Here is a 57,671-nt window from a genome sequence, read left to right on the forward strand (position 1 = left end):
CGCCCTGCGGTCCGGCGGGGCCCTGCTCGCCCTGCGGTCCGGCGGGGCCCTGCTCGCCCTGCGGTCCGGCGGGGCCCTGCTCGCCCTGCGGTCCGGCGGGGCCCTGCTCACCCTGCGGTCCGGCGGGGCCCTGCTCACCCTGCGGTCCGGCGGGGCCCTGTTCGCCCTGCGGCCCGGCGGGGCCCTGCTCGCCCTGCGGCCCGGCGGGCCCCTGCTCGCCCTGCGGTCCGGCGGGCCCCTGCTCGCCCTGCGGTCCGGCGGGGCCCTGCTCGCCCTGCGGCCCGGCGGGGCCCTGCTCGCCCTGCGGCCCGGCGGGGCCCTGTTCGCCCTGCGGTCCGGCGGGGCCCCGTTCGCCCTGCGGTCCGGCTGGGCCCTCTGGACCGGGCTTTCCCCGGGGAATGGCAAATTCCAGCTCCACACCGCAGGGCGTTGGCGAGGCGGTCACTCTGGCCCGGGTACCGGGCGGTGTGGTGATGGTGCTGCCTACTGTTACAGTGGGAATTGGACAGCACGGAGGACAGCATGGGTCCCCCTTGAAATGATGCATATACAAAAGCCTCCTCTCTCAAAGGCTAGGCCAGTATATGCGCCACAGGCCGCCTCAGGTGCGCCCCTGTTCGATAGGCAGACCGGTGAGATACCGACGGACCACATCCAGGGCATGGTTTGCGGCCAGATCCTGGATCCGGTCCCGCCTGCGGCGGCCGGAGTCCGTCCGGCGGCAGAAGGTGCCGTCCGGCGTGGCCAGACCGATGTACACCAGCCCCACCGGATTGTCCCGCTCGTCCCGGTCCGGGCCAGCCACGCCGGTGACAGACACGCCGATGTCTGCCCCTGTGATCCGCCGGGCGCCCTCCGCCATGGCCCGGGCCGTCTCCTCCGACACGGCGCCGTGCTGGTCCAGGATCGCCTGGGGAACGCCCAGCACATCGGCCTTGACGGAGGTCCAGTAGCTGACCACGCCGCCCCGGTACACGCTGGAGACGCCGGGCAGGGCGGTGATCCGCTCCGCCACCCGGCCGCCGGTGCAGCTCTCGGCGGTGGCCAGGGTGAGATCCCGCTCCTTCAGCAGATGGAAACAGACCTCCGCCAGATCTTTCACGTCCACCCCGTATACCACGTCCCCCAGGGCGGAGCGGACCTCCGCCACCACCGGGGCCAGCATGGCCTCTGCCTCTGCCTGGCTGGCAGCCTTGGCGGTGGCCCGCAGCCGCACCTCGCAGGGCTTGGCGTAGGTGGCGAGGGACGGGTTCACCATGTGGGCCATCCGGTCGTGGAGCAGCTGGTCCACGGAGCTCTCCCCCATGCCGAAGGTCATGATGTCGCGGGAGACGATAACCTCTCTGGAGAGGGCCCGGAGATACGGCTCCACACACCGGCGGAGCATGGTCTCACACTCATGGGGCGGACCGGGCAGCATCAGCACATGGACGCCGCCGGCCTCGAAGGCGCAGCCGGGGGCGGTGCCCACCGGGTTGTCGAATACGGTGCAGCCCTCCGGCAGCTCCGCCTGCTGGATGTTGTTCTCCGGCATGGGCACGTGGAGGGCGGACTGATAAAAGGCCCGGATGTCCGCCAGAATGTCCGTATGGAGCACCAGCTTCTGCCCGAAGGCCTCACAGATGGTCTGCTTGGTCAGGTCGTCATAGGTGGGGCCCAGGCCGCCGGTGGTGAGGATGATGTCCGCACGGCGGCGGGCGATGTCCAGCGCCTGGCGCAGCCGCTGGGGGTTGTCCCCCACCACAGTGTGCCAGAAGACGTTGATGCCCAGGGTGGACAGGCTCTGGGAGAGCATCTGGGCGTCGGTGTTGGCGATGTTGCCCAGCAGGATCTCGGTGCCCACGGCGATGATCTCGGCGGTGTGAGACATCAGATCACATCCTTTCAATATTACGAGAGCTTCATCAGATAGGAGTGAGAAGATAGGAGATAGGAGTTCGATTAGGAATGAGAAATTAGGAATTTAGGAATTGATGTGCCGCCTGCGGCGGCGAATTTCAATTCGTCCGGCTCCGCCGGACACCTCAACTCCTAACTCCTCATTCCTAACTCCTAACTTTTAACCGATCCGGGGCGCATCGGTGGGCTTCACCCGCACCCAGGTCTCGCCGGAGAGGGCCTTTTGGACCAGGGCGTCCACGTCCAGGGCGGACTCCGCCGCCCGCACGTCCTCCAGCCGGGGCCGGGTGGCGGGGTGGCGGGGGGTGAACACGGTGCAGCAGTCCTCATAGGGGAGGATGGAGGTCTCGAACACCCCGATGTCCCGGGACATGCGGATGATCTCCACCTTGTCCATGCCGATCAGGGGCCGCAGCACCGGCAGCGTGGTCACGTCCTCCGTGACGCCCAGGGCCAGCATGGTCTGGCTGGCCACCTGGCCCAGGGATTCGCCGGTGACCAGGGCGCCGGCATTGGCCTTCTTGGCGATGGCCTCGGCGATGCGCATCATGAACCGGCGCATGATGAGGGTGAAATACTCCTCCGGGCAGTTCCGCCGGATCTCCTCCTGGATCTCCGTGAAGGGGACGATGTGGACCAGCAGCCGCCCCGTCCAGGCGGTCAGCAGCCGGGCCAGCTCCAGCACCTTGTCCTGGGCCTGCTGGGAGGTGTAGGGCGGCGAGACGAAGTGGACCATCTCCAGCTCCACGCCCCGGCGGGCCATCATCCAGGAGGACACCGGAGAGTCGATGCCGCCGGACAGCAGGCTCACCGCCCGGCCGCCCATGCCGATGGGCAGCCCGCCGGCACCGGGGACGGAGGGGGCGTGGACGTAGGCGTACTTCTCCCGGATCTCCACGAACACTGTCAGGTCCGGGCTGTGGACATCCACCGCCACGTTGGGAAACAGCTCCGCCAGGTCGCCGCCCACCGCCTGGCTCAGCTGGATGGAGTTCATGGGGAACGTCTTGTCCGCCCGCTTGCTCTCCACCTTGAAGCTCTTCGCGGCGGCAAAGGCGCCGCCCAGATAGGCCCTGGCCGTCTCCACGATGGCGGGGACCGTTTTCTCACAGGGCACGGCACGGGCCACGGCGGCGATGCCGAACACCTGGCGGCAGGCGGTCCAGGCGGCCTCCATGTCGCAGTCGTCGCTCTGGGGCTCCACGTAGATGGTGCTCTGGCGGAGGGAGCACTGGAAGCTGCCGCAGTTCTTCACCCGGCGGCGGACATTGGCCAGCAGCTTGTCCTCAAAGGACTGGCGATTCTGTCCCTTCAGGACCACCTCGCCCAGTTTCAGCAAAAAGATCTCCTGCGGGGCAGGGGAAGCGTTCATCATAACGGACCTCCATATCAGAAGATTTTGGAATATCGGCCCCTATTATAGCGCATTTTCCCGGGAATAGAAAGCCTGTTTTGCGGGGAAGGACCGGCGGTGCAAAAAAATAAAAAAATTTTCCGGCCGGTGCAATAAAACCTCTGCCGCCGCCGTTAATGGTGCAGAAGGGGCGGGAGAGACCCGCCGACAGCAGACTTTTGAAAAGGAGAATGAACGATGAAGAAGAACGGTTTCTGGAAGGGCTTCGGCTCCGGCTTGATCCTGACGGTCCTGATCGTGGCGCTGGGCGTCACGGCCACGGCCACCTCCCGCCGCAGCATTCAGGTGGAGGACGGCGTCGGCATCACCCTCAACGGCGCAAAATTCACCCCCCGGGACGCCGACGGCAAGGAGGTCTCCGTGTTCCTGTACAACGGCACCACCTACGTTCCCGTCCGGGCCATCAGTGAGGCCATGGGTATGGATGTGTCCTTCAACTCCGCTACCCGTACTGTGGTGCTGACCACTGCGGACCGCACCGCCAGCCAGCAGGGCTCCACCGCCGCCTCCGGCGACTATATCAGTGCCGACCGGGCCAAGCAGATCGCCCTGAACGACGCCGGCGTGAAAGAGTCTGCCGCCGTGTTCCTGCGGGCCAACCTGGACTGGGACGACGGCCGCATGAAGTACGAGGTGGAGTTCTACAGCGGAAATACGGAGTACGACTACGACATCGACGCGGTCACCGGCGCCATCCTCAGCTCTGACCGGGATCTGGAGGACTTCCAGATCTGGAACAGCGGCACCAGCACCAACCGTCCCGCCAACGTCTCCTCCGGCAGCGCCTCCAGCGGCAACTACATCACCGCGGAGCGGGCCCAGCAGATCGCCCTGGCGGAGTGCCCCAGCGGCTCCACCGTTTACAAGTGCCAGTTCGACTGGGACGACGGCCGGGCGGAGTACGAGGTGGAGATCCGCAACGGCTGGACCGAGTATGACTTTGAGATCGACGCCGTCACCGGCACCATCCTCAGCCGGGACATCGACAACGACAGATACGACTGAGAAAAAAGAGGCGCCGCCGGCGCCTCTTTTTTCATGAGGAATTAGGAGTTAGGAATTAGGAATTTCTGCAGAATGCGGCGTAGGGGCGGTGATCTGCCGCCCGGAAGATGAATGCAGAGAGTGGAGAGTGAAGAGTGGAGAGTTGAGATAAAAGATCAGGGATAAAAGATAAGAGATACCCCTTCGCCGGGAAATAAAGGTTATCTTTTATCTTTTCACTTTTATCTTCTTAGTCTTCCCACTCCACCTTGTGGGCCTCCCACCACGCCGGGAAGTTCGGGTCTTTCGGGGAGAGAGTCGCGGGATAAAGAAAAGGGAGAGGGGCTGCCTTGGACTGGCAGTCAAATGGCATGATAGATGTTGTCGCACTGCCCAAATGCAAAAATTTCAATACGGCCCCATTGCTTTCTGTCCAAGTTTCCCCATTATATTTTTGGAATACCTCATTCAACGAAATAGAATTTTTTTCCTGGTGTCTGCTCAAAAGCTGGCCATAGAGATATTGAATGGCTTTTTTCTCTTGTCCTATTTTCTTCTTGTCAAACAATACGGGAATATGTTTGTTCAGTAAACCCAATTCCACATCCATGATCGAAGTACCGATTGTATCGGTTGTTTGCTCCGTAATCAAGCACCGCTCAAAGATGGCCTGGACATTGTCCTCGTTCAGATCGATCAGATGAAAGCCCTCGGTTTTCATAATTGGTTTTTTATTGAGAAAGCCCATTGTGCAATCCCCCTCCCGCGCCGGAACGGCGCCAAATCATTTCATCCCCATCATACCGGATTTTCCCCCGCCCCGCAAGGGGCGTTTTCCGCCTCCCGCCTGGGCGGGGGTTGTCCCGGCGCGGGGCCTCTGCTATAATAAAGACACATCCAGGGGAAACCAAATCATGGAGGGGAAGTTTATGAAGATCGTGGCCATCAACGGCAGTCCCAGAAAGAACGGCAATACCGCCCAGGTGCTGGAGGTGGCCCGGCGGGAGGTGGAGGCCGCCGGCGTGGAGTTCCAGGTGTTCCAGCCCGGCGCAAAGGTCCATCCCTGCCTGGCCTGCTACCACTGCCTGAACACCGGCAGCCTCCGGTGCGTCCAGACCGACGACATGGTCAACGACATCATCGCCGCCTGCATCGAGGCGGACGGCATCCTGCTGGCCGCGCCCGTGTACCACGGCGGCATCGCCGGGGGCATGAAGTGTGTGCTGGACCGGCTGATGCTGGCGGCGGGCTGCGGTGTGAACCAGCTCCACCACAAGGTGGGCGGCGCCCTGTGCACCCTGCGCCGCAGCGGCGGCATGGAGACGTACCAGCAGCTGCTGGGCACCATGGACGCCATGGAGATGGTGATCGTCACCTCTGACTACTGGGGCGCAGTCCACGGCGCGGACCCCGGCGAGGTCCAGGGAGACACCGAGGGCATGGAGGTGGCCGCCAAGCTGGGCCGCAACATGGCCTGGATGGTGAAGGTCCTGGCGGAGAGCAAGATCCCCGTGCCGGAGACCCACCCCCGCACCATGACCAACTTCATCCGGTAAACCGGGGAGACCGCCTGTACGGCCCCGGCAGCTGCTGGAAGGGGGATTTTGAAGATGTACCCGCTGCTGGCGGCCCTGTTGGCCTGGAACCGGCACTGAACGCCTTATTCCCACAAAAGCGAACCAGGCGGCCCCATGGCGGGGCCGCCTGGTTTGTTTATCCCTTGAGAATATCCGTGTTCCGGAATTGAATGGCCTCCGCCAGATGCTCCGGGCCGATGGCCTCCGCGTTGTCCAGGTCCGCGATGGTCCGGGCCACCCGCAGGATGCGGTCGTGGGACCGGGCGGTGAGGCCCATCCGCTCGAAGGCGGACTTCATCAGCGCGTCCCCGGCGCTGTCCAGGCGGCAGAAGTCCCCGATCATGGGGGCGGGCATATAGGCATTGCAGGTGACGCCGGTGCCGGCAAAGCGGGCGGTCTGGACGGCCCGGGCGGCGTCCACCCGGCGCTTCACGTCGGCGGAGCTCTCCGGCGTCTCCTTCCGCCGCATGGAGGCGTAGTCCACCGAGGGGACGCTGACGTGGAGGTCGATCCGGTCCAGCAGGGGGCCGGAGATCTTTTCCACGTACTTGGCCACCTCCCGGTCTGAGCAGGTGCACCGGCCCGAGGGGTGTCCCCGCCAGCCGCACCGGCAGGGGTTCATGGCGCACACCAGCTGGAACCGTGCCGGCAGGTGCAGCGTTCCGCCGGAGCGGGCCACGGTCACGGTGCCGTCCTCCAGGGGCTGGCGCAGGGTCTCCAGCACATCCCGGTGGAACTCCGGCAGCTCGTCCAGAAACAGCACACCGTTGTGGGCAAGGGAGATCTCCCCCGGCCGCAGCAGGGGCCCGCCGCCGGCCAGGGCAGCGGCGGAGGCGGTATGATGGGGAGCGCGGAAGGGCCGCCGGGTCAGCAGGGGGTGCTTCGGGTCCGCCAGCCCCGCCACGGACCAGATGCCGGAGACCTCCAGCGCCTCCTCCCGGCTCATGTCCGGCAGGATGGAGGGCAGCCGCTTGGCCAGCATGGACTTGCCGGCGCCGGGAGAGCCGATCAGCAGCAGGTTGTGGCCGCCCGCGGCGGCGATCTCCAGGGCCCGCCTGGCGTTTTCCTGGCCCATCACGTCCCGCAGGTCCGGGCCGGCGGCTTCGTCCGCCTCCGGCACCCAGGCCGTGGCGGGGGAGAGGCGGTCCTCTCCCCGCAGATGGCGGGCAAGAGCCCCCACATCCGGTACGCCGTAGACGGTGAGACCGTCCGCCAGTGTGGCCTCGGCGGCGTTTTCCGCCGGGACGTACAGCTCCTTGACGCCGGCGTCCCGGGCGGCCAGGGCCATGGGCAGCACGCCGGTGATGCCCCGCAGCGCCCCAGTGAGGGACAGCTCCCCGAGAAACGCCGCCTCCGCCGGAGGCGGCGGCAGCTCTCGGGCGGCTGCCAGGATCCCCACGAAGATAGGCAGGTCGTAGACCGTGCCGGCCTTTTTCTGCCCGGCCGGGGCCAGGTTCACGGTGATCCGGCTGACAGGGAACTTGGCCCCGCAGTTTTTCACCGCCGCCCGGACCCGCTCCCGGGCCTCCCGCACGGCGGCGTCCGGCAGGCCCACAATGTCAAAGGCGGGCAGGCCGCCGGAGAGAAAGCACTCGGCACTGACCGCATACCCCGCGATGCCGTTCAGCCCCAGGGAGCGCACCGTCACCACCATGAGAAGACCACCTCCAAAAGTGTTTCGGCGGGGATTGGATGTCCGCCGCCGGAAGGACCCGTTGCGAATTGTCGAAAAGTGCTGTTTTCGCAAGAGAGAGTTTACCACAAAATGACCAAATAGAAAACCCCCTGATTCAAAATCTGCCGAAAAAACAGAGAAGCTTTGTCCTTTCCGCAGAAATTCGAAAATTTGCGCAAAAAATAACAAGGCGGTTATTTACATGGGAAAATTCAAGTGATATAATATAAACGCATGAGCGTTCGGGGGAATGCGACCGTGTTCATGTTGGCATAAAATGTCGCGACGAGAGCGGCAATTTATAGGAGGTAAGTTTATGGCAAGAAAGTTCAAGTCCATGGACGGTAACAACGCAGCTGCGTATGTCAGCTATGCGTTTACCGAAGTGGCGGGGATCTATCCCATCACCCCGTCCTCTCCCATGGCAGACTTGGTCGACCAGTGGTCCGCCGCTGGTCAGAAGAACATTTTCGGCACCACCGTCAAGGTCGTCGAAATGCAGTCTGAGGCAGGTGCCTCCGGCACGGTCCACGGCTCCCTGGCCGCCGGCGCGCTGACCACCACCTACACGGCGTCTCAGGGCCTGCTGCTGATGATCCCCAACATGTACAAGATCGCCGGCGAGCTGCTGCCCTGCGTGTTCCACGTGTCCGCCCGGACCGTGTCCACCCACGCCCTGAACATCTTCGGCGATCACTCCGACGTCATGGCCTGCCGCCAGACCGGCTTCGCCATGCTGTGCGAGGGCAACGTGCAGGAGGTCATGGACCTGGCGCCCGTGGCCCATCTGGCCGCCATCGAGGGCCGCGTTCCCTTCCTGAACTTCTTCGACGGCTTCCGCACCTCTCACGAGATCCAGAAGGTCGCCGTGTGGGATTACGACGACCTGAAGGAGATGTGCGACATGGACGCCGTGGCGGCGTTCCGCAAGCACGCCCTGAATCCCGAGCGGCCCAACATGCGGGGCTCCCACGAGAACGGCGACATCTTCTTCCAGCATCGTGAGGCCTGCAACAGCTACTACAACGCTCTGCCCGACGTGGTGGAGAAGTACATGGGCAAGATCAACGAGAAGCTGGGCACCGACTATCAGCTGTTCAACTACTACGGCGCCGCCGACGCGGACCGTGTGATCATCGCCATGGGCTCCATCTGCGACGTGGCCGAGGAGGTCATCGACTACCTGAACGCCAACGGCGAGAAGGTGGGCCTCATCAAGGTCCGTCTGTATCGGCCCTGGCGCGCGGACAAGCTCCTGGCCGCCATCCCCGCCACCTGCAAGAAGATCGCCGTGCTGGACCGCACCAAGGAGCCCGGCTCCCAGGGCGAGCCCCTGTACATGGACGTGGTCACCGCTCTGGCCAACGCCGGCCGGACCGACATCCAGGTGATCGGCGGCCGTTACGGCCTGGGCAGCAAGGACACCCCGCCCGCCTCCGTCTTCGCCGTGTATGACGAGCTGAAGAAGGACGCCATGAAGCGCGAGTTCACCATCGGCATCGTGGACGATGTGACCAACCTGAGCCTGGAGGAGAAGCCCGCTCCCAGCGTGGCTCCCGCCGGCACCATCGAGTGCAAGTTCTGGGGCCTGGGCGGCGACGGCACCGTGGGCGCCAACAAGAACTCCATCAAGATCATCGGCGACCACACCGACAAGTATGTCCAGGCGTACTTCCAGTACGACTCCAAGAAGACCGGCGGCGTCACCATCAGCCACCTGCGCTTCGGTGACTCCCCCATCAAGTCCTCTTACTACATCAACAAGGCCGACTTCGTGGCCTGCCATGTGCCTGCCTACATCACCAAGCACTTCCCCATCGTCCGGGACGTGAAGCCCGGCGGCACCTTCCTGATCAACTGCCAGTGGAGCGATGAGGAGCTGAGCCACCACCTGGACGCTGCCTCCAAGCGGTACATCGCCAAGAACAACATCCAGGTCTACACCATCGATGCCATCGATCTGGCCAAGGAGATCGGCATGGGCAAGCGGACCAACACCATCCTCCAGTCCGCCTTCTTCTCTCTGGCCAAGGTCATGCCCGAGAGCGAGGCCATCCAGTACATGAAGGATGCCGCCACCCACTCCTACCTGAAGAAGGGCCAGGACATCGTGGACATGAACCACAAGGCCATCGATGCCGGCGCCACTGCCTACAAGAAGTTCGACGTGCCCGCCGACTGGGCCAACGCCGTGGATGAGACCGAGGCCGTCAAGCACGAGGGTCCCGCCGCTCTGGTGGAGCAGGTCTCCACGATCCTGGATCCCGTGGGCCGCATGGACGGCGACAGCCTGCCCGTGTCCGCCTTCGTCAAGCACGTGGACGGCCAGTTCGAGCTGGGCGCCGCCGCCTATGAGAAGCGCGGCGTGGCCGTGTCTGTGCCCACCTGGGATGCCACCAAGTGCATCCAGTGCAACAACTGCGCCTATGTCTGCCCCCACGCCACCATCCGTCCCTTCGCTCTGACGGAGGAGGAGGCCAAGAACGCCCCCGCCGCCGCCAAGATCGTGGACGTGAAGGCCGGCAAGGGCAAGGGCGTGTACAAGTACACCATGGCCATCAGCCCGCTGGACTGCATGGGCTGCGCCGTGTGCGTGGGCCAGTGCCCGGTGAACGCCCTGACCATGGTCCCGCAGGAGGACGAGGCCGCCCAGCAGGACGTCTTCAACTACTGCGTGGCCAGCGTGTCCGAGAAGAAGGACATGCAGGACAACACCGTCAAGGGCAGCCAGTTCCGCCAGCCCATGCTGGAGTTCTCCGGCTCCTGCGCCGGCTGCGCCGAGACCAGCTATGCCCGCCTGATCACCCAGCTGTTCGGCGACCGGATGTACATCTCCAACGCCACCGGCTGCTCCTCCATCTGGGGCGGTCCGGCTGCCACCTCTCCCTACTGCACCAACAAGGACGGCCACGGCCCCGCCTGGTCCAACTCCCTGTTCGAGGATAACGCCGAGCACGGCCTGGGTATGTATCTGGGCCAGCAGGCCACCCGCAGCCGTCTGGCAGACCTGACCCGTCAGCTGATCGCGCTGTCCTGGTCCACCGCCGAGATCAAGGAAGCCGGCCAGAAGTGGCTGGATACCATGGAGGACGGCGCCGCCAACGGCGAGGCCTCCAAGGCCTATATCGCCGCTCTGGAGAAGGGCATCTGCACCGTGGACGAGCTCATCGCCAGCGGCAAGCCCGAATTTGAGGCCCACGGCAAGGAGCTGAAGGCCGCCGGCAAGCAGTTCTGCGACTGCGACGCCTGCAAGCTGGTCGCTGAGATCCTGGCGGACAAGGAGTTCCTGTCCAAGAAGTCCATGTGGATCTTCGGCGGCGACGGCTGGGCTTACGACATCGGCTTCGGCGGCCTGGATCACGTCCTGGCCTCCGGCAACGATGTGAATGTCTTCGTCTTCGATACCGAGGTGTACTCCAACACCGGCGGCCAGGCCTCCAAGGCCTCCAACATCGGCCAGGTGGCCCAGTTCGCCGCCTCCGGCAAGGAGACCAAGAAGAAGTCCCTGGCGGAGATCGCCATGAGCTACGGCTACGTCTACGTGGCCCAGGTGGCCATGGGCGCCAACCCCGCCCAGACCCTGAAGGCCATTCAGGAGGCCGAGGCCTATCACGGCCCGTCCCTGATCATCGGCTACGCTCCCTGCGAGATGCACTCCATCAAGGGCGGCATGATGAACTGCCAGCACGAGATGAAGAAGGCTGTGGAGTGCGGCTACTGGAACCTGTTCCGCTTCCAGCCCGACGACAAGGGCGGCAAGTTCACCCTGGACTCCAAGGAACCCGCTGGCGGCTATCAGGAGTTCCTGATGAACGAGGCCCGGTACAGCCGGCTGACCCGCGAGTTCCCCGACCGCGCCAGCGAGCTGTTCCAGCGCAACGAGAAGGCTGCCATGGACCGCTATCAGCACCTGCTGAAGCTGAAGGCCATGTACAGCGAGTAAGCGAGATCCCTTCCAAGCACAAAAGGACCGCGGGATTTTCCCGCGGTCTTTTTTTCGTCAGAGATCTGATAAAAGGCCCCCGGACGCTGCGGCATCCGGGGGCTCTTGGAACATTTTGAGGATTACAGCAGGGCCTGGAGACGATCCGCCATGGCGGCGCCCTGGGCCCGGGTGATCCCGGCAGAGGCGCCTGCGGCTTCCGGCAGCAGGCCCCAGCGCCAGGCCCGTGCCAGAGCATCCGGATCCCAGGCGCCCGCCGTCAGCCCGTCGGGCAGGGGAGCGGTGCGGACCGCCTCCGGCTCCAGTCCCAGCGCGTCCGCAGTACGGACCAGGAACACGGCGGCCTCCTGCCAGGTGAGGGGACGGGCGGCGGCAAAGGTCCCGTCGGCGGTGCCGCCGGTGACGCCGGCCTCCGCGGCCCAATTCACCGCGGGCAGATACCACTCCACGCCCAGCAGGTCCCCAAAACCGGCGGCTTCCGACGGGGCGGGGGACCCGGCCGCCTCATACAGCAGGCCCACGAACCGGCCCCGGGTCAGAGGCGCGTCGGGATATGCACGCTGCTCCAGCTGCTCCGGGTGGTCCAGCAGCCACTCCACAGCGGTGTCCCGGTCAGCCAGCGTGTCCGCCATGGTCTGGGGGACCGTCACATCCGGCTCCAGGGACTCCACGCCCCGGCCAGCGTCGGCATCCAGCAGGGTGCCCAGATCGATGTACTTGGTGGACACGCCCACCTGGACCCCGGAGTTGGGCAGGGCGAAGGAGCCCACGGAGCCGAAGTGGTCCACGCTGCCGCTGGCAGGCTCTCCCACCAGTACGGCGCCCATCTCCTGCAGCTTCACGGCGTTGATGACGGCGGAGGAGAAGGTGGTCTCCCCGATGAGCCCCACCAGCTGGGCCCCGTCATCCATCTCCTGCCGCAGCACGGCCAGCAGGGGCCAGATCACGCCGTCAGACCCGCCGCCGTTGTTCCGCAGATCCAGCAGGACCCGGCTGTAATCGCCAGCGTCCAGATCTGTCTGCACCTGAGCGGCGAAGGTCTCCATGGGCAGCTCCGGGTCCTCCCGGCAGGTGTTGTACTGAATGTAATAGGTGACATCATTCAGCGGAGCACTCCAGTAGGAGTCCTCTGTGGCGGCGGTGGCCGGGGAGACGGTGATTTGATCCGACAGCCGGGCCAGGGAGACAGACCCCAGCGCCGCCGCGTCCACCGGCTCCACCGCCAGGACCGGCCCGCCCGCCAGGGTCAGCTCCAGATCGCCGCCCTCCGGAACCAGGCCCACATACTCATACAGGTCCGCCACGTTGCAGCTCTGCCGGTACTGCCGCCGGAGCTTCACCGGGTTGTCAGCACTCAACAGAGCGGAGAAGGACTCCAGCACCGCCTCCATAGAATGGCCATTGACGGCGGTGACCTCCGAGCCCAGTAGGTCCCCATGGGCTTGCTCCGCCGTGGTGAGATACCAGTGGCCGTCGTACCAGGTGAGGACCATCGGGTAGAAGCGCACCTGGTTCGCCACCGCGTTTAGGGACACCTGGGTGTGGGAGTCCCCTGCCAGGGCCGCCAGGCTCTGGAGGTCCAAGGAAAAGTCCACGTCGCTCTCTCCGGCAAGCCGGGCTTCGATCTCCGCCTTCCGGGCCAGAAAATCCGCCTCCGGTGTGTTGGCAAACAGATCCGGATGATACTGGACCAGAGATCGATAGAGCACATCCAGGTCCTGCTGCCTGGCATCTGCCGGAGACAGGGCCGGTTCTGCGGCCTGGGCACACGCCCCAAGGGCCAGCGCGGCGGACAGAGCCAGTCCGCCGGTCCTCCGAAGGAAAGTTGATCGCTGCATGATGATCGCTCCTCTCGCTGTATTATTTAAATAATACAATAATACGAAAGGAACGGCTTGTCAAGAACCTCTTCCTCCCGTATGCCATCTATACGGAACAGATGGAAAGGATTCTTCAAATTACATGAAAGTTCCGTTAAAAAATTGAAAAAAATTCGCAAAAAGTTCATGGAATCCGGGAGAAAAACAAGCTATAATAAAGGGCCATGTATAGAAAGAAGGTCATCACCATGCAACAGACATCTCAGCCGGCGGCCGTGGATGCCAAATGGCATCCACAGGAACGCTATGCGTTCCTGTATCTCCCCCTGCTGGCCCTGCTGGTCACGATCGTGGTGGAGCTGTTCAATCACAAGAGCTTTACGGAGGGCCTGACCGGCTTTTGGAATTTTCTCTCCCAGGATCCCCTGGCGATGCTTGTCAATGTATTGATCGTGCTGGTGACGCTGGTCCCGGCGTTCTTCCTGCGGCGGAGGGTCTTCTGGTGCGCACTGGTCGCATTTTTGTGGCTGGTCTGCGGCGGTGTGAACGGCTTCATTCTGCTCAACCGGATGACGCCCTTCACGGTGGCGGATCTGACGGTGTTCGAGACGGGACTGGACACCGTGCCGAACTATCTCTCCACCGGGTACATCATCCTGCTGGTCTCGGCGCTGGCGGCTGTGGCCATCGGCCTGATCCTGCTGTTCTGGAAGGGGCCCCGCAGCACCCAGCCTGCGCGGACGCGCTTTCTCACCGGTGTGGCGGCCCTGGCGGTCTCCGGCACGCTGACGGGCGGCGCCTGCGCCGCGGCATTCGCCACGGGAGACCTGTCCAATCAGTTCGCGAATCTGGCCTTTGCCTATGAGGACTATGGCTTTTCCTACTGCTTCCTGCAGACCTGGCTGAACCGGGGCATCCGCCGCCCGGACAATTACAGCCGGACAACGGTGGAGAAGATCCGCCAGCAGGTGGAGGAAAAGACGGCGGCCTCGACGGCAGTGCCCCAGACGGATGTGAACGTCATCTTCATCCAGCTGGAGTCTTATATCGATCCCTCCATGGTGCAGGGCCTGGAGCTGTCAGAGGACCCGGTGCCCAACTGGACGGCACTGAAGGAGCAGTATACCTCCGGCTACCTGACTGTGCCGGTGGTGGGCGCAGGAACGGCCAATACGGAATTTGAGGTCCTCACCGGCATGAGTTCCCGGTTTTTCGGGCCGGGCGAGTATCCCTTCCAGACATGCCTGACGGACCAGACCGTGGAGTCTGTGGCCTTTGACCTGAAGGCCAACGGCTATGCCACCCACGCCATCCACAACCACCGGGCGGCATTCTACAGCCGGAACGAGGTCTATCCGAACCTGGGCTTTGACGATTTCACCGCCCTGGAGTATATGCCCACAGTTGCGAAGACCCCCACCAACTGGGCCAAGGACGGCGTGCTGAAAGATCAGATCCTCCAGGCGCTGGATGTGACGGAGGACCAGGCAGACCTGGTGTTCACGGTGTCTGTGCAGGGACACGGCAAATATCCCATGGAGCAGAAGCTGCAGGATCCGGCCATTACAGTGGAGGCCTGTCCTGATGAGGAATACCGCTATGCCATGGAGTATTATGTCAATCAAGTCCACGAAATGGACGCCTTTGTGGGAGAGCTGATCGAGGAGCTGTCCCAGCGGGACGAGCGGACCGTGCTGGTCCTTTACGGCGACCATCTGCCGGCGCTGAATCTGGAGGCTGAGGACATGGAGAGCAGCAGCCTCTACCGGACAGAGTACATCATCTGGGACAACTTCGGCCTGGAGCAGCAGGATGAGCCCCTGGCGGCCTATCAGCTGTCGGCGGCCGTGCTGGAGCGGCTGGGGATCACCACGGGGCTGATGAATCAGTTCCAGCAGACGTTCCGGGAGGAGCCCACCTACCGGGCGAATCTGCGTCTCCTGCAGTATGACGCCCTGTACGGGAGCGGTTATCTGTATGAGGACCAGGGCCGGTATGAACCCACGGAAATGAAAATGGGCATGGTGCCCATCCGGATCACCGGTATGAAGCAGCAGGGGGAGACCTGGTACATCCTGGGAGAGAACTTCACCCCCTACTGTGTGGTGACGGAGGACGGCAGACAGCTGGAGACGGAATATCTTGCGCCCTGGCTGCTGCGGCTGCAGGATATGCCGGATACCGCAGACTGGCGCGAACTGTCCATCAGTGTGGTGGATAAGCACAACGAGATCCTCAGCAATACGGAATAGCAGGCAAAAATCGGGGAGGCCGTACGGCCTCCCTGATTTTTTGCAGATGAGAACGGTCTGCCCGCAGGCGTGCTCCGCCGGAGCACAGCGGTCGGCCGGACCAGGACGCTTATTGTTTGGCTTCCGCCCGCAGCTTCAGCTGCTCCGCCGTGATGGCGTAGCCAGCCTCTGCGTAAGGGAATGCCGGCCGCTCCTCCGGCAGGGGAATGCCCCGCCGGGCGCAGATGGCCGCCGCCACAGCTTCCAGCAGCCGGGGATTCTTCACCAGAAGCGGTCCGGTGAGCTCCGAGGCGAACACGTTCTTCCAGTGGAAGCCCTCGGGGCCCTTCTCCGCCTCGTTGCCGAAGCCCATGGTGAGTCCGGTGAGCAGCGGTGTCTCCACTCCGTGGGTCTCACCGCATTTGTTCATGAATCCGACGACCGGCTCCGGGTACAGGTCTGTACTGCCGTACACGTCCCCCACGATGCGCCTGCTGCCCTGGACCGTGGTAAAAGCGGCCAGACCGATGCCGCTGTATGTCTCTCCGTCCTTGTCGGTGACGGAGGCGCCCAGCAGCTCCATGGCCGTACCGGCGAACAGCATGGCGCAGCCGTCCTCCGCCAGGGCCTTCACCGCCGGGCCGTACTGGACGAAATCCCCGGCGGCGAACCGCTGGGCCCGCTCCGTGCCGGCCCCCATGAAGAGAAAATCCGCGCCGGCGATGTCCGCGCCTTCGCCGGGCCGGACGGGCTGGACGGTGACCGTGCAGCCCAGCGCCTCCAGATACCGCCGGAGCACGGATACATTGGCATAGCTGCCGTACAGGCTCATGAGATCCGGATAGAAATGGATGATCTTCAGTTCCATGTTCTCACGCCTCCTTTACCACCTGGGAGAGGATCTTGTCCCGGTCCGAGAAGCAGGTGACCACGTAGAGATCCTCGCTGCCCGCCGCCTTCAGCTCCGCCGCCGCGGCGGGGATGTCCGGCTGGACCGTGACCTTTTCCCAGGGAATGTCCGTGAAGGAGAACCGCTCCGCCAGGTCGTTGCAGTACCGGCCGGAGAGGATCACCCGCTGCACCTGGGGGGCGTTCAGCTGGTTGAAGTCGATGTCCCACAGCCAGCTGGTCTCGCTGGTGAAGTACTTCCGGCTCACCGCGTCCACGATCACCAGAACGGTGCAGGGGTCCTGGGCAGCGCGGATGTACCGGAGGTTGGTGTCATAGGCGATGGAGTTCTCGTGCTTGCTGGTCAGCAGCATCCCGCGGTGGGCGCCCAGGGTGAACTTCTGCATCCGGCCGTTCTTCAGGATGTAGTTGTTGATGACGCCGGCGGCGGTGTCAGACGCCACGCCGCACTCCCGGCAGGCGGCGTAGGCCGCCAGGACGTTGTAGACATTGTAGATGCTGCGGAAGGCCAGCTGGATGGTGACGCTGCCGTCGATGGTCAGCGTGCCCCGCTCCAGGTCCAGGGCCGTGGCGGTGTAGTCCGTGGCGGGCTTCCGGTGGCCGCACTTCGTGCAGCGGAAGGCGCCGATGTGGTTGTAGTGGACGTAGTCGTATTCCATGGGAGCGCGGCACACCGGGCAGTATGCCCCGTCGCGGTACGCGCCGGTGGGGGCGTCCGTGTCGGAGGGGCAGCGGTCCAGGCCGAACCACTTCACCTTCTCATGCCCCCGGGCGAAGCAGCTGGACAGGGGATCGTCAGCGTTCAGGATCAGCTCCGTCTCCGGGTGGATGGCCGGCAGGATGGCGTCGTAGACCCACTCCGGGTGGCCGTTCCGGGTCAGCTGGTCCCGGTACAGATTGGTGATAACGAACTCCGTGGGGTGGAAGTACCGGAAGCTCTGGGCCGCGTACCGCTCGTCGGACTCGATCAGCAGCACATCCGCCCGGACGGCGCCGGTGAGGGACGCGTGGGTCAGCACCGTGGTGGTGACGCCCTCGATCTGGTTGGAGCCCTCCTCGTTGTAGACCACGGTCTTGCCGCCCGCCCGGAGGATGGCGGCGATCATCTCCACCGTGGAGGTCTTTCCGTTGGAGCCGGTGACGGCGATGACATGCTGGGGCAGCCGGACCCGGGCCAGAATGTCCGGGCAAATCTTCAGGGCGAATTTGCCGGGCATGGAGCTGCCCTTGCCCACCAGCTTGCCCACGGCACGGCCGAATTTACATACCAGGATGGCGAGAAATTTTTTCAAAGCGCATCCGTCTCCTTTCCCTCCGGGACATCCCGGAATTCCGCCACGGCCCGCACCGGCGCGCCGTCGGCGTTTTCAAATTTCAGCGGCAGGGCATAGAGGGTCATGTCTCCGTGGCCCACCGCCTGCTTCAAACATAAGCTCTCCAGGATCACCAGTCCGCCGCCCAGCAGCGTCCGGTGGACCGGATACGTCTCGTCCTCCAGCGCGTCCACGCTGAGGGCGTCCGTCCCCACGCCCTTGAGGCCCCGGGACACCAGATACCGGGCTGCCTCCCGGTCGGGGACGGGGAAACCGCCGTCACAATAAGCGGGGGTGCCCCACCGCTGTTCCCAGCCGGTGCAGAACAGGAGGAACTCCGCCCCGCGGAACATCGCCTCCCGCTCCCGCAGGAACTCCGCCGTCAGGACGCTCCCCGGCGGCAGGTCCGACACGTCCAGCACCATCGCCTGCCCGCAGAACCGGGAGACGGGCAGCGCCTCCAGCGAGGCGCCGTCCCCCAGCATGTGGGCAGGGGCGTCCATATGGGTGCCGGTGTGGGAGGCGAGGGTCAGCAACGTCTCCCGGTACCCGTCCCGGTCCAGCGCGGCGGCGGGGGCGAGAGCAGGCGCGGGGGAGCCGGGATACATGGGCATCTCCGGCGTGATGGTGTGGGTCAGGTCGATGAGCAAGGGGACCTTCCTCCTTCTGCCGGGGCGGCGGTGTCAGTGCCGCTCCAGATAGATCATGAGCGCCGTCACATCCGCCGGGCTGACGCCGGAGATGCGGGACGCCTGTCCCAGATCCGCCGGGCGCACGGCGTCCAGCTTCTCCCGGGCCTCCAGCCGCAGCCCCTGGATGGCACTGTAGTCCAGGTCCGGCGGCAGGCGGCGCCGCTCCATCTTCCGGAAGTCCTCTACCTGCTTTTGCTGGCGCTGGATGTAGCCGGCGTACTTCACGCTGATCTCCACCTGCTCCGCCACATCCGGCGGCAGGTCCGGCCGGTCCGGGTCGAAGGGGGCCAGGTCGGCGTAGGTCAGCTGGGGCCGCCGCAGCAGGGCGATGAGGGAACAGCCGTCCGGGGCGTCCGCCGTGCCATGTTCCGTGAGGAACGAGGCCAGGGCGGGGGAGGGGGCCACGCCGGTGTGGGTCAGCCGGGCGATCTCCCGGTCCACGGCGGCGTATTTCTCCTCCACCTGCCGGAGCCGCTCCTCCGGCACCAGGCCGATGTCCCAGCCCCGGCGGGTCAGCCGCTGGTCGGCGTTGTCCTGCCGCAGCAGCAGCCGGTACTCGCTGCGGGAGGTCATCATGCGGTAGGGCTCGTAGGTGCCCTTGGTCACCAGGTCGTCGATGAGGGTGCCGATGTAGCTCTCCGACCGGGAGAGGATGAAATCGCTCTGGCCCTGCAGCCTCCGCGCGGCGTTGACCCCGGCGCAGAAGCCCTGGACCGCCGCCTCCTCATACCCGGAGGAGCCGTTGAACTGCCCCGCGCCGTACAGCCCCGGAATGGCCTTCACCTCCAGGGTGGGCCGCAGGGCCAGGGGGTCGATGCAGTCGTACTCGATGGCGTAGGCGGGCCGGGTCATCACGGCATGCCGCAGCCCCGGCACGCTGTGGAGCATCTGGATCTGCACCTCCTCCGGCATGGAGGAGGAGAAGCCCTGGATGTACAATTCCTCGGTGTTCAGCCCCATGGGCTCCACAAACAGCTGGTGGCGGAGCTTGTCCGGGAACCGGACCACCTTGGTCTCAAAGGAGGGGCAATAGCGCGGGCCCACGCCCTCGATGACGCCGGAGTACATGGGCGCCCGGTCCAGGTTCTCCCGGACGATGCGGAGGGTCTCCTCCGTGGTCCAGGTGAGCCAGCACACCGCCCGGTTCTCCGGCGGGGCCTTCGTGGTGAAGGAGAAGGGCACCGGCAGAACGTCGCCGGGCTGGACCTCCATCTCGTCAAAGTCCACCGTCCGGGCGTTGACCCGGGGCGGGGTGCCGGTCTTGAACCGCCGCAGGGGCAGGCCCAGCCGCAGCAGGGAGTCCGTCAGCCGTCCGGCGGCGTGCATCCCGTCGGGGCCGGAGTCCTCCACGCACTCGCCCACGATGGTGCGGCCCGCCAAATACGTGCCGGTGGCGAGAATGACGGCCTTCACGGAGAACACCGCCCCGGTGGAGAGCACCACTGCGCTGACGGCGCCGCCCTCCGTGCGGACCTCCACCACCTCGCCCTGGCGGACCGTCAGGTGGTCCTGCCGCTCCAGGGTGTGCTTCATGTATTCCTGATAGCGCCGCCGGTCCGCCTGGGCCCGGAGGGACCAGACGGCGGGGCCCTTGCCCTTGTTCAAAAGACGGTACTGGATGCAGCATTCGTCGGCGGCTTTCGCCATTTCGCCCCCCAGGGCGTCCAGCTCCCGGACCAGGTGGCCCTTGCCGGTGCCGCCGATGGCGGGGTTGCAGGGCATGTTGCCCACGGCGTCCAGGTTGATGGTGAACACGATGGTCTCCATCCCCAGCCGGGCGGCGGCCAGGGCCGCCTCGATGCCGGCGTGGCCCGCGCCGATGACGGCGATGTCAAATTGTCCGGCGTTGAATTCGGTCATGGAAAAGCGGATCCTTTCATCGGTGTGCGTGGGGAGCGTCCGTGCGGCCCTCCCGTCAGTCTGCTGCCCGGCGCAGCGTCACCACCGCCACCTCCGGCCGGTTGAACACCCGGAAGGAGGGACCGGAGTTCCCCAGTCCCCGGGTGACGAACAGCACAGAGCCGTTTTCCGCGTACAGCCCGGCGGTGTAAGAGGGGAACAGGTCCAGATCGTGGGATACCAGCCCGTCCGTAAACGGCAGGCGGATGATGCCGCCGTGGGCGTGGCCGGAGCACACCAGATCCGCCCCCAGCAGGCTGTACTGAGAGGCGAAGCGATTGTTCCGGTGGGCCAGCAGGATCCAGAAGGGGTCCCCGTGGGCGGCATAGACCTCGGCAGCCAGCTCCTCCGGCGTCTTCTGGTCCGCGTACCCGTTGGGATCGTCAATGCCTGCCAGCACGATGGCGTCTCCGTTTCGCTCCAGAGTCACGAACTGGTTGGACAGCACCGTGACGCCGTTGGCGGCAAGGATCTCCTTCAGCTTCGGGACTTCGCCGATGGCCCACTCGTGGTTGCCGGTGACGTAATAGGTGGGGGCGATGGCAGACAGGCCCCGGGCGATCTCCGCCGCATAGCCGTCCTCCGGCCCCCGGTATTTGTCCTCCAGGTCCCCCAGGAAGAAAATGTACTCCGGCTGCTCTGCAGCCACTTTGTCAAAAAGGTCCTGATGATGCCTGCCGAATCCCGCACCATGAAGATCGCTGAGCACCACGATCCGGCAGCCGTCAAACCCGGCGGGCAGATCGGTGAACGCGGGCGAGAAGCGGGTCACCTGCAGGGCGGTGTTGCTCCAATACAGGAATCCGGCCAGACACAGGACCGACAGCGCCAGTGCGGCGAGTTTCCGCCGGCTGCGGCGCCTGGGATGTTTTGGCATGAAAAATACGGCCTCCTCCGCCGTTTTATGAAAACACGTCCGGGACGTGAGCTGACCCTGGCGCAGGGCTGCCCGCCGAAGGCGGCCCTGCAGAATATTCCTTATTATATCATAGCAGTATGGACATGGCGAGAGGAAAAATACACAAAGTAGGGGAAATCGGCAGAGCAGCCGGCTTTTTTTGAGGCGGCGCGGAAGAAGAATTGTACAAAAACTTTACAAAAATTTTATGTAAACTGTTCATTCCGCCCCTTGCAGATGGCGCGGCAGCCTGTTATACTGTATTCTGGAATCCAAGGAAAGAAAGGAGGGATCACGATGATGAAGTGGACCTGGCTTGATCAGGATGATGTGGACGATCTGATTTTCACCGACGCCGGTTGGATGCACAGCGAGCGGTAAGAGCAGAAAAGACGATGAGCCACGCCGGAGGCGTGGATTTTTCTTTTTTTGCGGTCCTGGCGTCTGACAGAATTCGCGGGTACGTTGTGTCCCGCTGACAATATGATCCCATCAGAAAGAGCCTTTGGCCGCCGCCCCCGTACCGGGGGCGGCGGCTCCTGTCATATCTGGGAAAAAGCTGTCAAAATATCATGAAAAAGTTCAAAAGTGTATGGCTTTTTCCGGAAAACTGTGATACGCTGATAACAGAGAGAGGAAATCTGGCAGTCGGGGCCGCGGGGCGTTCTGCGGGCCCGTTTGGGAGAAGGAGAGAGGGAAATGAGGTTCTGGAGATTGCTGGCCGTCCTGCTGTGCCTGTGGGGCCTGGCCGGATGCGGCGCACTGCCGGCCGCAGAGCAGAGCGGGGACGAAGCGCCCCCCGCAGTCGAGGCGGCGGCGCCGGAGACAGACGGCGGCCTGTCTGCCGCCATGCTGGAACGGGAGGCCCGCACGCTGACAGAGGAGGAGGTCCGCGCCGCCTATGACCGGGCGGAAACGGCCTATGGGTGGTTTTACCTGGAGACCCTGCCCAGCGGCCCCCAGACCCAGGAAGTGGACGGCTGGACCTATGAGCGGGTGGATTACCCCGGCATGGAGAATCTGGCAGATCTTCAGGCCTATCTGCGGGGACTGTTTTCCGAGGAGATGGTGGACGATCTGCTGGCTGTGGGAGGATCCCATCCCCTTTACCGGGATGTGGACGGAGTGCTGTATGTCCTTCCCTCCGGCCGGGAGCGGGATCCCTCCAAGGGCGCGGCCGTGATCCAGGTCGAGCACACGGGGGAGACGGCATATTCCGTGGATGTGACGGTGGACCTGCTGGATGAGAACGGGGAGACGGTGACGGGCGTGGAGTGTTATGCGTTTCCATACGAATTCGTAGAGGATCACTGGGTCTTTACGGATTTCCGCATGGTCTACTGAGCCGTCTGACGATTTGGCGAGGAGCCGCCGGGCATTCTGCCCGGCGGCCCTTTTTTGGCCCTGCCGGAGGAGGGAGCAGGTCCCCAAAGCTGCCCGGTTCCGCCTCCGCATGGGGAAGCGCACAAAATGCGACAGCGTTTGCGCCATCTGTTGCCTAATATTTTCTTGAATTTTTTCTGCTACGTGCTAAAATGTACGTATAACGATTGCGAAAAGGAGTGGGAAACATGGAAGACCTGTTCTGGATCGGCTTTGCCGGCGCAGCCATCGCATTGATCTTTGCCTGGGTGCAGCGCAGCCGGGTCATGTCCTTCTCAGAGGGCAACGAGACCATGCGGAAAATCGCGGCCTCCATCCGTGAGGGCGCCAACGCCTACCTGAAGCATCAGTACACCACGGTGGCCAAGGTGTTTCTGGTGGTGTTCATCCTCCTGCTGATCATCGCCTTCGGCTCCGGCGGGAAGATGCTCTCCCAGTTCACTCCCTTCGCCTTCCTCACCGGCGGCATCTGGTCCATGCTGGCCGGCTTCATCGGCATGAAGATCGCCACCAACTCCAACGCCCGGACGGCCCAGGCCGCCTCTGAGAGCCTGAACAAGGGCCTGCGGGTGGCGTTCTCCTCCGGCTCCGTCATGGGCTTCACCGTGGTGGGCCTGGGCATGCTGGACATCACCATCTGGTTCTTTCTGCTGCGGTACGCCTTCGGCATCGACGATCCCGTGGCCCTGGGCAACATCATGGTGATGAACGGCATGGGCGCCTCCTTCATGGCGCTGTTTGCCCGTGTGGGCGGCGGCATCTACACCAAGGCCGCCGACGTGGGCGCAGACCTGGTGGGCAAGGTGGAGGCCGGCATCCCCGAGGACGATCCCCGGAACCCCGCCACTATCGCCGACAACGTGGGCGACAACGTGGGCGACGTGGCCGGCATGGGCGCGGACCTGTATGAAAGCTACGTGGGCTCCATCCTGGCCACCTTTGCCCTGGGCGCCGTGGGCGGCTACGGCTGGGGCGGCCTGCTGCTGCCGGTGGCCCTGGCGGTGGTTGGCATCCTGTGCTCCATCCTGGGCTCTTTCCTGGTAAAGACCAAGGAAGATGCCACCCAGCAGTCCCTGCTGAAGAGCCTGCGGACCGGCACCTACACGGCCGCCGTCCTCTCCGCCGTCCTGGCGGCGCCCCTGACGTATTTCATCCTGGACGGCCACATGGGCGTCTACGTGGCCATCCTCTGCGGCCTCATCGGCGGCTGCGCCATCGGCTACTTTACCGAGTACTACACCTCTGACACCTATAAGCCCACCCAGGAGCTGGCGGCCGCCTCGGAGACCGGCTCCGCCACCATCATCATCGGCGGCATCTCTCTGGGCCTGAAGTCCACCCTGACCTCCATCCTGATCGTGGCGGTGGCGGTGCTGATCAGCTACTTCGCCTCCGGCGGCACCATGGAGATCGTGGATGAGGCCGGCGCCTTCACCATGGCCTTCAACCAGGGCCTGTACGGCATCGGCATCGCCGGTGTGGGCATGCTGTCCACCCTGGGCATCACCCTGGCCACGGACGCCTACGGCCCCGTGGCAGACAACGCCGGCGGCATCGCGGAGATGAGCGGCCTGCCGGAGGAGGTCCGGGAGCGGACGGACGCCCTGGACTCTCTGGGCAACACCACTGCCGCCACCGGAAAGGGCTTTGCCATCGGCTCCGCATCCCTGACGGCCCTGGCCCTGCTGGTGAGCTACGTGAACATCGTCCAGGAGAACACGGAGGAGACGCTGAACTTCACCCTGACCAGCCCCACGGTGCTGGTGGGCATGTTCATCGGCGCCATGCTGACCTTCGTCTTCTCCGCCTTTACCATGAGTGCCGTGCAGAAGGCGGCCCAGTCCATCGTGGTGGAGGTCCGCCGCCAGTTCAAGGAGATCCCCGGCATCATGGAACATAAGGCGGACCCGGACTATGCCTCCTGCGTGTCCCTGTGCACCAAGGGCGCCCTGCATGAGATGGTGGTGCCGGCGCTGCTGGCCATCATCGTGCCTCTGGCCACCGGCCTGGTGCTGGGTCCCACCGGCGTGGTGGGCCTGCTGGGCGGCGTGTCCGTCACCGGCTTTGCCATGGCGGTGTTCATGTCCAATGCCGGCGGCGCCTGGGACAACGCCAAGAAGTACATCGAGGGCGGCCACCACGGCGGCAAGGGCTCCGAGTGCCACAAGGCGGCCGTGGTGGGCGACACGGTGGGCGACCCCTTCAAGGACACCTCCGGCCCGTCCCTGAACATCCTCATCAAGCTGTGCTCCACCGTGTCAATCGTGTTCTCCGGGCTGATCCTGGCCTTCAACCTGATGAATCTCCTGTAAAGAGGTACGGATCATGCGGCCGGACCGCCTTTTGGCGGTCCGGCCCTTCTATGTCTGCGGAAAAGGTGCCGGACAGAAAGAAATTTGCGGAGAAATGACGGGTTTACACGGCCTTTGCTTGACAGGGTAATCGTTTGCCGATATAATAGACCCGGTAAAACCAAGGAGCGTTTGGGGCAGATCTGTTCCCAAGACACATAAAACCATCTGACCAATCAAAGGAGAATGAACGTATGAAGCAGATTCTGGAGATCGTTGACGTTCTGGGCCGGGAGATCCTGGACAGCCGGGGCAACCCCACCGTGGAAGTGGAGGTCTATCTGGAGGACGGCACCATGGGCCGTGCCGCCGTTCCCTCCGGCGCTTCCACCGGCATCTATGAGGCCTGCGAGCTGCGGGACGGCGACAAGAGCCGCTACCTGGGCAAGGGCGTCCTGAAGGCCGTGGAGAACGTGAACACCGAGATCGCCGAGTGCCTGATCGGCATGAACGTGCTGGATCAGACCGCCATCGACAAGGCCCTGATCGAGCTGGACGGCACCCCCAACAAGACCAAGCTGGGCGCCAACGCCATCCTGGGCGCCTCCCTGGCCTGCGCCAAGGCGGCCGCCGAGGCCCTGGGCACCAGCCTGTACAACTATATCGGCGGTGTCAACGCCAAGCAGCTGCCCGTGCCCATGATGAACATCCTCAACGGCGGCGCCCACGCCACCAACAACGTGGAGATCCAGGAGTTCATGATTATGCCCGTGGGCGCCCCCAGCTTCCGGGAGGCGCTGCGGATGTGCGCCGAGGTCTTCCACCAGCTGAAGACCACCCTGAAGGAGAACGGCACCCCCGCCGCCGGCGTGGGCGACGAGGGCGGCTACGCCCCCAACCTGAAGAAGGACGAGGACGCCCTGAAGGTGATCGTGCAGGCCATCGAGGAGGCCGGCTACAAGCCCGGCGAGGACTTCAAGATCGCCATCGACGCCGCCTCCTCCGAGTGGTGGGATGAGGAGCAGAAGCTCTATATCCAGCCCAAGTCCGGCAAGAAGCTGACCCAGCAGCAGCTGGTGAACATGTGGAAGAAGTTCGCCGACAACTACCCCATCATCTCCCTGGAGGACGGCATGGCCGAGACCGACTGGGAGGGCTGGGCCATGCTGACCAAGGCCATCGGTGACCGCGTCCAGCTGGTAGGCGACGACCTGTTCGTCACCAACGTGGCGCGTCTGGCCACCGGCATTGAGAAGAAGGTTGGCAACGCCATCCTCATCAAGGTCAACCAGATCGGCACCCTCACCGAGACCCTGGACGCCATCCAGATGGCCAACCGGGCCGGCTACACCGCCATCGTGTCCCACCGCTCCGGCGAGACCGAGGACGCCACCATCGCCGACATCGCTGTGGCCCTGAACGCGGGCCAGATCAAGACCGGCGCCCCCAGCCGCACCGACCGGGTGGCCAAGTACAACCAGCTGCTCCGCATCGAGGAGGAGCTGGGCGATGTGGCGCAGTATCCCGGCATGAAGGCGTTCTTCAACCTGAAGTAAGCAGCAGAAGCATTATGCAAAGCCGCCCGAACGGGCGGCTTTGCTGTTTCTTTTATCCGAAGTCATGCCGCCCGCCGCAGGAGATCCCCAGTTCCTCCAACAGCGTCACCACAGCCTCAATCTTTTGGAAACAGCGTTCATCGGAGAGAGTCATCTGCCAGGATGTCCCTGATGCGGAGCAGTGCCCGACCTGCGGCATCGGACACCAGGCAGCGATAAAATTCCTGTTCGGTCTGCATAAAATGCCTCCTATGGTTGATATATAGACTAATAGTCTCACATATCGCCCACGCAATACAAACCCCTTCTGTACATTGAAAGTATCCAATTTCCAGAAAGGCGGGGCGTGTGTGGACACCAGAACGGCTGTGGCGAACCGGTTGATCCGGCTGTGTGGGGAAAAGGGGCTGACCATTCACAAGCTGGCAATCCTCTCAGGAGTCTCTCCATCTACCGTAAAGAGCATCTTGTATGGAAAGAGCCGGAATCCGGGCGTCGTCACCATCAAGCTACTGTGTGACGGACTGGAGATCTCTCTGGAGGAGTTCTTCTCTGGGCCGGAGTTTGCGTCCCTGGAACCGGAATTGAAATGAACGACCACGGGGACTTGAGTTTGGCCATGCTCTTGAGATGTTCGCAAATAAAAAAGAGAGGCAGACGCACCGGCGTCTGCCTCTCCTTAATTATAATGTATGAATCGCCGTTCAGTCCGCGCACAGGCCGGCGGTGATGATGGCCATGGAGTAGACCTCCTGGGCATTGCAGCCGCGGGACAGGTCGTTGATGGGGGCGTTCAGACCCTGCAGGATGGGGCCGTAAGCGGCGAAGGAGCCCATCCGCTGGCAGATCTTGTAGCCGATGTTGCCGGCGTTGATGTCCGGGAAAATGAAGGTGTTGGCATGACCGGCCACCGTGGAATCGGGGCACTTGGTGTGGGCCACCTTGGGGGACACGGCGGCGTCGAACTGCAGCTCGCCGTCCATCTCCAGGTCGGGGCGCAGGGCCTTGGCCTTGGCGCAGGCGTTGCGCATCTTGTCCACGTCCTCGCCCTTGCCGGAGCCCAGGGTGGAGTAGCTCAGGAAAGCGATCTTCGGGTCGATGCCGAAGGTCTTGGCGGTCTCCGCGGTCTCCACGGCGATCTCCACCAGCTCGTCCTCGGTGGGCTTGATGTTGATGGCGCAGTCGCCCATGGCCAGGACCTCACGGTCGCCGGTGGCGGAGGGACGCACCAGGATGAAGCAGGAGGACACGATCTTGCTGCCGGGCTTGGTCTTGATGATCTGCAGAGCGGGACGGACCGTGTCGGCGGTGGAGTAGGTGGCGCCGCCCAGCAGAGCGTCGGCGTAGCCCATCTTCACCAGCATGGTGCCGAAGTAGTTGCCCTGCTTCAGCAGCTTGCGGCACTCGTCCTCGGTCATCTTGCCCTTGCGCAGCTCCACCATCAGAGCCACCATCTTGTCCATCTCCGCAAAGGTCTCGGGATCGATGATCTCCGCGCCGCGGATGTTGAAGCCGGCTTCCTCGGCGGCGGCCATCACGGCCTCCGGATTGCCCACCAGGACGGGGGTCAGGAAGGTACCGGACAGCAGACGGGCGGACGCCTCCAGAATGCGGGGATCCGTGCCCTCGGTGAAGACGATCTTCCGGGGATGGGCCTTCAGCTTATTGATCAAAAACTCAAACATTTGATTTCCTCCAAATCATACAGAATCAGGGCAAAAACGATACTATACCCATTATACACGACTCTTCGGCCCGGTCAATTGAAAAATCAAAATAACCTTACAAAAATTTCCGGAATCAGATGCCCGGCATAATCAAAAGTACTAGCATCCACTAGATGTTGTGTTTCCAAAATGCGGAAAACACGAGAAAAAAGAGAACTTTTTTAACAATTTTATACTTGACTGGAAGGGGAAAATAGCGTATGATTACAAACGGTAACAAATTGTAACCATTTTGTTTGAGCTTTTACGGAGACGATATGAGCGAACATATGAAAAAAGTGAATCCGGACGCCAGGCAGCCCCGCCGCGGCGGCAAGCGCCTGGCTGGAAAAGAGCCGCACCACGCACCGGATACGGTGCGGGCGGAGACGACTGGATCTGCCCCCACGGCCGTGAAGCCGCTGATCCCGGAGTGGGAGGAGACGCCCGCCCCCCAGGCCGGTCACGGGGAAAAGCGCCGCCGCAGGAACATGCGGGAGGCGGTCCGCTCCTGGCAGGAGAGCGAGGGAGAGATCAGCCCCGTGGTAACAGGCTGCCAGGCTCTGGCGGAAAAAGCGAAGGAGACCCGGCGCCACTGGCGCCGTCTGGTGCGGGAGAGACGGGCGAAACGCTTCCCGGAGTCTGAACGGCTCCCGGTCCAGCTGCTGCTGCTGGCCTGGGGGATGCTGCCCACGCTGGGCAGCCTTTTGGGCGAGCGTGTGCGGACCCGCCGCAAGCAGCGGGGAGAGCGGGTATCCGCCCTGCGGGCCAAGCTGGGGCGCTGGCGCATCCATCCCCTGGCGCTGCTGGGCGGCGGCTGCGTTGCGGCGGCCATCGGCCTGTTCTTCTCCAGCTACACGTTCGGGACCACAGTGCTGTACGACGGCGAGGTGGTGGCCGCCGTGGGCTCCCAGTCCACGGCGGAGGAGGCGGCGGCCCAGCTGGAGACCGTCACGTCCCGGACGCTGGGAGAGCAGTACACCATCGACGCCTCCCGGATCCAGTACACCTCCGGCTTGCTGCGGCGGCAGGATGTGGTGGATGAGACCACGCTGGAGGAGGACCTGTCTCAGGAGATCGGCCTGGTGACCCAGGCATACAGCCTGTATGTGGACGGGGAGCTGGTGGGTGCCACGCCCTATGAGGGGGCGCTGGATGAGCTGCTGGCCCAGCTTCAGAGCAGCACGGCGGACGAGAACACCATCTCCTGCGAGTTCGCGGAGGATGTGGAGATCAAGCACGAGTACGTTCCCACGGAAAAGGTCATGAACCTGGGGTACCTGGCGGAGCTGCTGTACAGCACAAAGACCGCAGAGGTCACCTACACCGTCAAGGCGGGAGACACCTGGTCCGAGATCGCAGAAGATCACGACATGACGTCCAAAGAGCTGCTGGAGATGAACCCCGGCTATGACATCGACAAGATCCAGATCGGCGAGGTGCTGACCCTGTCAGAGGCTGTGCCCTACCTGACGGTGACGGTGAAGCAGCGGGAGTACTATGTGGAGGATGTCATGTATGACATCGAGTACACAGACACGGCCTATCTGTACAAGGGCGATTACAAGGTGGTCTCCGCCGGCGAATACGGCGCCGCCGATGTGGTGGCCAATGTCACCTATGTCAACGGCGTGGAGACGGAGCGGACGATCCTGTCCTCCGTCACACTGAAGGAGCCTGTGACGGAGCAGCGGCTCCAGGGCACCAAGGAGCGGCCGACCTGGTATCCCACCGGGACCTTCCGCTGGCCCATCAGCGGACGGATCACCTCCTACTTCGGCGGGCGGTCCTCTCCCGGCGGCATCGGATCCACCAACCACCAGGGCATCGACATCGCAGGCAGCTACGGCACGCCGGTCTATGCCTCGGACGGCGGCACGGTCACCTATGCCGGCTGGATGGGCGGTTACGGCTATCTGGTGGAGATCGACCACGGCAACGGCTATGTGACCCGGTATGGTCACAACAGCAGTCTGACGGTCTCTGTGGGCCAGCACGTCTACAAGGGCCAGCAGATCGCCCGCGTGGGCTCCACCGGCAACTCCACCGGCAACCACTGCCACTTTGAGGTCCGGTACAATGGCGTGGCAAGAAATCCCCTGAACTATCTTCCCTGAGCATGTGAAAGAGCCCCCGGCTGAAGCCGGGGGCTCTTTTTCGATCCTGCGGACCAGGCCGCGAAGATGAAAAAGATCGGCGGGAAACTTGACAGCATCGGGAGCAGATGGTATGGTTAAGGCAGAAATGGAAACGTTTGCGAGGCCGGGGCCGCATGTCCGGTGACTGGTCTGAGAACAAGGAGGGCAAAGGTTATGAGAGGCATCCCCAATCCGGAGCGGCAGCGCCTGGGGGCGCTGCTGGAGCAGGAGACCCAGGAGACAGTGATGGCGAAGATCCCGCAGTTCGCGGAAGCTGAGACGGAGAATTGGGCGCCTGCGCCGGCGGCGGTGCCGGAGCAGCTGGGCATCCTGGTGTTCAACATGGAGCGCGGCGTCCATCTGGAGGAGCTGGGAGATTTCCTGCAGGACTGCCCGGACATCCGGCCCCTGGACGTGGTGCTGGCCAATGAGCTGGACGACGGGTGCGTCCGGTCCGGCGGACGGAACACGGCCCGGGAGCTGGCGGAGCGGTTCGGCTGGAACTATGCCTACGGCCTGGAGTTTATCGAGCTGGTGAACGGAGCGGACCCAAAGGGATTTCACGGCAACGCCATATTTTCCCGGTGGCCCATTCGGCGGGCCTGGACTGTGCGGCTGCCGGAGCAGTACAACTGGTACTTTGACCGCCAGCGGCGGATCGGCGGCCGGTGTGCCGTGCTGGCGGAGCTGGACATCGGCGGCCGTCCGCTGGGCGTGGCGTCCATCCATCTGGAGAACCGCACCCACGGAGAGGGGCGCCGTCTTCAGATGGAGACTGTGCTGCAGGCGGCGGAGCGGCTGCTGCCAGGCATCCCGGTGGTGCTGGGCGGGGACCTGAACACCAATACCTTCGACGGCCGGGACAAGGATGTCATCCAGGAGATCGCAGGCAGCCCGGAGCTGCAGCGCCGCTGCCTGGAGGATGTGGCCCGGTATGAGGCGGCGCTGTCTGCTGCGGAGGATATGGGGTACTGTGTCGTTCCGCGGGAGCCGGCGGTCACCCGGCGCAAGCCGCTGCCGGATGGAAGCAGCCTGGGCCTGCGGCTGGACTGGCTGCTGATGCGCGGCGTAGTGCCCGGAGAGAGCCGTGTGCTCTCCACCCGGACAGCGGACTGCGGCTTTGCCCGGCCGGATTCGGCGCTGGCGCAGTTTCAGGAGGAGGAGCTCTCCGACCACAACGCGGTGTGGGCAGTCTGCGGACGCCCCTAATTCGAAAAAGCATGGAACCGACAGACAGGCGGCTGCCTCTGGGGCAGCCGTCCGTCTTTTGCCGCCCGACAGGTGCCGGAGAGCCTACATAGATGGAGAAAAAAGAGGCGGGAACGAGAAAAAACGGCGGCGCAGAAAGAGATTTTGCCATTTGGGGCATCCTAACCGCAAAATTATCTGCTATGATAGAGGGGCATTTTAGAAAGAGAGAGAGGAATGCCCCTATGCCCAGAAAGACCATCCAGAAGAATTTAGCCTATGATACGGAGCGGCGATTGTACTATGCAGTCTTCCGGGAGGACGGACGGCGCTATACCCGGACCTACCACACCCGGGAAGAGGCCCAGGCCGCGTTGGAGGGGCGGCCCTATGCCAGCCGCCGTCTGCCTGGAAAGGACTGTTCCCTGCGAGATTGGCTGCTCTTCTGGCTGGAAGAGGTCGTGGCCAGGGACCGGGCGGAGAGCACGCTGTATGCCTATCGGAACATGGCCCGGTGCCATGTGCTGCCGGCCTTGGGAAAGATCCCGCTGGCAGAGCTGACGCCGCTGCGGATACAGAGCTACCTCTATGAAAAAATGGACCAGGGGCTTTCTCCCAACACGGTGATCAAGCACTATGTGATGCTGACCACGGCCCTGGGGGTGGCGGTTCGGCTGGAGATCCTGGAACGCAGCCCCATGGACCGGGTCAAACCGCCCAAAAAGCAGGAGACCCGCTTCAGCTTCTATTCGCCGGAGCAGCTGCAGCGGCTCTTTGCGGCTGTGGCGGGGACGGCCATGGAGCTGCCGGTGAAGCTGGCGGCCTATCTGGGCCTGCGCCGCAGTGAGATCTGCGGCCTGCGGTGGAAGCATGTGGACCTGGAGGTGGGCCTGCTCTATATCCAGGAGGTGCGCACAGAGGTGGGCGGCACAGTGGTGATGAAATCCCCCAAGACGCGGACGTCCCACCGGAGACTGGGCATCGCCGGGCTCCAGGACCTGCAGCAGATCCTGTACCGGGCCTGGGAACGGCGGAACACGGACGACCCGGAGGAGTGGGTGGTGATGCGGAGCGACGGCACGCCGCCCAAGCCGGATGAGCTCACCCGGGAGCTGCTGCAGATCGTGCGGAGGAACGGCCTGCCCAAGATCTCTCTCCACGGGCTGCGGCACAGCTTTGCCTCTGTGGCCAACAGCCAGGGAGTGCCCATGTTCGACATCTCCCGCACGCTGGGCCACAGCTCCATGACGGTCACCAGCAACATCTATACGCATCTGTTTGACGACACGGGCAACCACACGCTGGCCGCCGTGGCAAAGGCCATCGAAAAGGCCTGAGGACACTTTACAGGAATTTTACAGATCCGCGCTTTTCGATTTTATCTTTTTGTGCCAATCTGGTATATGTGAAATACCGTGCCCTGACAGGGGCAGGGAAAAGGAGCAACGTCAGTATGAAGATCGCCATCGTGGACCTGGGGTCCAACACCATCCGGCTGTCCGTCTATCACACGCTGCCGGACGGCAGGTTTGAGCTGCTGTTTTCAGAAAAGGAGATGGCAGGACTGGTCAGCTATGTCCACGGGGGGAGGCTCTCCCCGGAGGGCATCCAGCGGGCCTGTACAGGCATCCGGGATTTTCAGGGTCTGCTGCGGCAGTTTGACATGGGGGCGCCTCACGTGTTCGCCACGGCATCCCTGCGGAATATCCGCAATACGGAGGAGGCGGTGGCCCAGATCCGGGAGGCCACCGGTGTGGAGGTGGATGTGATCTCCGGCGAGCTGGAGGCAAAGCTGGGGTATTACGGCACCCGTCTTGCCACCAATCTGCGGGACGGCGCGGTCTTTGACATCGGCGGCGGCAGCACGGAGATCCTGGAGGTCCGGGGCGGAGAGATCCGGAAGGCCCAGAGCCTGCCCATCGGGTCCCTGGCACTGTTCAACACCTGTGTGGACGGGCTGTGGCCCAAAAAGAAGGAGCTGAAGAAGATCCGGACGGCGGTGGTATCTGCCCTGAAGGAGGCGTGGCTGCCGGAGCAGCGGGTGGAGAAGGTCTGCGGCGTGGGCGGCACGGCCCGGGCGGTGCTGAAGATCGCCAACGCATGGTACGAAAAGCCGGCGGGCAACCGGAGCCTGACGCCGGCGGAGGTCCGCCGGCTGACCCGGCTGCTGCTGGAGCGGGATCACCAGGCCCGGAAGCTGATCCTGCGCAGTTGCCCGGACCGGGTGCACACCATCCTGCCGGGGATGATGCTGATGAACACGCTGACAGAGAAGCTGTGCTGTGGGGAGCTGTATATCAGCCCCTATGGCGTCAGGGAGGGATATTTGTGTCACAAACTGCTGAACGCTGGGACCTGAGCTATACCCAAAACCGGGAGCTGAGCTGGCTGGCCTTTGACCAGAGGGTGATGGAGGAGGCCGCAGACCCCGCCGTCCCGCTGATGGAGCGGCTCCGCTTCCTCTCCATCTTCACCAGCAATCTGGACGAGTTCTTCATGGTGCGGGTGGGGAGCCTGACGGACCTGGCTCTGGTGGCCCCCGGCTCCCAGGAGAACAAGGGGGGCTTTTCCCCGGCGGAGCAGCTGCGGCGGATCTATGCGGCGGTGGTGCCGCTGATCCGGCAGCGGGACAAGGTGTATCAGGATCTGATGGGTGCCCTGGCGGAGCACGGCGTGGTGGACATCCCCTATAAGGAGCTGAAAAACGGCGACCGGGAGTATGTGCGCACCTGGTACCGGGAGACCATGCGGCCGCTGCTGATGCCCCAGATCATCGACCCCAGCCATCCTTTCCCCCACCTGAAGAACAAGACCCTGTACGCTGCGGCGCTGCTGCGGGAAGGGGACAAGCGGCGGCTGGGCATCGTGGGGGTGCCGGATGTGGTACCGCCCATCGTGATGCTGCCGGACCGCCCCGGCGCCTTTGTGCGGACGGAGGACATCCTGGCCCATCATCTGCGGAAGATCTTCAAGATCTATCAGATCGAAGAGCAGGCGGTGGTGTCGGTCACCCGGAACGCGGACCTGAGCTATGACGAGGCCATGGACCAGGAGGACCTGGATCTGCGGACCCAGATGACAAAGCTGCTGCGCCAGCGGGAGCGGCTGGCGCCGGTCCGCCTGGAGATGCAGGGCGAGGCGCCTGCCCTGCGGGAGATGCTGCTGCAGCGGCTGAAGCTGGTGCCGGAGCAGAGCTATGTCTGCACCTGCCCCCTGGTGCTGAAGTACGCCTATCAGCTGGACAGCCTGGACAGCGGCCTGTTCTATCCGCCCCATGCCCCGGCCTATCCCGCCTGGCTGGACCGGGAGGTGCCCATGTGGGAGCAGATCCGGCAGCGGGACATCCTGCTGTTCTATCCCTATCACTCCATGCAGCCCTTTCTGGACCTGCTGCGCCAGAGTGCTGCGGACCCGGCGGTGGTGTCCATCCAGATGACCATCTACCGGGTGGCCGGAAAGTCGGCCGTCATCAAGCATCTGTGCGCGGCGGCGGAGAACGGCAAATCGGTCACGGTCCTGGTGGAGCTGCGGGCACGGTTCGACGAGGGCAACAACATCACCTGGGCCCGGGAGCTGGAGGAAGCCGGCTGCCGGGTGATCTACGGCCCCGCCGGCTACAAGTGCCACGGCAAGATCTGCCTTATCACCCGGCAGGAGAAAAACGGCCTGTCCTATGTGACCCAGATCGGCACCGGCAACTACAACGAGAAGACCGCGGCCCTGTACACGGACTTTTCCCTGCTGACGGCGGACCGGTCCATTGCGGCGGACGGCGTGGCCTTTTTCCAGAATATGCTGATCGGCGACCTGCGGGGCAGCTATGATAAGCTACTGGTGGCGCCGGTGTCCCTGAAACAGACGCTGATGCGGCTCATCGACGGGGAGATCGCCCGGGGCGAGCGGGGGCGGATCATCCTCAAGACCAATGCTGTCACGGAACGGGAGCTGATCGACAAGCTGGCGGAGGCCTCCCAGGCGGGCGTGCGGATCGATCTGATCGTCCGGGGCATCTGCTGCCTGGTGCCGGGGGTCCCCGGCAAGACGGACCATATCACCGTCACCAGCATCGTAGGGCGGTTTCTGGAGCACTCCCGCATCTACTGCTTCGGCGAGGGCGCTCTGCGGCAGATCTACTTATCCTCCGCGGACATCATGACGCGGAACCAGGAACGGCGGGTGGAGATCGCCTGCCCGGTGGAGAGCCAGGAGGTGCGGGATTTCCTGTCCGACTACCTGGCCCGTCTCCTGGGGGACAATGTGAAGGCCCGGCGCCTGCAGCCGGACGGGCGCTTTGTGAAGGTGGAGGACCCCGGTGCCGGCGCCGTCTCCGTACAGCAGTACTATCTCTCCCATCCGCCTGTGTTTCAGGCCACAGAGGAAAAAAAGAGCCGCCGCTGGAAGCTGCCGGCCCTTTTCCGAAAGCGCAGATGAAGAACGAGCCGGCAGGATGCCACAGGGCATCCTGCCGGCTTTCAGCGGTTCGGCAGACGGGAGGCGGCAGGTACAAAAAGGACCCGGCTGATGCCGGATCCTTTTTGGGGCCGCTCCGGCGTTTGGGGACTCGACCGGGAACGGCGAAAGGAGGTACGCGTATCCGCTGGAAGGCAGAGCCGCTCCTGCCTGGGGGAGCAGGATCGGAGCGGCTCCGCAGCGGGTTCTCTTACAGCAGAGTATCCAGCGCCTGCTTGAAGTCGGCGATGACGTCTTCGGGATCCTCCAGGCCCACACTGATGCGGACCAGACCCTCGGAGATGCCGGCGGCGGCCAGCTCCTCAGAGGTGTAGGTGGAGTGGGTCATGGTGGCGGGATGCTCCACCAGGGTCTCGGCGTCACCCAGGGAGACGGCGATGGTGCACAGCTCCAGCTTGTTCAGGGCGGCGGCGGTGGCGGCCTTGTCGGCCTTCAGCTCGATGGAGATCATGCCGCCGGGCAGCTTCATCTGCTTGGCCGCGATCTCGTGGCCGGGGAAGCTGTCCAGGCCGGGATAGTAGACCTTGTCGACAGCGGGGTGGCTGGCGAAGAACTCCGCCACCTTCTTGGCGTTGGCGCAGTGGCGCTCCATCCGGATGTCCAGGGTCTTCAGGCCGCGGGCCATCAGGAAGGCATCGAAGGGGCTCATGACGGCACCGGTCATATCCTTCAGACCGAACATGCGGCACTGGCCGATGAAGTCCGCCTTGCCGATGACGATACCTGCGATCACATCGCCGTGGCCGTTGAGGTACTTGGTGGCGCTGTGGACCACCACGTTGGCGCCCAGCTCCAGCGGCCGCTGCAGATACGGCGTGCAGAAGGTGTTGTCCACGATGACCCGGATGTCGGGATTGAATTCATGGGCGGTCTTGGCGATCAGCTCAATGTCCAGCAGCTTCAGCGTGGGGTTGCAGGGGGTCTCGAAATAGACCACCTTGGTCTTGTCGGTCAGGTTCTTCTTCAGATTCTCAATGTTGGACAGATCCGTCAGGGTGACCTTCACGCCGAACTTGGTCATGCCGTGGTTCAGCAGCGCATATGTACAGCCATACAGCGTCTCATCAGCCACGATCTCGTCCCCGGCCACAACAGAGGTCCACAGGGCAGAGGAGATGGCGCCCATGCCGGAAGCAGCGGCCATGGCAGCCTCGCCGCCTTCCAGGGAGGCCAGCTTTTCCTCAACGGCTGCCAGAGTGGGGTTGCCCAGGCGGGAATAGATGTAGCCGTCTTCCTTCCCGGCAAAGCGGGCACCGCCCTGTTCCACAGAGGAGAAGGCGAAGGTGGAGGTCTGATAGATGGGGGCGCACAGGGCGCCAGCAGCGTTGTCAATGTGCCCGGCGTGGATCTGACGGGTGGCGAAGCCTAATTTTTTCTCGGTGTTCATACAGTCGATCTTCCTTTCTCGCGGGGGGCCCCAGAAGCAGATGAAAAGGAGCCTCCGTTGCTGCGTTCAAATTTTTTGCTATCAAACAAAGAAATTGAGATGTTGTGGGACAGAGAAGGAATAGAGTGGATTTTCTGTGGATTCATCGGAATACAAGGTAATATTGACTAGAAAAACCGGAAAACTAAAGTCTGCTTTTGTCAGGTTCTACTTATAGCATAGCACGATTGCCAAAAACCTGTTAATATCCGTTTTCCGGGATGCGTTCGCAGTTTTTTTGATAGCCATTTGACAATTCCCGCAAAATCGATATAATGGGAAGCAGATCTCAAAATGCCAAAGGGGGCTTGGTCCGCGATGACATTTCAGCAGCTGGAGTATATTGTGGAGATCTCCAAATGCGGCTCCATCAACAAGGCCGCGCAGAAGCTGTTCCTCTCTCAGTCGGGCATTTCCACCGCCGTCCGGGAACTGGAGAGCGAACTGGGGATCGCACTGCTGGCCCGCAGCAACCGGGGCGTGGAATTTACGCCGGAGGGGAAGGAGTTCCTCAGCTATGCCGTGTCGCTGCTGGAGCAGAAGCGGTGGATCGAGGGGCTGTACGGTGAGGCCCGGAACAGCGCGGCACCCGTTCGGTTCCTGGTGTCCAGCCAGCGGTATCCCTTTGTGGCGGACGCTTTTCTGCGGCTGCTCCAGGTCTCGGATGAGAACCGCTTCCGCCTGGGGCTGCGGGAGACGGGGATGGACGGCGTCATCGACGATGTCTATGACCACCGGGCGGATATCGGCGTCATCTGCCTGACGGATCTGACGGAGAAGATCATCCGGCGGCTGCTGGACGCCCGGGAGCTGGAGTTCCACGAGCTGGCGGCGGTCTCTCCCTGCGTGTATCTCCGGCGGGGCCACCCGCTGGCGGACCGGACGAGCCTGACGGAAGAGGACCTGGACGGCTATCCCTATGTGGCCTTTGAGCACGATCAGGGCGTCGCCTCAGACTTTTTTGAGGAATACCCCATGTCCACGCTGAAAAAGCCGGGGAAGTACATCAGCGTCAACAACCGCGCTACCGCCATTTACGTGCTGTGGGCCACGGATGCCTTTACCACCGGCAGCGGCCTGCTCTCCAAGGGCCTGACGGACGAGGATGTGGTCACGATCCCGCTGGAGGGGAAGACCTCGGTCCATCTGGGATGGATCCACCTGCGGAACACACGGATCTCGCCGCTGACGGCGCAGTTCATCAAGCTGCTGGAAGAGGCGCTGGCGGACTCCATCACCTTCACCCGGCAGCTCCAGAACACGCCGGAGTGACGAGCGGCAGTTCACGTTTCGAAAAAAAGAAGGCCGGGCGCTGTATGCGCCCGGCCTTTTCTGTGAGAGGGAACGTCAAACGGTCTTTGCGGCCTCCTGCCGCTCCAGCTCGATGGCGGCCTTCTTGGCGGCCACGCCGGACTCCGCCACGTCATACTCCCAGTTCCAGGGATCCTTGCGGCAGATGCCGTCTGCGAAGGGGATGAAGATGGAGAGGATGCCGACAACAGCCAGGATCCAGCAGTACCACATATGGGGCAGGATATCCATGGGGCTCATGGCCACGCCGTACACAGCCGTCAGGCTGGCAGCGGTCAGCAGCTGGGCGCCCCAGGGGATGATGCCCTGCAGCACGCAGGAGAACACATCCAGCAGAGAGGCGGACCGGCGGGGATCCACCTTGTGGATCCTGCTCATGTTCTTGGCCATGGGACCGCTGACGATGATGGCCACCGTGTTGTTGGCAGTGGCGCAGTCCGCCAGAGACACCAGAGCGGCAATGCCCACCTGGGCGGACTTGTTGCTCCTCATCATGCCGCCCAGCTTTTCGATCAGCCAGTCGATGCCGCCGTTGTGGGCGATCATCTCAGACATGCCGCCGCAGAACAGGGACAGGAAGAACACCTCGTTCATGCCGGTGAAGCCGTTGTAGATGCTCTGGGCAAAGAGGGGGATATCCAGATCGCCCAGGGCCAGGCCGATGATGCCGGCGGCAAAGATGCCGATGGTCAGCACCAGGAACACGTTCATGCCGATCAGGGCCAGCACCAGCACAGCGACGTAGGGAATGACCTTGATGATGTTGAAGGAGAGGTCACCCATCTCCGTCACGGTCTCGGGCCGTCCCACGACCAGCAGGACGACGATGGTGATGATGGCGGCGGGCAGGGCGATCCAGAAGTTGACCTTGAACTTATCCCGCAGCTCGCACCCCTGGGTGCGGGTGGCGGCGATGGTGGTATCGGAGATCATGGACAGGTTGTCGCCGAACATGGCGCCGCCCACGCAGGCGCCCAGGAACAGCGGCAGGCTCAGGCCGGATTTGTCCGCCACGCCCACGGCGATGGGGACGATGGCGCTGATGGTGCCCATGGAGGTGCCGGTGGCGGTGCCCATGAACGCGGAGATTACGAACACGCCGGCGGCCAGGAAGTGGATGGGAATGACGCTGAGGCCCAGATTCACGGTGGCTTCCACGCCGCCCATGGCGCTGGCCACAGTGGAGAAGGCGCCGGCCAGGATGTAAATGATCAGCATGGTCAGCACGTTCTCATTGGCGGCGCCCCGTGCGAAGATGGTGAATTTCTGGTCGATGGTGCCCTTGCCCTGGCAGAAGGCGAGGAGCAGCGCGATAAACATTGCGGTAACGGAGGGGAACTGGTAGAATGCCATCTCTACGCCCTGGGACTGGAAATACAGGCCAGCGCCCAGATAGATGACGATGAACAGCAGGAACGGGAGCAGTGCCGAGCCTTTACCCTTTTTCTCCAGAGTTTCCATATACGTACCTCCTTATGTTCTCTTTCCTCTTCTCATACACCCCGGTTCGTCTGAATACACAGATTTTTGAAATGGAATCCACCCTTCTCTGTGCAATATTATAGCATCCTCCGGCGGGGAATGACCAGAGCCAATCTCCACCAACCGGCTATCATTCAAACAGATAACGGGACAGGGAGGCCGGAGGCCGCGGCACAGAGGCGAAACGGGAGTAAAAGGGACGGGATCTGCGGAACAGGGGAGAAAAAGGGGAGGATTTGGCGCGGTACGGTTGCTTTTGCAGACCGGCACCATTATAATCAGAGGAAGAACGACAGGCCGGCCCGGCTGCGGGCGGCCGGACAGGAGGACAGGCGCCATGGCCCTGAAAAGCGACATCGAGATCGCCCAGGAGGCGAGGCCTCTCCCAATCACCGCCATTGCGGAGGCGTGCGGTGTGGACGAGGCATATCTGGAGCAGTACGGCAGATACAAGGCGAAGATCGACAACCGATTTCTGAAGGAGACCGCCCGGCCGGACGGCAGACTGGTGCTGGTGACCGCCATCACCCCGACACCTGCCGGAGAGGGCAAGACCACCACCACCGTGGGCCTGGCGGACGGTCTGCGGAAGATCGGAAAGAACGCTGTGGTGGCACTGCGGGAGCCGTCTCTGGGGCCGGTGTTCGGCATCAAGGGCGGCGCCGCCGGCGGCGGCTACGCCCAGGTGATCCCCATGGAGGACATCAACCTCCACTTCACCGGGGACTTCCACGCCATCGGCGCGGCCAACAACCTGCTGGCGGCGATGCTGGACAACCACATTCAGCAGGGCAACGCCCTGGGCATCGACCCCAAGCAGATCACCTGGCGGCGGTGCGTGGATATGAACGACCGGCAGCTGCGGAACATCGTGGACGGCCTGGGGGGGCGGATGCAGGGCGTGCCGAGAGAGGACGGCTTCGACATCACCGTGGCTAGCGAGGTCATGGCTGTGCTGTGCCTGGCGTCGGACATCCCGGACCTGAAGGCCCGGCTGGGCCGGATCATCGTGGGATACACCTACGCCGGCGCACCGGTGACCGCCCATGACCTGAAGGCGGAGGGCGCCATGGCGGCCCTGCTGAAGGACGCCCTGAAGCCCAATCTGGTCCAGACCCTGGAGCACACGCCGGCCCTGATCCACGGCGGGCCCTTTGCCAACATCGCCCACGGCTGCAACTCCGTCACCGCCACCCGGATGGCCCTGAAGCTGGGGGATTACGCCATCACGGAGGCGGGCTTCGGCGCGGACCTGGGGGCGGAGAAGTTCCTGGACATCAAGTGCCGCATGGCGGGACTGAAGCCTGACGCGGTGGTGCTGGTGGCCACGGTCCGGGCACTGAAGCACCACGGCGGCGCCGCCAAGGCGGACCTGGGCAGGGAGGACCTGGCGGCGCTGGAGCGGGGCCTGCCCAACCTGCTGCAGCACGTGGACAACATCAAGAACGTGTTCGGCCTGCCCTGCGTGGTGGCCGTCAACGCCTTCCCCACCGACACGGCGGCAGAGCTGCAGCTGGTGGAGGACAAGTGCCGGGAACTGGGCGTCCGCGTGGCGCTCAGCGAGGTGTGGGCCAAGGGCGGAGAGGGCGGCCGGGCCCTGGCGGAGGAAGTGGTGCGCCTGTGCGGGCAGCCGTCGGACTTCCGCTACAGCTACGACCTGGACGGCTCCATCGAGGACAAGCTGGAGGCCATCTGCCGCCGGGTGTATCGCGCCGACGGCGTGGCGCTGACGCCTGCCGCCAAAAAGCAGGCCCAGCGGCTGACGGAGCTGGGATTCGGGGGCCTGCCCATCTGCATGGCCAAGACCCAGTACAGCTTCTCCGACGACCCGGCCCTGCTGGGGGCGCCCCGGGGGTTCACCGTCACCGTGCGGAACCTGAAGGTGTCCGCCGGCGCGGGCTTCCTGGTGGCTCTGACCGGGGACATCATGACGATGCCCGGCCTGCCGAAGGTGCCGGCGGCGGAAAAGATCGACGTGGATGAGGACGGCCGGATCAGCGGGTTGTTCTGAAATATGGTCATGCCGCCGCAGGTGCGGCATCCAGGCGTCCTGCCGGAGGCGGGACCTTGAACCGGGGGGCGGTCGGATCCAGGCGGGGCCCCGCGGGGCGTGCCCCGTGAGGCAGCCCATGCCGAAGACAGGATGGCTCCCGGTGACAGGGGACGCATGCAATTATGATTATGAATGAGAGCGTCAGAAGATGCAAAAAGACCGGCCGCCCGGGAGGGCGGCCGGTCTGCGTATTTCTATAGAGCGGGAAGCACTTACAGCCCCTGGGCGATCATGGCAGTGGAGATCTTCTTGAAGGCAGCAATATCGTTGCCGGCGATCAGGTCATAGCCCAGGCCGTACTCCTCTGCCGCGGCGGCGGAGGCGTCGTAGATATCGCCCATGATCTGCTTCAGGCGGCTGTCCACCTCCTGGCGGGTCCAGCTGTAGCGGACGCTGTTCTGGACCATCTCCAGGGCGGAGACCACCACGCCGCCGGAGCCGGAGGCCTTGGAGCCGGCGGTGAGGATCTTGGGGCTCAGCCGCAGGAGGCGCAGGGCCTCGGCGGTGGCGGGCATGTTGGCCGCCTCCACATAGTAGCGGACATTATTGGCCACGATCATCACGGCGTCGTCCACATCCAGCTCATTCTGGGTGGCGCAGGGGATCACGATGTCCACCGGCACCTCCCAGGGCTTTTTGCCGGCATAGAACTCCACGCCGAACTTCTCGGCATAGGGCTCCACCTTGTCCACGCCGCTGGCACGCATGGACAGCATGAAGTCAAATTTCTCCTGGGTGCAGACGCCGTCGGGGTCATAGACATAGCCGTCGGGACCGGAGAGAGTGACCACCTTGCCGCCCAGCTCCGCGCTCTTGCGGCACACGCCCCAGGACATGTTGCCGAAGCCGGAGATGGCCAGGCGCTTGCCCTCCAGGGTCTCGCCCTGGTGCTCCAGCATCCGGGCCAGGAAGTAGATGGTGCCGAAGCCGGCGGCCTCCTGGCGGATCAGACTTCCGCCGTAGGTCAGGCCCTTGCCGGTGAGGGCGCTGCTCTCCGCCTTGCCGGTGAGGCGCTTGTACTGGCCGTACAGGTAGCCGATCTCCCGGCTTCCAACGCCGATGTCTCCGGCGGGGATATCGGTGTCGGCGCCGATCAGGCGGTACAGGGCGGTCATGAAGCTCTGGCAGAACCGCATGATCTCCCGGTTGCTCTTACCCCGGGGGTCGAAGTCCGCGCCGCCGGCGGCGCCGCCGATGGGCAGGCCGGTCAGGGCGTTCTTGTAGGTCTGCTCAAACCCCAGGAACTTCACGATGGAGGGATTGACGGAGGGGTGGAACCGCAGGCCGCCCTTGTAGGGGCCAATGGCACTGTTGAACTGCACCCGGTAGCCGTGGTTGGTGTGGGCGCAGCCCTGGTCGTCCAGCCAGGGCACGGTGAAGGTCAGCATCCGGTCCGGCTCCACCATGCGGGTCAGCAGGTCCAGCCGCTTATAGGCGGGCTCGTCCTTCAGCGCCGGAGCGATCATCTCCAGCCAGGTGAGAACGGCCTGGAGATACTCCGGCTGATCGGCGTACCGCTGCTGCAGGGCAGCGGACACGCTGGAAACATAGTCGCTCATCCAGCAGCCCCCCTTAGACCAGGCCGTAGGCCAGCATGGCATCGGCCACCTTCAGGAAGCCGGCGATGTTGGCGCCGGCCACCAGGTCGCCGGGCTTGCCGTACTGGGCGGCGGCGTTGGAGGCGTTGTGGTACAGGTCGGTCATGATCTTCTTCAGATGGCTGTCGACCTCCTCGAAGCTCCAGGACATCCGCATGGAGTTCTGGCTCATCTCCAGGGCGGAGGTGGCCACGCCGCCGGCGTTGGCGGCCTTGGCGGGAGCGAACAGCAGACCGGCGCCCTGGATGGCCTCCACGGCCTCCGGCGTGCAGGGCATGTTGGCGCCCTCGGCCACGGCGAAGCAGCCGTTCTTGATCAGGGCCTTGGCGGACTCCAGATCCAGCTCGTTCTGGGTGGCGCAGGGCAGGGCGATGTCGCAGGGGATCTGCCACACGCCGGAGCAGCCCTCGTGGTACTCCGCCTCGGGATGGACGGTGACATACTCCCGGATGCGCTTGCGCTCCACTTCCTTGATCTGCTTGACCAGAGCCAGGTCGATGCCGTTGGGATCGTGGATGAAGCCGTTGGAGTCGGACATGGCCACCACCTTGGCGCCCAGGGCCGTGGCCTTCTCGCAGGCGTAGATGGCCACGTTGCCGGAGCCGGAGATCACCACGGTGGCGCCCTCAAAGCTGCGGCCGGCGGCCTTCAGCATGTTGTCGGTGAAATAGCACAGGCCGTAGCCGGTGGCCTCGGTCCGGGCCAGGGAGCCGCCGTAGCTGAGTCCCTTGCCGGTGAGGACGCCGGTGAACTCGTTGCGCAGCCGCTTGTACTGGCCGAAGAGGTAGCCGATCTCCCGGCCGCCCACGCCGATGTCGCCGGCGGGCACGTCGGTGTCCGGCCCGATATACTTGAACAACTCCGTCATAAAGCTCTGGCAGAAGCGCATGACCTCGGCGTCGGACTTGCCCTTGGGGTCGAAGTCGCTGCCGCCCTTGCCGCCGCCGATGGGCAGGCCGGTCAGGCTGTTCTTGAAGACCTGCTCAAAGCCCAGGAACTTGATGATGCCCTCGTAGACAGAGGGATGGAACCGCAGACCGCCCTTGTAGGGGCCGATGGCGCTGTTGAACTGCACCCGGAAGCCCCGGTTCACGTGGATGTTGCCCTGATCGTCCTCCCAGGGTACCCGGAACTTGATGATCCGCTCCGGCTCCACCAGGCAGTCCATGACGCCTTCCTTGATATATTCCGGCTTTGCCTCGACCACCGGAACCAGGGAGGCCAGGACCTCCTGGACCGCCTGGTGGAACTCCGGCTCCGCCGGATTCCGCCGGACGACCCGCTCCATCAAGCCGCTGAGATATTCGTTCTGAATGCTCATGATGCTCATGTGGACTCCTCCAAAACAAGACTTTTGCAGTGGGGCCCGTGCGGCCGCTGCACATTCACGCTCCTATTCTAGTCTTGGGAAAATCTCCCTGTCAACGACTTTTGTCCGCTGTAAATGTAGGTTTGGCGAACTTTTCAAGTTTTAATCGTTTTGATCAGACCATTCTGGTGCATTTCTTTTGATATTCAAAAATAAATTCAAAAATTTTCCAATTATATCAAGACTGGGCGGAGGGTGTCCGCAGGAGGGCATCTTCTGTCCGCCGCTCACAGCGCCATGGACCGCAGCAGATCCACCATCTCGATGGCGCCCTGGGCGCACTCAGCCCCCTTGTTGCCGGCTTTGGAGCCTGCCCGCTCGATGGCCTGCTCGATGGTATCGGTGGTGAGGACGCCGAACAGCACCGGCACGCCGCTCTCCAGCGCCGCATGGGCGACGCCCTTGGACACCTCCGCGCAGACGTAGTCATAGTGGCTGGTGGAGCCCCGGATCACCGCCCCCAGGGCGATGACGGCGTCGTACCGCCCGCTCTTGGCCATTTTTGCGGCCGCCAGGGGGATCTCGAAGGCGCCGGGGACCCAGGCCACGTGGATGTCATCTCCCCGGACGCCCCGGCGCAGCAGGCCGTCCTCGCAGCCGGAGAGGAGCTTGGAGACGATGAATTCATTGAACCGGGCGCACACCACGCCCACCCGAATACCGTTCGCTACCAGATTGCCCTCATAGATCTTCATGTTGCTCGTCCTCCTTAAATAGTAAATTCCCTATGATCCGTTATTCTGCCAACAGGGACGGGGCTCAATACCGGACCAGGTGTCCCATCCGCCGCTGCTTGGTCCGCAGGTAATCGAGGTCCTCCGCCGTGGCGGGGATCTGGATGGGCACCCGCTCCGTGATCTCCAGTCCGAAGTCTGACAGCTGGTAGATCTTGTCCGGGTTGTTGGTCAGCAGCCGCATGGTCGTGATCCCCAGGTCCCGGAGGATCTGGGCGCCGATCCAGTACTCCCGCAGGTCCGGGGCAAAGCCCAGCTTCACGTTGGCGTCCACGGTGTCCAGCCCCTGCTCCTGAAGGGCATACGCCTTCAGCTTGTTGATGAGGCCGATGCCCCGGCCCTCCTGCCGCATGTACAGTACCACGCCCCGGCCCTCCGCCTCGATCTGGCGCATGGCGGCGGAGAGCTGCTCTCCGCAGTCGCAGCGTTTGGAGCCGAACACGTCCCCGGTGAGGCACTCGGAGTGGACCCGGCACAGCACATTTTCTCCGTCGCCGATGTCCCCCTTCACCAGGGCCACGTGGTGCTCCCCGGTCAGGTCATTGACGTAGCCGAAGATCCGGAAGTTTCCGTATTTGGTGGGCATTTTCGCCGCGGCTTCCCGCACCACATGCTTGTCATGGCGGCGGCAGTAGTCCTGGAGAGCCTGGATGGTCAGCACCTTCAGACCCCACTCCTTCGCCTTTTCCAGCAGTTCCGTGGTGCGCATCATGGCGCCGTCATCCCGCATGATCTCACAGCACAGTCCGCACTGGGCCAGCCCCGCCAGGCGGCACAGGTCCACGGTGGCCTCCGTGTGGCCATTGCGCACCAGCACGCCGCCCCGCCGGGCCACCAGCGGGAACACGTGACCGGGCCGGCGCAGATCCTCCGGGCGGGTGGCCGGGTCCACGCACTTGCGGCAGGTGTAGCCCCGCTCCTCCGCGCTGATGCCGGTGGTGGTGTCCACATGGTCGATGGACACGGTGAAGGCGGTGGAGTGGTTGTCGGTGTTGACCTTCACCATCTGCTCCAGCCCCAGCCGGCCGGCGATCTCGGCGCTCATGGGGGTGCAGATCAGCCCCTTGGCATGGACGGCCATAAAGTTGACGTTCTCCGTGGTGGCGAACTGGGCGGCGCAGATCAGGTCCCCCTCGTTTTCCCGGTCCGGGTCGTCGATGGTGATGATGAGGTGGCCGGCGCGGAGCTCCTCCAGCGCCTCCTCCACCGTGCAGAATTGGGAATCCATGGGCCGTTCCTCCTTACTCAAAATCCGTTTTCCGTCAAAAATTCCAGGGAGATGGAGCTGTTCCTGGGGGCGCTGTCCGCCGTCGGACGCAGCAGCTTCTCCACGTATTTGCCGATGATGTCCGTCTCCAGGTTGACGATGTCCCCCGGCCGTTTGCGGCCCAGCACTGTCACCGCTGCCGTGTGGGGGATGACGGACACGGAGAACCGGTCCGTTTCCACGGCCGCCACCGTCAGGGAGATGCCGTCGATGGCGATGGAGCCCTTCTCCACGATGTGCCGCAGCAGGGTCGGGGCGGCGGAGACGGTGTACCACACGGCGTTGTCGTCCCTCCGCGTTTCGGCGATGGTGCCGGTGCCGTCGATGTGGCCGGAGACGATGTGACCCCCGAACCGGCCGTCTGCCGCCATGGCCCGCTCCAGATTCACCGGACTTCCCGGGATCAGGGCCCCCAGGGAGGAGCGGCGAAGCGTCTCGTGCATCACGTCAGCAGTGAAGCCGCCGCCGTCCACGGAGGTGGCGGTGAGGCAGACCCCATTCACCGCCACGCTGTCGCCGAGCTTCAAATCGGACAGCACCGTCTCCGCTCCGATGGACAGCACCGCCGAGCGGGCGCCCCGCCGGATGGAGCGGATGACGCCCATCTCCTCAACAATTCCCGTGAACATCCGCGTCCACCTCTCCTTCCAGCAAGAAGTCTTCCCCAAGTTGGGTGACGGTGGTACTCCGCAAACGCGCCGCCTGGGCCGGGAGCTCCACCCCGGCCCCCTCCACCGGGGATTTGGCGGCCCCGCCGCCGAAGAGCTTGGGAGCGATGTAGGCCTGGACCCGCTGCACCAGTCCCGCCTCCAGCATGGACCAGTTCAACGTGCCGCCGCCCTCCAGCAGCACGCTGTCGATCTCCGCCGCCCCCAGGCGGTCCATCAGGGCGGACAGGTCCACGTGGCCGTCCCGCTCCGGCAGCCGCCACACCTGGCAGCCGGCGGCGGTGTAAGGGGCGATTTTTCCGCCGTCTGTCTCGCAAGTGGCCAGGATGGTCTCCACCTCGCCGGCGGTGCGGACGATCCGGCTCTCCAGCGGGGTCCGCAGGTGGGTGTCGCAGAGGATCCGCACCGGGTTCCGGCCGCCCTCCATCCGGCAGGTCAGCAGGGGATCGTCCGCCAGCACCGTGCCCACCCCCGCCAGGATGCCCCGGTAGCGGTGCCGGTCCCGGTGGACCCGCTGCCGGGCCGCCTCCCCGGTGATCCACTGTGATGCCCCGGTGCGGGTGGCGAGCTTCCCGTCCAGGGTCATGGCGTACTTCATCACCACATAGGGCCGCTTGGTGCGGATGTAGTGGAAGAACACCGGGTTCAGGGCGTCACACTCCGCCTGGAGCACGCCGGTCTCCACCTCCACCCCATGGGAGCGGAGGATCTCCACGCCCTTGCCGGCTACCAACGGGTTGGGATCCAGGCTGCCCACCACCACCCGGCGGATGCCGGCGGCCAGGATGGCGTCCGTACAGGGGGGCTGGCGGCCAGTGTGGCAGCAGGGCTCCAGGGTCACATACAAGGTAGCTCCCGCCGGATCCTCCCGGCAGTCCGCCAGGGCGGCCCGCTCGGCGTGGAGGCCGCCGCACCGGGCGTGCCAGCCCTGGCCGATGATGTGCCCGTCCCGCACCAGGACGGCCCCCACCAGGGGGTTGGGGCTGACCCAGCCAGCGCCCCGCTCCGCAAGCTCCGCCGCCAGGCGCAGATAGTCCTTGTCGTCCAATGTCATCGCCTCCGAAAAAAAGATGCTCTGAACCAGCGGTTCAGAGCGTCGTGAAAAAGCGGAACAGCCTCCGTCCACGAAACCAAAAACGCCCCGGAATGCACGCATTCCAGAGCGAACGTCCATGGACGCAGGAATCCATCCCTGCGGTCACACGATCTTCTTCCATCCAGACTATACTGTCGGCCTTGGAGTTTCACCAAGTCATGCCTTTCGGCTCGCGGGCTGTACCGCCGGTGGGGAATCGCACCCCGCCCTGAAGATCCTGATTCAATTGACGCAAGTATAGACCAGATGCGCCGGGCTGTCAATCCCTCTTGTGCAATCTGCCTTGTGCAATCTGCCCGGCAGCTTGCGGGGCGGAACGGGAAACATCAAAAACAGATCAAATTTGAGTAAAATTTGCGTAAAAAACAGGGCGGTTCAGAGGACGATCGGCCGGAGCCCTGTCAAGTAAATGATGGAACCGCCGAAAAAATTCTGCATTTTGCGCAAAAAAGTTCCGCAAAATTGTCATAATAGCTGTTTTTTACGCTAACACATTGACGGTTTGGAACAATCATGATAAAATCAAGTCACTTTCACATGTGGGAAATTTTCCCGGACGTGTGGAGGAAATCAATCAAGAAGGAGAAAAGAAGTAAGATGAAGAAGTTTTTTGCACTTCTCCTCGCGCTCGTCATGTCTCTGTCCCTGGTGGCATGCGGCGGCGGCGATGACGCCACCACCGATGATACCACCGATGACGCCACAAACGAGGAGACCGGTGGTGAGACCACCAACGACTACAAGATCTCTGTTGTTCTGAAGACCCTGTCCTCCGAGTACTGGGGCTATGTGAAGGCCGGCTGCGACGCCGCTGCCGCAGAGCTGGGCGTGGAAGTTTCCGTCGTGGGCCCCGGCGCTGAGAGCGACATCGAGGGCCAGGTCGCCCAGATCGAGCAGCAGATCGGCGCCGGCTGCGACGCCATCATCTGCGCCCCCAACGATGCCGGCGCTGCCGCCAACGCGCTGCAGGCCGCTCTGGATCAGGGCATCCCCGTTCTGAGCGTCGACACCGACGTGGGGATCGAGGGCCAGACCACCTTCGTGGGCACCTCCAATGTGGACGCTGCCTATGAGGGCGGCAAGTGGGCCATCGGGCAGGCCGGCGACGGCGCCAAGGCCGTCATCATCTACGGCCAGGAGGGCGACAACACCTCCAACATGCGCCGTGAGGGCTATCAGAAGGCCTGCGACGAGGCTGGCGTTGAGGTCCTGGCCGCTCTGTCCGGTCAGAACACCACCGACGGCGCCACCAAGACCATGGAAGATATGCTGAGCGCCCATCCCGGCGAGATCGACATCGTGCTCTGCCACAATGACGACACCGCCATCGGCGCCATGAACGCCTGCAAGAACGCCGGCGTGTCCGACGTCATCATCGTCGGCTTCGACGGCAACGCCTCCGCCGTGGATCTGATCCTGGCCGGCGACCTGATCAAGGCCACCGTGGCCCAGCAGCCCTATGAGATGGGCTACCAGGCCGTTGAGGCTGCCGTGGAAGTCCTGAACGGCGGCACCGTGGAGTCCGTGATCAACGCCCCCGTCGAGGTCGTCACCGCTGAGAACGGCCAGGCCTATCTGGACAACCTGGCTTCCATGCAGGGCTGATCCCCGGATGGCTCAGATCTCTGAAATCTGAATGAAAGGAATATGGCGGCAGGACCTCTGCCGCCATATTCCCGTTCCGAACATCCCCCGCAGGCGGCGGGGAGACTGAAATCAGGAAACAGAAACGAGGTAATCATCCCATGAGTGAGTACGTTGTCGAACTGAAGAACATTACCAAACGTTTTCCTGGTGTCGTCGCTTTGAAAAATATGTCTATTGGCATCAGACCGGGAGAGATCCACGGCCTGATCGGTGAGAATGGCGCCGGCAAATCCACCTTGATCAAGGTGCTCACCGGCGTGCATATGCCGGAGGAGGGGGAAATCTATGTGGACGGCCAGAAGGTCGTGTTCCACAACCCTGTCCAGTCCCGCGAGGCGGGCATCGCCTGCGTGTACCAGGAGCTGAACATTGTCAAACAGCTGTCTGTCACGGATAACGTTTTCATGGGACGCGCCGTTAAGAAAAACGGCCTTCTGGATTATCCCAGAATGTATGAGGAGGCCAAGCAGGCACTGACTACGCTGGGCCACCCCGAGATCGATGTCAAAATGGAATGCGGCAAGCTGGGCACCGGCCAGCAGCAGATGGTGGAGATCGCCAAGGCTGTGTCGCTGGATGCCAAGCTGATTATCATGGACGAGCCGACCTCCTCCCTGGGCAAGGAGGAGATCAATCAGCTGATGGAGACCGTCCGGGGCCTGAAGGCCAAGGGCGTGGCCATCCTGTTCGTCTCTCATAAATTGGAAGAGCTGTTCGAGCTCTGCGACCGGGTCACCGTCATGCGGGACGGTGAGCTCATCGTGACCGAGGATATCGGCAACATGACGGAGGACTCCCTGATCACCGCCATGGTGGGCCGGACGCTGGACAACCTGTATCCCAAGGAGTTCGGCGTCAAGGGCGATGTGTGGCTGGAGGCGAAGGGCCTCAATGAGTTCGGTGTCCTCCACGACGTGAGCTTCCAGGCCCACGCCGGCCAGATCACCGGCTTCGCCGGCCTGGTGGGCGCCGGCCGGACGGAGACCATGCGGGCCATCTTCGGCGCTGACAAGCTGGACAGCGGCGAGGTGTACATCAAGGGCGAGAAGGTGCATATCCGCTCTCCCAAGGACGCCATCAAGCACAAGATCGCCTTCCTGACGGAGGACCGCAAGGGCCAGGGCCTGGTGCTTTCCCTGGACGTGCGGACCAACCTGATCCTGGCCAACATGAAGGGCTTCTCCAACGGTCCCTTCCTGAACAGATCCAGGATCGAAAAGGCCGGCCAGGAGAATGTGGAGTCCCTGCGCATCAAGACCCCGTCCCTGGACGAGGTGACGGCCCAGCTCTCCGGCGGCAACCAGCAGAAGGTGGTCATCGGCAAGTGGGTCAACACCGATGCGGACATCTTTATTTTCGACGAGCCCACCCGCGGCATCGACGTGGGCGCGAAGATCGAGGTCTACCATGTCATGAACGATTTGGTCAAGGCCGGCAAGTGTGTGATCATGGTCTCCTCCGAGCTGCCGGAGATCCTGGCCATGAGTGACCACGTGGTGGTCATGCGGGGCGGCCGGGTCATGGCCAATATCGACCGTGACACCCCGCACTTCAACTCTGAGGATATCATGAAAGCGGCCTGGGGAGGAGAGTTAGACTGATATGAAAAAGAAGAGTTCCGCAAGAGAGCTTCTGCAAAAGCTCGGCACCCTGATGGCGCTGTTTATCCTGGTCCTGATTTTCTGCATCATGATGCCGGATACGTTCCCGAAGATCACCAACATCATGAACATCTTCAAGCAGGCGTCCATCAACTGCCTGATCGCCTCCGGCATGCTGTGCGCCCTGATCACCGCCGGCATTGACCTGTCCGTGGGCTCCAACTGCGTGCTGTGCACCTGCACCATCGGTGTTCTGGTGGAGAACTTCGGCATCACCAGCACGCCGCTGCTGATCATCGCCGGCCTGGCGGTGAGCACCTTCGCCGGCTTCATCAACGGCACCCTGCTGACCCGCCTGGATCTGCCCCATCCCTTCGTGTCCACCATGGGCATGAAGAACGTGCTGTGGGGCATCGCACTGGTCATCACCGGCTCCAAGTCCATCGGCTTCACCAACAAGGGCGTGGACAGCCTGATGGCCATCGGCGGCAACTCCGTCTTCACGACCTACAATGCCGACGGCACCGTGAACTTCCCCGGCATCCCCATTAGCTTCATCCTGGTGCTGGTGGTGTTCTGCATCTTCCACGTGTTCCTGACCCGGTCCGCCCTGGGCCGTCAGATCTACTGCGTGGGCGGCAACCCGGAGGCGGCCCGCCTGTCCGGCATCCCCTCCAAGAACGTGCTGACCTTCGTGTATACCCTGTCCGGCTTCATGGCCGGCATGGCTGGCGTCATCTCTGTGGGCCGTCTGGCCTCTGCCAACGGCAACGCCGGCCAGACCTACGATAACGACGCCATCGCGGCCTGCATCGTGGGCGGCGCCTCCTTCACCGGCGGCAAGGGCACCATCTGGGGCACCCTGATCGGCGCCCTGCTGATGGCAGTCATCCGCAACGGCCTGAACCTGATGGGCGCCTCCAACGATATCCAGTACATCGTCATCGGCGCGGTCATCATCCTGGCGGTCACGGTGGACGTGTTCCGCAACAAGGCTGAGGCCAAGGCCCGGAAGATGGCCGCCCAGTAAGCGGATCTTCCCGGAGCAAACATGCAAAAACAGGCGGCGGAGACACAGTCTCCGCCGCCTGTTTCTGCGATGATGCCGAAGGGTCAGGGGCTTGATTCCACAAAGTGCACGGCGGACCGCTCCCAATACCGCCGAAAGACCCGGCCCTCTGTTCCGTCAAGATCCAGCTGGTACATCCGGAACAGGACCAGCCGGTTTTTGGGCTGCCACTGCTCCTCATACCTCATACGAGTACTGGTACCGCATGCCCAGCCGCTGCATGACCCGGCCGCTTCGCGGATTGCGGACGTCATGCGTCGCGGTCAGATAGGGGATGCCGTCCCGCCTTACCTGTTCGATGACCGCCCGTCCTGCCTCTGTGGCGATCCCCCTGTGCCAGAATTCCCTGCGGAGCCCGTAGCCGAGATCGTGGCTGTCATCTGAAACGACGTGGATGTAGCCGATGGGGATGTTCTCGGCTTTCAGGCAGATCGCATAGCGATACGCGCATGGCAGGCGGTAGGCGCGGACATACCTGGCTTCATAGAAGTTCCTGGCGTCGTCCAGGCTTTTCAGCGGGAGCCAGGGCAGAAACGTGTTGACCTCCTCGTCGCGGAAGATCTCATAGAGGGCATCCAGATCCGCCGCTGTGAATTTCCGCAGCAGAAGCCGCTGCGTCTCAAGTGTTGGCGTATTCATCATCCGCCTCCTTCAGTTCCCGCGTTTTACAGGAGCATTGTACCACGGGACGCGTCCGGCTTCAAGGAGGGCGGGGGGCGTGTGCCCCGGTTCGGCGTGACAAGACGCCGGAGATGTGGTAAGATAAAAACCCGGCCGGAGGGCCGGGATCAATCTGAACGAGCGAGGTGTCCCCATGAACCAAAGAGAGCTGGGTGAGCTGCGCCGCCGGTTCCGGCCGGAGAAGAGCGCCATCAGCCGCGTGTACGGCTGCTATGTGAACAGCAGCCGCGAGATCATCGCCTACATCGACCAGTCCCTGGGCCTGATGCCCCAGGAGGAAGCGGAAAAATATCTGGGCCTGCTGAAAAAGGCCCTGTCCGGCACGCTGGGCCGGAATCTGATCGACATCGTGTTCTCCACCCAGCAGGTGGCCGACAGTGAGGAGCACCGGCTGCTCTCCGCCCTGCGGAACTCCGAGCTGAAGGACGCGGAGGCGCGGGAGGCCTTTTACCAGAAGGTCATCGCCGCTTTGGACATGGGGGAGAGCAACTACCTGATCCTGCTGGGGGCCGACGCCTACGACGTGCCCCACCGGGGCAGGGACGGCGAGGTGGACCGGGACGCCGGCGAGGAGGTGTTCCGCTACGTGGTCTGCGCCGTCTGCCCGGTGAAGGACGGGACGCCGGAGCTGGGATACTTCCACGGGGAGAACGAGTTCCACATCTCCGTGGAGAAGCAGATCGTGGGCCAGCCGGAGCTGGGCTTCCTGTTCCCGGCATTTGACGACCGGACGGCCAATCTCTACAACGCCCTGTTCTACAGCCGGAAACCGGACGCCATCCACCAGGAGTTCATCGACGCCGTGTTCCGCACGGAGCCGCCCATGTCCGCCGCCGAGCAGCGGGAGACCTTCCAGTCCGCCCTGTGTGACGCCCTGGAGGAGTCCTGCAGCATGGAGGTGGTCCAGTCCGTTCACGACTACCTCCGCCAGCGGATCCAGGAGCACAAGGACAGCCGGGACCCGGAGCCCCTGGCGGTCACCGCCGGCGAGGTGAGCGGCGTGCTGCGGAACTGCGGCGTGCCGGAGGCGCGGGTGGAGGCCTTCCAGTCCGCCTGCGGGAAATCCTTCGGCGAGGGGGCCCTGGCTCCCGCCAACCTGATCGATGCCAAGCACTTTGCCGTAAAGACTGCCGACGCCACCATCCAGGTGGATCCGGAGCGGAGCTACCTGGTGGAGGCCCGCATCATCGACGGCCGGCGCTATCTGCTGGTGCCGGCGGACGAGAGCGTGGAGGTCAACGGCCTGGGCGTCCGCATCGCCACCCGGGACAGCGGAGAGACGAACTGAGAGGGGAGAGCGGGAGATGCTGAAGAAGATCCTGATCGACGCCGATACCGGCATCGACGATTCCATCGCCATTCTGTTTGCGCTGAAGCGGCCGGATGTCCGGGTGATGGGCGTCACCACCGGCTTCGGGAACACCACCGCCCGACAGGCGGCGGAGAACTCCCTGCGGCTGATCCGGCTGGCCGGTGTGCCCTATGAGGTGCCGGTGGCCGTGGGGGCCACGGAGCCGCTGGCGGGGAACTGGAAGGGGCCGGATCCCCACATCCACGGGCCCAACGGCATCGGCGGCGTGGAGCTGCCGCCCTCGCCCCAGCAGCCGCTGGAGGAGCCGGCCTGGGACTTCATCGCCCGGATGGCCCGGGAGCACCCCGGTGAGCTGACCCTGGTGACCCTGGCCCGGATGACGAATCTGGCAAAAGCGCTGGAGCGGGAGCCGCAGCTGCCTCGGCTTTTGAAAAAAGTGGTGTTCATGGGCGGCACCTTCCGTGCGCCGGGGAATGTCTCCCCGGTGGCGGAGGCCAACATCGCCGGGGACCCGGAGGCGGCGGACCGGGTGTTCCAGGCGGGCTTTGACCTGACCATGGTGGGCCTGGACGTGACCCAGAAGGTGCGGCTGACCACGGCCCACGTGGACATCCTGGACAAGTACGCCGCCCCGGAGAACCGGCCCATCGCGGACTATCTGAAGCAGGCCCTGCCCTTTTACTTCCGGTTCAACCGGCTGCAGAACAACTGCCTGGACCACTGCCCGGTCCACGATCCCCTGGCCATGCTGACGGCGGTGGATCCCAGCGTGGTGACGGTGCGGACCATCCCTGCCCGGGTGGAGTGCGGCGGCACCTTCTGCCGGGGCATGGTGGTGGCGGACCTGCGGGAGCATCCCATCGAGGCTCCCGGCGTCTCCATCTGCGTGGATGTGGACAGCCGCCGGGCGCTGGAGGAGCTGCTTACCACCTTTATGGCGTAAGGGAGGAGAAGCGTATGCGTGTTGTAAATTTCGGCTCGCTGAATATCGACTATGTCTACCGGGTGGACCACTTTGTCCGGCCGGGGGAGACCATGAGCGCCCAGTCCCTGCAGGTCCAGTGCGGCGGCAAGGGACTGAACCAGTCCGTGGCCCTGGCCCGGGCCGGGGTGGAGACCTGGCATGCGGGCCTGATCGGTCCGGAGGGCCGTTTCCTGAAGGAGACGCTGGACCGGGCGGGCGTCCATACCCGGTTCGTGGAGGAGACCGCCGGCAGCACCGGCCACGCCATCATCCAGGTGGACAGCACCGGCCAGAACAGCATCCTGCTCCACGACGGCGCCAACGGCCGGCTGACGCCGGAGTTTGTGACGGCGGTGCTGGATCAGTTCTCCGCCGGAGACGCCGTGCTGCTGCAAAATGAGACCAGCTGCGCCGGAGACATCCTGCGGGAGGCGGCCCGCCGCGGGATGCGGGTGGCCATGAACGCGGCTCCCGCCAATGAGACCCTGCATGGCCTGCCGCTGGAGACATTGTCCTGGCTGCTGGTGAACGAGGTGGAGGGCGCCTTCCTGGCGGGGACGGAGGAGCCGGAGGCCATTCTGGACACGCTTGCAGAGCGGTACCCGGACACCACCGTGGTGCTGACCCTGGGAGAACAGGGGGCTGCGGCGGCCCGGGGGAGCCTGCGGGCACGGGTCCCGGCCCGGCAGACGACCGTGGTGGACACCACCGCCGCAGGGGATACCTTCACCGGCTACTTCCTGCGGCGGGCGCTGGAGGGGGCCTCTCTGGAGGAGGCGCTGACGCTGGCCGCCGCGGCAAGCGCCCTGGCGGTGAGCCGCCCCGGCGCTGCAGATGCGGTGCCGGGCTATACAGAGGTCCTGGCAGCCCTGTGAATACGAAGCCCGCCCCTGGACAGAGACTGTCCGGGGGCGGTTTTTGATGGATCGACATCCGGGCCACAAGGCCCTCCATCTCCGCCGGGCAATGGCGGGAACCGCCCGGGGCCGGCGGCAGGGGATGGAATCAGCTCTGCTTCCTGGCGGCGGCAGAGCCGAGACGAAGCTCCATCCGATACTTGGCCACAGTGCGGCGGGCGATGTGGATGCCCTGCTCCTCCAGCAGCTCCGCCAGCTTCTGATCGCTGAAGGGGCGCTTGCGATCCTCCTGCCGGATCAGTTCCAGCAGCCGCAGCTTCACGGTCTGCTGGGAGGGGCCCTGTTCCCCCAGGGCCCGGCTGAAGAAATAGCGGAGGGGATACGTCCCCTGGCGGCACTGGAGGTATTTTTCCCGGGTGGCCCGGGAGATGGTGGAGGGATGGAGCTGCAGCTGCTCTGCCAGAGTCACCATCGTCATGGGGGCCAGCTCCGTGGACTGACCGGAGAAGAAGGCGTACTGGGACTCCAGAATGGCCTCCGCGCACTGGCG

General features: G+C 63.8%; 42 protein-coding genes and 1 riboswitch (1 of these 43 running past the window's edge). Of the genes, 21 read left to right on the plus strand and 21 right to left on the minus strand.

Going from position 1 to position 57,671, the window contains the following annotated elements; genetic code table 11:
- Positions 1 to 601: 601 nt before the first annotated feature.
- Entirely contained in the window at positions 602 to 1,870 is a 1,269-nt protein-coding gene (locus H9X91_RS09365) for a competence/damage-inducible protein A (RefSeq protein ID WP_204804568.1), read from the minus strand.
- Positions 1,871 to 2,059: 189 nt separating this feature from the next.
- Complete coding sequence (thiI, locus tag H9X91_RS09370) at positions 2,060 to 3,274, minus strand: tRNA uracil 4-sulfurtransferase ThiI (protein WP_243414513.1); 1,215 nt, start codon at positions 3,272 to 3,274, stop codon at positions 2,060 to 2,062.
- 216 nt (positions 3,275 to 3,490) lie between these two features.
- Between thiI and H9X91_RS09375 the strand changes: the two genes are divergently transcribed.
- On the plus strand, positions 3,491 to 4,318 hold the full coding sequence (locus tag H9X91_RS09375; protein ID WP_204804570.1) for a PepSY domain-containing protein: 828 nt from the start codon (positions 3,491 to 3,493) through the stop codon (positions 4,316 to 4,318).
- A gap of 229 nt (positions 4,319 to 4,547) precedes the next feature.
- On the opposite strand, the gene H9X91_RS09380 is transcribed toward H9X91_RS09375, so the two are convergent.
- Positions 4,548 to 5,045 (minus strand): hypothetical protein, encoded by a 498-nt coding sequence (locus H9X91_RS09380; RefSeq protein ID WP_204804572.1) that lies wholly within the window; start codon positions 5,043 to 5,045, stop codon positions 4,548 to 4,550.
- 181 nt (positions 5,046 to 5,226) lie between these two features.
- Between H9X91_RS09380 and H9X91_RS09385 the strand changes: the two genes are divergently transcribed.
- Positions 5,227 to 5,853, plus strand: a complete 627-nt coding sequence (locus H9X91_RS09385; protein WP_204804574.1) for a flavodoxin family protein — start codon at positions 5,227 to 5,229, stop codon at positions 5,851 to 5,853.
- 157 nt (positions 5,854 to 6,010) lie between these two features.
- Here the strand turns inward: H9X91_RS09385 and H9X91_RS09390 are convergent, their stop codons facing one another.
- Complete coding sequence (locus H9X91_RS09390; RefSeq protein WP_204804576.1) at positions 6,011 to 7,528, minus strand: YifB family Mg chelatase-like AAA ATPase; 1,518 nt, start codon at positions 7,526 to 7,528, stop codon at positions 6,011 to 6,013.
- 337 nt (positions 7,529 to 7,865) lie between these two features.
- On the opposite strand from H9X91_RS09390, the gene nifJ reads away from it, so the two are divergent.
- Complete coding sequence (gene nifJ, locus H9X91_RS09395) at positions 7,866 to 11,492, plus strand: pyruvate:ferredoxin (flavodoxin) oxidoreductase (protein WP_204804577.1); 3,627 nt, start codon at positions 7,866 to 7,868, stop codon at positions 11,490 to 11,492.
- A gap of 122 nt (positions 11,493 to 11,614) precedes the next feature.
- Here the strand turns inward: nifJ and H9X91_RS09400 are convergent, their stop codons facing one another.
- A complete protein-coding gene (locus H9X91_RS09400; protein ID WP_204804578.1) occupies positions 11,615 to 13,330 on the minus strand; it encodes an S-layer homology domain-containing protein in 1,716 nt (571 codons plus the stop codon).
- Between the two features lie 230 nt (positions 13,331 to 13,560).
- On the opposite strand from H9X91_RS09400, the gene H9X91_RS09405 reads away from it, so the two are divergent.
- The gene (locus tag H9X91_RS09405; protein ID WP_204804579.1) at positions 13,561 to 15,564 is read left to right on the plus strand and encodes an LTA synthase family protein; all 2,004 of its coding nucleotides are present in this window, start codon (positions 13,561 to 13,563) and stop codon (positions 15,562 to 15,564) included.
- 109 nt (positions 15,565 to 15,673) lie between these two features.
- Here H9X91_RS09405 and H9X91_RS09410 read toward each other — a convergent pair whose 3' ends face one another.
- Genes H9X91_RS09410 through H9X91_RS09430 form a run of 5 tightly spaced genes read right to left on the minus strand, consistent with a single transcriptional unit; the run spans position 15,674 to position 21,233 of the window.
- Positions 15,674 to 16,411, minus strand: a complete 738-nt coding sequence (locus H9X91_RS09410; protein ID WP_204804580.1) for a type 1 glutamine amidotransferase — start codon at positions 16,409 to 16,411, stop codon at positions 15,674 to 15,676.
- A 4-nt stretch (positions 16,412 to 16,415) separates the two neighbouring features.
- The gene (locus tag H9X91_RS09415) at positions 16,416 to 17,744 is read right to left on the minus strand and encodes a Mur ligase family protein (RefSeq protein ID WP_204804581.1); all 1,329 of its coding nucleotides are present in this window, start codon (positions 17,742 to 17,744) and stop codon (positions 16,416 to 16,418) included.
- On the minus strand, positions 17,741 to 18,415 hold the full coding sequence (locus H9X91_RS09420; RefSeq protein WP_204804583.1) for a cyclase family protein: 675 nt from the start codon (positions 18,413 to 18,415) through the stop codon (positions 17,741 to 17,743). The genes H9X91_RS09415 and H9X91_RS09420 overlap by 4 nt, the downstream gene beginning before the upstream one ends.
- Before the next feature lie 33 nt (positions 18,416 to 18,448).
- Positions 18,449 to 20,317, minus strand: a complete 1,869-nt coding sequence (mnmG, locus tag H9X91_RS09425; RefSeq protein ID WP_204804585.1) for a tRNA uridine-5-carboxymethylaminomethyl(34) synthesis enzyme MnmG — start codon at positions 20,315 to 20,317, stop codon at positions 18,449 to 18,451.
- 55 nt (positions 20,318 to 20,372) lie between these two features.
- The gene (locus tag H9X91_RS09430; RefSeq protein ID WP_204804587.1) at positions 20,373 to 21,233 is read right to left on the minus strand and encodes a metallophosphoesterase; all 861 of its coding nucleotides are present in this window, start codon (positions 21,231 to 21,233) and stop codon (positions 20,373 to 20,375) included.
- A 720-nt stretch (positions 21,234 to 21,953) separates the two neighbouring features.
- Here H9X91_RS09430 and H9X91_RS09435 point away from each other — a divergent pair.
- The 4 genes from H9X91_RS09435 (at position 21,954) to H9X91_RS09450 (ending at position 27,077) form a co-directional block, all read left to right on the plus strand.
- Complete coding sequence (locus tag H9X91_RS09435) at positions 21,954 to 22,598, plus strand: hypothetical protein (protein WP_204804589.1); 645 nt, start codon at positions 21,954 to 21,956, stop codon at positions 22,596 to 22,598.
- Between the two features lie 227 nt (positions 22,599 to 22,825).
- A complete protein-coding gene (locus H9X91_RS09440; RefSeq protein WP_204804591.1) occupies positions 22,826 to 24,949 on the plus strand; it encodes a sodium-translocating pyrophosphatase in 2,124 nt (707 codons plus the stop codon).
- 233 nt (positions 24,950 to 25,182) lie between these two features.
- On the plus strand, positions 25,183 to 26,484 hold the full coding sequence (gene eno / locus H9X91_RS09445) for a phosphopyruvate hydratase (RefSeq protein ID WP_204804593.1): 1,302 nt from the start codon (positions 25,183 to 25,185) through the stop codon (positions 26,482 to 26,484).
- 350 nt (positions 26,485 to 26,834) lie between these two features.
- Complete coding sequence (locus H9X91_RS09450) at positions 26,835 to 27,077, plus strand: helix-turn-helix domain-containing protein (protein WP_204804595.1); 243 nt, start codon at positions 26,835 to 26,837, stop codon at positions 27,075 to 27,077.
- Positions 27,078 to 27,188: 111 nt separating this feature from the next.
- On the opposite strand, the gene pta is transcribed toward H9X91_RS09450, so the two are convergent.
- Entirely contained in the window at positions 27,189 to 28,169 is a 981-nt protein-coding gene (pta, locus tag H9X91_RS09455) for a phosphate acetyltransferase (RefSeq protein ID WP_204804597.1), read from the minus strand.
- 311 nt (positions 28,170 to 28,480) lie between these two features.
- On the opposite strand from pta, the gene H9X91_RS09460 reads away from it, so the two are divergent.
- The 5 genes from H9X91_RS09460 (at position 28,481) to ppk1 (ending at position 35,947) form a co-directional block, all read left to right on the plus strand.
- Positions 28,481 to 30,307, plus strand: a complete 1,827-nt coding sequence (locus tag H9X91_RS09460; RefSeq protein ID WP_243414514.1) for a peptidoglycan DD-metalloendopeptidase family protein — start codon at positions 28,481 to 28,483, stop codon at positions 30,305 to 30,307.
- A gap of 195 nt (positions 30,308 to 30,502) precedes the next feature.
- Positions 30,503 to 31,537, plus strand: a complete 1,035-nt coding sequence (locus H9X91_RS09465; protein ID WP_204804601.1) for an endonuclease/exonuclease/phosphatase family protein — start codon at positions 30,503 to 30,505, stop codon at positions 31,535 to 31,537.
- 224 nt (positions 31,538 to 31,761) lie between these two features.
- Positions 31,762 to 32,853 carry a tyrosine-type recombinase/integrase gene (locus H9X91_RS09470; protein WP_204804603.1) on the plus strand — a complete coding sequence of 364 codons (1,092 nt, stop codon included), beginning with the start codon at positions 31,762 to 31,764 and terminating at the stop codon, positions 32,851 to 32,853.
- A 116-nt stretch (positions 32,854 to 32,969) separates the two neighbouring features.
- Positions 32,970 to 33,875 carry a Ppx/GppA phosphatase family protein gene (locus tag H9X91_RS09475; protein ID WP_204804605.1) on the plus strand — a complete coding sequence of 302 codons (906 nt, stop codon included), beginning with the start codon at positions 32,970 to 32,972 and terminating at the stop codon, positions 33,873 to 33,875.
- Positions 33,845 to 35,947 (plus strand): polyphosphate kinase 1, encoded by a 2,103-nt coding sequence (gene ppk1 / locus H9X91_RS09480; protein ID WP_204804607.1) that lies wholly within the window; start codon positions 33,845 to 33,847, stop codon positions 35,945 to 35,947. The genes H9X91_RS09475 and ppk1 overlap by 31 nt, the downstream gene beginning before the upstream one ends.
- A 229-nt stretch (positions 35,948 to 36,176) precedes the next feature.
- Here ppk1 and megL read toward each other — a convergent pair whose 3' ends face one another.
- Positions 36,177 to 37,373 (minus strand): methionine gamma-lyase, encoded by a 1,197-nt coding sequence (megL, locus tag H9X91_RS09485; protein ID WP_204804609.1) that lies wholly within the window; start codon positions 37,371 to 37,373, stop codon positions 36,177 to 36,179.
- A gap of 357 nt (positions 37,374 to 37,730) precedes the next feature.
- On the opposite strand from megL, the gene H9X91_RS09490 reads away from it, so the two are divergent.
- Positions 37,731 to 38,684 (plus strand): LysR family transcriptional regulator, encoded by a 954-nt coding sequence (locus H9X91_RS09490; RefSeq protein WP_204804611.1) that lies wholly within the window; start codon positions 37,731 to 37,733, stop codon positions 38,682 to 38,684.
- Positions 38,685 to 38,759: 75 nt separating this feature from the next.
- Here H9X91_RS09490 and H9X91_RS09495 read toward each other — a convergent pair whose 3' ends face one another.
- Positions 38,760 to 40,184 (minus strand): Na+/H+ antiporter NhaC family protein, encoded by a 1,425-nt coding sequence (locus tag H9X91_RS09495; RefSeq protein ID WP_204804613.1) that lies wholly within the window; start codon positions 40,182 to 40,184, stop codon positions 38,760 to 38,762.
- A 358-nt stretch (positions 40,185 to 40,542) separates the two neighbouring features.
- Here H9X91_RS09495 and H9X91_RS09500 point away from each other — a divergent pair, with 358 nt between their 5' ends.
- Entirely contained in the window at positions 40,543 to 42,216 is a 1,674-nt protein-coding gene (locus H9X91_RS09500) for a formate--tetrahydrofolate ligase (RefSeq protein WP_204804616.1), read from the plus strand.
- Positions 42,217 to 42,470: 254 nt separating this feature from the next.
- Here the strand turns inward: H9X91_RS09500 and gdhA (H9X91_RS09505) are convergent, their stop codons facing one another.
- The 6 genes from gdhA (H9X91_RS09505) to ribD all read right to left on the minus strand — a co-directional run bounded on the left by gdhA (H9X91_RS09505) (position 42,471) and on the right by ribD (position 48,942).
- A complete protein-coding gene (gene gdhA / locus H9X91_RS09505; RefSeq protein ID WP_204804618.1) occupies positions 42,471 to 43,817 on the minus strand; it encodes an NADP-specific glutamate dehydrogenase in 1,347 nt (448 codons plus the stop codon).
- Positions 43,818 to 43,830: 13 nt separating this feature from the next.
- On the minus strand, positions 43,831 to 45,177 hold the full coding sequence (gene gdhA / locus H9X91_RS09510) for an NADP-specific glutamate dehydrogenase (RefSeq protein ID WP_204804639.1): 1,347 nt from the start codon (positions 45,175 to 45,177) through the stop codon (positions 43,831 to 43,833).
- Positions 45,178 to 45,452: 275 nt separating this feature from the next.
- Entirely contained in the window at positions 45,453 to 45,920 is a 468-nt protein-coding gene (gene ribH / locus H9X91_RS09515) for a 6,7-dimethyl-8-ribityllumazine synthase (RefSeq protein ID WP_204804620.1), read from the minus strand.
- Between the two features lie 64 nt (positions 45,921 to 45,984).
- Positions 45,985 to 47,187, minus strand: a complete 1,203-nt coding sequence (locus tag H9X91_RS09520; protein WP_204804622.1) for a bifunctional 3,4-dihydroxy-2-butanone-4-phosphate synthase/GTP cyclohydrolase II — start codon at positions 47,185 to 47,187, stop codon at positions 45,985 to 45,987.
- A gap of 17 nt (positions 47,188 to 47,204) precedes the next feature.
- Entirely contained in the window at positions 47,205 to 47,855 is a 651-nt protein-coding gene (locus H9X91_RS09525; protein WP_204804623.1) for a riboflavin synthase, read from the minus strand.
- Entirely contained in the window at positions 47,836 to 48,942 is a 1,107-nt protein-coding gene (gene ribD, locus H9X91_RS09530; protein WP_204804641.1) for a bifunctional diaminohydroxyphosphoribosylaminopyrimidine deaminase/5-amino-6-(5-phosphoribosylamino)uracil reductase RibD, read from the minus strand. Before ribD ends, H9X91_RS09525 begins: the two co-directional genes overlap by 20 nt.
- A gap of 153 nt (positions 48,943 to 49,095) precedes the next feature.
- Positions 49,096 to 49,210, minus strand: a riboswitch (FMN riboswitch).
- A 377-nt stretch (positions 49,211 to 49,587) separates the two neighbouring features.
- Here ribD and H9X91_RS09535 point away from each other — a divergent pair.
- The 3 genes from H9X91_RS09535 (at position 49,588) to H9X91_RS09545 (ending at position 53,268) form a co-directional block, all read left to right on the plus strand.
- Positions 49,588 to 50,595, plus strand: a complete 1,008-nt coding sequence (locus tag H9X91_RS09535) for a sugar ABC transporter substrate-binding protein (protein ID WP_204804624.1) — start codon at positions 49,588 to 49,590, stop codon at positions 50,593 to 50,595.
- Positions 50,596 to 50,735: 140 nt separating this feature from the next.
- Positions 50,736 to 52,238, plus strand: coding sequence for a sugar ABC transporter ATP-binding protein (locus H9X91_RS09540; protein ID WP_204804625.1), 1,503 nt, complete (start codon positions 50,736 to 50,738; stop codon positions 52,236 to 52,238).
- 1 nt (position 52,239) lies between these two features.
- Positions 52,240 to 53,268, plus strand: a complete 1,029-nt coding sequence (locus H9X91_RS09545; RefSeq protein ID WP_204804626.1) for an ABC transporter permease — start codon at positions 52,240 to 52,242, stop codon at positions 53,266 to 53,268.
- Between the two features lie 216 nt (positions 53,269 to 53,484).
- Here H9X91_RS09545 and H9X91_RS09550 read toward each other — a convergent pair whose 3' ends face one another.
- Positions 53,485 to 53,946 (minus strand): GNAT family N-acetyltransferase, encoded by a 462-nt coding sequence (locus H9X91_RS09550; protein WP_338111971.1) that lies wholly within the window; start codon positions 53,944 to 53,946, stop codon positions 53,485 to 53,487.
- A gap of 175 nt (positions 53,947 to 54,121) precedes the next feature.
- Here H9X91_RS09550 and H9X91_RS09555 point away from each other — a divergent pair, with 175 nt between their 5' ends.
- Genes H9X91_RS09555 through H9X91_RS09565 form a run of 3 tightly spaced genes read left to right on the plus strand, consistent with a single transcriptional unit; the run spans position 54,122 to position 57,139 of the window.
- Entirely contained in the window at positions 54,122 to 55,276 is a 1,155-nt protein-coding gene (locus tag H9X91_RS09555) for a DUF4317 domain-containing protein (RefSeq protein WP_204804627.1), read from the plus strand.
- A gap of 16 nt (positions 55,277 to 55,292) precedes the next feature.
- The gene (locus tag H9X91_RS09560) at positions 55,293 to 56,243 is read left to right on the plus strand and encodes a nucleoside hydrolase (RefSeq protein ID WP_325193637.1); all 951 of its coding nucleotides are present in this window, start codon (positions 55,293 to 55,295) and stop codon (positions 56,241 to 56,243) included.
- A gap of 14 nt (positions 56,244 to 56,257) precedes the next feature.
- Positions 56,258 to 57,139, plus strand: coding sequence for a ribokinase (locus H9X91_RS09565; RefSeq protein WP_204804628.1), 882 nt, complete (start codon positions 56,258 to 56,260; stop codon positions 57,137 to 57,139).
- A gap of 130 nt (positions 57,140 to 57,269) precedes the next feature.
- On the opposite strand, the gene rpoN is transcribed toward H9X91_RS09565, so the two are convergent.
- Positions 57,270 to 57,671, minus strand: partial view of an RNA polymerase factor sigma-54 gene (gene rpoN, locus H9X91_RS09570; RefSeq protein ID WP_204804629.1) — the 3' portion only. 930 nt of this gene lie beyond the right edge of the window; only the last 402 of its 1,332 coding nucleotides appear in the window; its start codon lies beyond the right edge, outside the window; its stop codon occupies positions 57,270 to 57,272.

Source organism: Oscillibacter valericigenes, assembly GCF_016902445.1.
GTDB lineage: Bacteria > Bacillota > Clostridia > Oscillospirales > Oscillospiraceae > Oscillibacter > Oscillibacter avistercoris.

Coding starts and splice junctions, on each gene's coding strand:
- H9X91_RS09365 (WP_204804568.1), bottom strand. CDS start 1,870: ATGTCTCACACCGCCGAGATCATCGCCGTGGGCACCGAGATCCTGCTG.
- thiI (WP_243414513.1), bottom strand. CDS start 3,274: ATGATGAACGCTTCCCCTGCCCCGCAGGAGATCTTTTTGCTGAAACTG.
- H9X91_RS09375 (WP_204804570.1), top strand. CDS start 3,491: ATGAAGAAGAACGGTTTCTGGAAGGGCTTCGGCTCCGGCTTGATCCTG.
- H9X91_RS09380 (WP_204804572.1), bottom strand. CDS start 5,045: ATGGGCTTTCTCAATAAAAAACCAATTATGAAAACCGAGGGCTTTCAT.
- H9X91_RS09385 (WP_204804574.1), top strand. CDS start 5,227: ATGAAGATCGTGGCCATCAACGGCAGTCCCAGAAAGAACGGCAATACC.
- H9X91_RS09390 (WP_204804576.1), bottom strand. CDS start 7,528: ATGGTGGTGACGGTGCGCTCCCTGGGGCTGAACGGCATCGCGGGGTAT.
- nifJ (WP_204804577.1), top strand. CDS start 7,866: ATGGCAAGAAAGTTCAAGTCCATGGACGGTAACAACGCAGCTGCGTAT.
- H9X91_RS09400 (WP_204804578.1), bottom strand. CDS start 13,330: ATGCAGCGATCAACTTTCCTTCGGAGGACCGGCGGACTGGCTCTGTCC.
- H9X91_RS09405 (WP_204804579.1), top strand. CDS start 13,561: ATGCAACAGACATCTCAGCCGGCGGCCGTGGATGCCAAATGGCATCCA.
- H9X91_RS09410 (WP_204804580.1), bottom strand. CDS start 16,411: ATGGAACTGAAGATCATCCATTTCTATCCGGATCTCATGAGCCTGTAC.
- mnmG (WP_204804585.1), bottom strand. CDS start 20,317: ATGACCGAATTCAACGCCGGACAATTTGACATCGCCGTCATCGGCGCG.
- H9X91_RS09430 (WP_204804587.1), bottom strand. CDS start 21,233: ATGCCAAAACATCCCAGGCGCCGCAGCCGGCGGAAACTCGCCGCACTG.
- H9X91_RS09435 (WP_204804589.1), top strand. CDS start 21,954: ATGAGGTTCTGGAGATTGCTGGCCGTCCTGCTGTGCCTGTGGGGCCTG.
- H9X91_RS09440 (WP_204804591.1), top strand. CDS start 22,826: ATGGAAGACCTGTTCTGGATCGGCTTTGCCGGCGCAGCCATCGCATTG.
- eno (WP_204804593.1), top strand. CDS start 25,183: ATGAAGCAGATTCTGGAGATCGTTGACGTTCTGGGCCGGGAGATCCTG.
- pta (WP_204804597.1), bottom strand. CDS start 28,169: ATGTTTGAGTTTTTGATCAATAAGCTGAAGGCCCATCCCCGGAAGATC.
- H9X91_RS09460 (WP_243414514.1), top strand. CDS start 28,481: ATGAAAAAAGTGAATCCGGACGCCAGGCAGCCCCGCCGCGGCGGCAAG.
- H9X91_RS09465 (WP_204804601.1), top strand. CDS start 30,503: ATGAGAGGCATCCCCAATCCGGAGCGGCAGCGCCTGGGGGCGCTGCTG.
- H9X91_RS09470 (WP_204804603.1), top strand. CDS start 31,762: ATGCCCAGAAAGACCATCCAGAAGAATTTAGCCTATGATACGGAGCGG.
- H9X91_RS09475 (WP_204804605.1), top strand. CDS start 32,970: ATGAAGATCGCCATCGTGGACCTGGGGTCCAACACCATCCGGCTGTCC.
- megL (WP_204804609.1), bottom strand. CDS start 37,373: ATGAACACCGAGAAAAAATTAGGCTTCGCCACCCGTCAGATCCACGCC.
- H9X91_RS09490 (WP_204804611.1), top strand. CDS start 37,731: ATGACATTTCAGCAGCTGGAGTATATTGTGGAGATCTCCAAATGCGGC.
- H9X91_RS09495 (WP_204804613.1), bottom strand. CDS start 40,184: ATGGAAACTCTGGAGAAAAAGGGTAAAGGCTCGGCACTGCTCCCGTTC.
- H9X91_RS09500 (WP_204804616.1), top strand. CDS start 40,543: ATGGCCCTGAAAAGCGACATCGAGATCGCCCAGGAGGCGAGGCCTCTC.
- gdhA (WP_204804618.1), bottom strand. CDS start 43,817: ATGAGCGACTATGTTTCCAGCGTGTCCGCTGCCCTGCAGCAGCGGTAC.
- gdhA (WP_204804639.1), bottom strand. CDS start 45,177: ATGAGCATTCAGAACGAATATCTCAGCGGCTTGATGGAGCGGGTCGTC.
- ribH (WP_204804620.1), bottom strand. CDS start 45,920: ATGAAGATCTATGAGGGCAATCTGGTAGCGAACGGTATTCGGGTGGGC.
- H9X91_RS09520 (WP_204804622.1), bottom strand. CDS start 47,187: ATGGATTCCCAATTCTGCACGGTGGAGGAGGCGCTGGAGGAGCTCCGC.
- H9X91_RS09525 (WP_204804623.1), bottom strand. CDS start 47,855: ATGTTCACGGGAATTGTTGAGGAGATGGGCGTCATCCGCTCCATCCGG.
- H9X91_RS09535 (WP_204804624.1), top strand. CDS start 49,588: ATGAAGAAGTTTTTTGCACTTCTCCTCGCGCTCGTCATGTCTCTGTCC.
- H9X91_RS09540 (WP_204804625.1), top strand. CDS start 50,736: ATGAGTGAGTACGTTGTCGAACTGAAGAACATTACCAAACGTTTTCCT.
- H9X91_RS09545 (WP_204804626.1), top strand. CDS start 52,240: ATGAAAAAGAAGAGTTCCGCAAGAGAGCTTCTGCAAAAGCTCGGCACC.
- H9X91_RS09550 (WP_338111971.1), bottom strand. CDS start 53,946: ATGAATACGCCAACACTTGAGACGCAGCGGCTTCTGCTGCGGAAATTC.
- H9X91_RS09555 (WP_204804627.1), top strand. CDS start 54,122: ATGAACCAAAGAGAGCTGGGTGAGCTGCGCCGCCGGTTCCGGCCGGAG.
- H9X91_RS09560 (WP_325193637.1), top strand. CDS start 55,293: ATGCTGAAGAAGATCCTGATCGACGCCGATACCGGCATCGACGATTCC.
- H9X91_RS09565 (WP_204804628.1), top strand. CDS start 56,258: ATGCGTGTTGTAAATTTCGGCTCGCTGAATATCGACTATGTCTACCGG.